Origin of the sequence: Bradyrhizobium sp. SZCCHNR1043, from assembly GCF_032489675.1 — a bacterium.
Classification (GTDB): domain Bacteria; phylum Pseudomonadota; class Alphaproteobacteria; order Rhizobiales; family Xanthobacteraceae; genus Bradyrhizobium.
Genome location: NZ_JAUEYN010000016.1, coordinates 1 through 54865 on the forward strand (window position 1 = coordinate 1; position 54865 = coordinate 54865).

57 protein-coding genes, 1 pseudogene and 1 riboswitch (1 of these 59 cut by a window edge) are annotated in these 54865 nt (G+C 66.2%); of the genes and pseudogenes, 20 read left to right on the forward strand and 38 right to left on the reverse strand.

What is annotated here, in order from left to right; all coding sequences use genetic code 11:
- Positions 1-380, forward strand: a 380-nt coding sequence (locus tag QX039_RS26260; protein ID WP_315739727.1) for a hypothetical protein, incomplete at its 5' end; no start/stop codon positions are given.
- A 137-nt stretch (positions 381-517) separates the two neighbouring features.
- Here QX039_RS26260 and QX039_RS26265 read toward each other — a convergent pair.
- The 4 genes and pseudogenes from QX039_RS26265 to QX039_RS26280 all read right to left on the reverse strand — a co-directional run.
- Positions 518-843, reverse strand: a pseudogene (locus QX039_RS26265) (amidohydrolase); the annotation flags it as partial.
- Positions 844-982: 139 nt separating this feature from the next.
- Complete coding sequence (locus QX039_RS26270; RefSeq protein ID WP_315739926.1) at positions 983-1210, reverse strand: hypothetical protein; 228 nt, start codon at positions 1208-1210, stop codon at positions 983-985.
- Between the two features lie 330 nt (positions 1211-1540).
- Positions 1541-1747: a PRC-barrel domain containing protein gene (locus QX039_RS26275; protein WP_315739728.1), complete on the reverse strand. Its 207-nt coding sequence runs from the start codon at positions 1745-1747 to the stop codon at positions 1541-1543.
- Positions 1748-1886: 139 nt separating this feature from the next.
- Complete coding sequence (locus QX039_RS26280) at positions 1887-2198, reverse strand: tannase/feruloyl esterase family alpha/beta hydrolase (RefSeq protein ID WP_315739729.1); 312 nt, start codon at positions 2196-2198, stop codon at positions 1887-1889.
- A 365-nt stretch (positions 2199-2563) separates the two neighbouring features.
- On the opposite strand from QX039_RS26280, the gene QX039_RS26285 reads away from it, so the two are divergent.
- The gene (locus QX039_RS26285) at positions 2564-3922 is read left to right on the forward strand and encodes an LLM class flavin-dependent oxidoreductase (RefSeq protein WP_315739730.1); all 1359 of its coding nucleotides are present in this window, start codon (positions 2564-2566) and stop codon (positions 3920-3922) included.
- 12 nt (positions 3923-3934) lie between these two features.
- On the opposite strand, the gene QX039_RS26290 is transcribed toward QX039_RS26285, so the two are convergent.
- Both QX039_RS26290 and QX039_RS26295 read right to left on the reverse strand, forming a co-directional pair.
- Positions 3935-4585, reverse strand: coding sequence for an aspartate/glutamate racemase family protein (locus QX039_RS26290; protein ID WP_315739731.1), 651 nt, complete (start codon positions 4583-4585; stop codon positions 3935-3937).
- 116 nt (positions 4586-4701) lie between these two features.
- Positions 4702-5364, reverse strand: a complete 663-nt coding sequence (locus QX039_RS26295) for an O-methyltransferase (RefSeq protein ID WP_315739732.1) — start codon at positions 5362-5364, stop codon at positions 4702-4704.
- A gap of 93 nt (positions 5365-5457) precedes the next feature.
- On the opposite strand from QX039_RS26295, the gene QX039_RS26300 reads away from it, so the two are divergent.
- Entirely contained in the window at positions 5458-6108 is a 651-nt protein-coding gene (locus tag QX039_RS26300) for a TetR family transcriptional regulator (protein ID WP_315739733.1), read from the forward strand.
- A gap of 400 nt (positions 6109-6508) precedes the next feature.
- Here QX039_RS26300 and QX039_RS26305 read toward each other — a convergent pair whose 3' ends face one another.
- On the reverse strand, positions 6509-7261 hold the full coding sequence (locus tag QX039_RS26305; RefSeq protein ID WP_315739734.1) for a hypothetical protein: 753 nt from the start codon (positions 7259-7261) through the stop codon (positions 6509-6511).
- A 1452-nt stretch (positions 7262-8713) separates the two neighbouring features.
- Here QX039_RS26305 and QX039_RS26310 point away from each other — a divergent pair.
- The 6 genes from QX039_RS26310 (at position 8714) to QX039_RS26335 (ending at position 13504) form a co-directional block, all read left to right on the forward strand.
- Positions 8714-9643 (forward strand): aliphatic sulfonate ABC transporter substrate-binding protein, encoded by a 930-nt coding sequence (locus tag QX039_RS26310; protein ID WP_315739927.1) that lies wholly within the window; start codon positions 8714-8716, stop codon positions 9641-9643.
- An 80-nt stretch (positions 9644-9723) separates the two neighbouring features.
- Positions 9724-10344, forward strand: a complete 621-nt coding sequence (locus QX039_RS26315) for a nitroreductase family protein (RefSeq protein WP_315739735.1) — start codon at positions 9724-9726, stop codon at positions 10342-10344.
- 92 nt (positions 10345-10436) lie between these two features.
- Positions 10437-11732, forward strand: a complete 1296-nt coding sequence (locus QX039_RS26320; protein WP_315739736.1) for an O-acetylhomoserine aminocarboxypropyltransferase — start codon at positions 10437-10439, stop codon at positions 11730-11732.
- Between the two features lie 3 nt (positions 11733-11735).
- A complete protein-coding gene (locus tag QX039_RS26325; RefSeq protein WP_315739738.1) occupies positions 11736-12518 on the forward strand; it encodes an alpha/beta hydrolase in 783 nt (260 codons plus the stop codon).
- A gap of 1 nt (position 12519) precedes the next feature.
- On the forward strand, positions 12520-12828 hold the full coding sequence (locus QX039_RS26330) for a BA14K family protein (RefSeq protein ID WP_315739739.1): 309 nt from the start codon (positions 12520-12522) through the stop codon (positions 12826-12828).
- 139 nt (positions 12829-12967) lie between these two features.
- The gene (locus QX039_RS26335) at positions 12968-13504 is read left to right on the forward strand and encodes a hypothetical protein (RefSeq protein WP_315739740.1); all 537 of its coding nucleotides are present in this window, start codon (positions 12968-12970) and stop codon (positions 13502-13504) included.
- 441 nt (positions 13505-13945) lie between these two features.
- On the opposite strand, the gene QX039_RS26345 is transcribed toward QX039_RS26335, so the two are convergent.
- The 11 genes from QX039_RS26345 to QX039_RS26395 all read right to left on the reverse strand — a co-directional run bounded on the left by QX039_RS26345 (position 13946) and on the right by QX039_RS26395 (position 24155).
- Positions 13946-14854, reverse strand: a complete 909-nt coding sequence (locus QX039_RS26345) for a flagellin (protein ID WP_315739741.1) — start codon at positions 14852-14854, stop codon at positions 13946-13948.
- Between the two features lie 15 nt (positions 14855-14869).
- The gene (gene flgK / locus QX039_RS26350) at positions 14870-16627 is read right to left on the reverse strand and encodes a flagellar hook-associated protein FlgK (protein WP_315739742.1); all 1758 of its coding nucleotides are present in this window, start codon (positions 16625-16627) and stop codon (positions 14870-14872) included.
- 27 nt (positions 16628-16654) lie between these two features.
- Complete coding sequence (locus tag QX039_RS26355; RefSeq protein WP_315739743.1) at positions 16655-17107, reverse strand: flagellar protein FlgN; 453 nt, start codon at positions 17105-17107, stop codon at positions 16655-16657.
- A 15-nt stretch (positions 17108-17122) separates the two neighbouring features.
- Positions 17123-17392 carry a hypothetical protein gene (locus QX039_RS26360; RefSeq protein WP_315739744.1) on the reverse strand — a complete coding sequence of 90 codons (270 nt, stop codon included), beginning with the start codon at positions 17390-17392 and terminating at the stop codon, positions 17123-17125.
- Between the two features lie 3 nt (positions 17393-17395).
- On the reverse strand, positions 17396-18634 hold the full coding sequence (flgE, locus tag QX039_RS26365) for a flagellar hook protein FlgE (protein ID WP_315739745.1): 1239 nt from the start codon (positions 18632-18634) through the stop codon (positions 17396-17398).
- Positions 18635-18656: 22 nt separating this feature from the next.
- On the reverse strand, positions 18657-19322 hold the full coding sequence (locus QX039_RS26370; RefSeq protein WP_315739746.1) for a flagellar hook assembly protein FlgD: 666 nt from the start codon (positions 19320-19322) through the stop codon (positions 18657-18659).
- 458 nt (positions 19323-19780) lie between these two features.
- A complete protein-coding gene (locus QX039_RS26375; protein WP_315739747.1) occupies positions 19781-20053 on the reverse strand; it encodes a hypothetical protein in 273 nt (90 codons plus the stop codon).
- Positions 20054-20285: 232 nt separating this feature from the next.
- Complete coding sequence (locus QX039_RS26380; RefSeq protein WP_315739748.1) at positions 20286-20711, reverse strand: flagellar export chaperone FliS; 426 nt, start codon at positions 20709-20711, stop codon at positions 20286-20288.
- On the reverse strand, positions 20711-22426 hold the full coding sequence (gene fliD / locus QX039_RS26385; protein ID WP_315770404.1) for a flagellar filament capping protein FliD: 1716 nt from the start codon (positions 22424-22426) through the stop codon (positions 20711-20713). Before fliD ends, QX039_RS26380 begins: the two co-directional genes overlap by 1 nt.
- A gap of 61 nt (positions 22427-22487) precedes the next feature.
- Positions 22488-23312: a flagellin gene (locus tag QX039_RS26390; RefSeq protein ID WP_315739750.1), complete on the reverse strand. Its 825-nt coding sequence runs from the start codon at positions 23310-23312 to the stop codon at positions 22488-22490.
- Positions 23313-23450: 138 nt separating this feature from the next.
- Positions 23451-24155, reverse strand: a complete 705-nt coding sequence (locus QX039_RS26395) for an RNA polymerase sigma factor (protein ID WP_315739751.1) — start codon at positions 24153-24155, stop codon at positions 23451-23453.
- 938 nt (positions 24156-25093) lie between these two features.
- Here QX039_RS26395 and QX039_RS26400 point away from each other — a divergent pair.
- Both QX039_RS26400 and QX039_RS26405 read left to right on the forward strand, forming a co-directional pair.
- Positions 25094-26425 (forward strand): hypothetical protein, encoded by a 1332-nt coding sequence (locus QX039_RS26400; protein WP_315770406.1) that lies wholly within the window; start codon positions 25094-25096, stop codon positions 26423-26425.
- An 18-nt stretch (positions 26426-26443) separates the two neighbouring features.
- The gene (locus QX039_RS26405; protein ID WP_315739754.1) at positions 26444-27169 is read left to right on the forward strand and encodes a formyltransferase family protein; all 726 of its coding nucleotides are present in this window, start codon (positions 26444-26446) and stop codon (positions 27167-27169) included.
- Between the two features lies 1 nt (position 27170).
- Here the strand turns inward: QX039_RS26405 and bluB are convergent, their stop codons facing one another.
- Entirely contained in the window at positions 27171-27827 is a 657-nt protein-coding gene (bluB, locus tag QX039_RS26410) for a 5,6-dimethylbenzimidazole synthase (protein ID WP_315739755.1), read from the reverse strand.
- Positions 27824-29164, reverse strand: a complete 1341-nt coding sequence (locus QX039_RS26415; protein WP_315739756.1) for a cobyrinate a,c-diamide synthase — start codon at positions 29162-29164, stop codon at positions 27824-27826. Before QX039_RS26415 ends, bluB begins: the two co-directional genes overlap by 4 nt.
- Positions 29165-29211: 47 nt before the next feature.
- On the opposite strand from QX039_RS26415, the gene QX039_RS26420 reads away from it, so the two are divergent.
- Positions 29212-30342, forward strand: a complete 1131-nt coding sequence (locus QX039_RS26420) for a cobalt-precorrin-5B (C(1))-methyltransferase (RefSeq protein WP_315739757.1) — start codon at positions 29212-29214, stop codon at positions 30340-30342.
- Here QX039_RS26420 and cobM read toward each other — a convergent pair.
- The 3 genes from cobM to cbiE are packed head-to-tail and all read right to left on the reverse strand — an operon-like array spanning position 30312 to position 32706.
- Positions 30312-31073 (reverse strand): precorrin-4 C(11)-methyltransferase, encoded by a 762-nt coding sequence (gene cobM / locus QX039_RS26425; protein WP_315739758.1) that lies wholly within the window; start codon positions 31071-31073, stop codon positions 30312-30314. The genes QX039_RS26420 and cobM overlap by 31 nt on opposite strands.
- Positions 31070-31474 carry a cobalamin biosynthesis protein gene (locus QX039_RS26430; RefSeq protein WP_315739759.1) on the reverse strand — a complete coding sequence of 135 codons (405 nt, stop codon included), beginning with the start codon at positions 31472-31474 and terminating at the stop codon, positions 31070-31072. Before QX039_RS26430 ends, cobM begins: the two co-directional genes overlap by 4 nt.
- Complete coding sequence (cbiE, locus tag QX039_RS26435; RefSeq protein ID WP_315739760.1) at positions 31471-32706, reverse strand: precorrin-6y C5,15-methyltransferase (decarboxylating) subunit CbiE; 1236 nt, start codon at positions 32704-32706, stop codon at positions 31471-31473. The genes QX039_RS26430 and cbiE overlap by 4 nt, the downstream gene beginning before the upstream one ends.
- A gap of 14 nt (positions 32707-32720) precedes the next feature.
- On the opposite strand from cbiE, the gene QX039_RS26440 reads away from it, so the two are divergent.
- Entirely contained in the window at positions 32721-33494 is a 774-nt protein-coding gene (locus tag QX039_RS26440; RefSeq protein WP_315739761.1) for a cobalt-precorrin-6A reductase, read from the forward strand.
- Here QX039_RS26440 and cobJ read toward each other — a convergent pair.
- From cobJ to QX039_RS26480, 8 genes are read right to left on the reverse strand one after another with little or no spacing between them, the layout of a single operon-like run.
- The gene (cobJ, locus tag QX039_RS26445; RefSeq protein ID WP_315739762.1) at positions 33458-34225 is read right to left on the reverse strand and encodes a precorrin-3B C(17)-methyltransferase; all 768 of its coding nucleotides are present in this window, start codon (positions 34223-34225) and stop codon (positions 33458-33460) included. The genes QX039_RS26440 and cobJ overlap by 37 nt on opposite strands.
- A complete protein-coding gene (locus QX039_RS26450) occupies positions 34222-34980 on the reverse strand; it encodes a precorrin-2 C(20)-methyltransferase (protein ID WP_315739763.1) in 759 nt (252 codons plus the stop codon). The genes cobJ and QX039_RS26450 overlap by 4 nt, the downstream gene beginning before the upstream one ends.
- Positions 34977-35609, reverse strand: a complete 633-nt coding sequence (locus QX039_RS26455; RefSeq protein ID WP_315739764.1) for a precorrin-8X methylmutase — start codon at positions 35607-35609, stop codon at positions 34977-34979. Before QX039_RS26455 ends, QX039_RS26450 begins: the two co-directional genes overlap by 4 nt.
- Positions 35602-36876, reverse strand: a complete 1275-nt coding sequence (gene cobG, locus QX039_RS26460; RefSeq protein ID WP_315739766.1) for a precorrin-3B synthase — start codon at positions 36874-36876, stop codon at positions 35602-35604. The genes QX039_RS26455 and cobG overlap by 8 nt, the downstream gene beginning before the upstream one ends.
- Positions 36873-40295, reverse strand: coding sequence for a cobaltochelatase subunit CobN (gene cobN / locus QX039_RS26465; protein ID WP_315770408.1), 3423 nt, complete (start codon positions 40293-40295; stop codon positions 36873-36875). Before cobN ends, cobG begins: the two co-directional genes overlap by 4 nt.
- 9 nt (positions 40296-40304) lie before the next feature.
- Positions 40305-41342: a cobalamin biosynthesis protein CobW gene (gene cobW, locus QX039_RS26470; protein WP_315739768.1), complete on the reverse strand. Its 1038-nt coding sequence runs from the start codon at positions 41340-41342 to the stop codon at positions 40305-40307.
- A 19-nt stretch (positions 41343-41361) separates the two neighbouring features.
- On the reverse strand, positions 41362-41757 hold the full coding sequence (locus QX039_RS26475) for a DUF1636 domain-containing protein (protein ID WP_315739769.1): 396 nt from the start codon (positions 41755-41757) through the stop codon (positions 41362-41364).
- Positions 41758-41760: 3 nt separating this feature from the next.
- Positions 41761-42393 (reverse strand): HupE/UreJ family protein, encoded by a 633-nt coding sequence (locus QX039_RS26480; protein ID WP_315739770.1) that lies wholly within the window; start codon positions 42391-42393, stop codon positions 41761-41763.
- A 118-nt stretch (positions 42394-42511) separates the two neighbouring features.
- A riboswitch (cobalamin riboswitch) is annotated at positions 42512-42705 on the reverse strand.
- 35 nt (positions 42706-42740) lie between these two features.
- Here QX039_RS26480 and cobU point away from each other — a divergent pair.
- The 3 genes from cobU to QX039_RS26495 are packed head-to-tail and all read left to right on the forward strand — an operon-like array spanning position 42741 to position 45400.
- Positions 42741-43277 carry a bifunctional adenosylcobinamide kinase/adenosylcobinamide-phosphate guanylyltransferase gene (gene cobU / locus QX039_RS26485; protein WP_315739771.1) on the forward strand — a complete coding sequence of 179 codons (537 nt, stop codon included), beginning with the start codon at positions 42741-42743 and terminating at the stop codon, positions 43275-43277.
- A gap of 16 nt (positions 43278-43293) precedes the next feature.
- On the forward strand, positions 43294-43902 hold the full coding sequence (gene cobO, locus QX039_RS26490; protein ID WP_315739772.1) for a cob(I)yrinic acid a,c-diamide adenosyltransferase: 609 nt from the start codon (positions 43294-43296) through the stop codon (positions 43900-43902).
- Between the two features lie 4 nt (positions 43903-43906).
- Entirely contained in the window at positions 43907-45400 is a 1494-nt protein-coding gene (locus QX039_RS26495; protein WP_315770410.1) for a cobyric acid synthase, read from the forward strand.
- Here the strand turns inward: QX039_RS26495 and cbiB are convergent.
- On the reverse strand, positions 45387-46358 hold the full coding sequence (gene cbiB, locus QX039_RS26500; RefSeq protein ID WP_315770411.1) for an adenosylcobinamide-phosphate synthase CbiB: 972 nt from the start codon (positions 46356-46358) through the stop codon (positions 45387-45389). The genes QX039_RS26495 and cbiB overlap by 14 nt on opposite strands.
- Positions 46359-46380: 22 nt before the next feature.
- On the opposite strand from cbiB, the gene cobD reads away from it, so the two are divergent.
- Positions 46381-47412, forward strand: a complete 1032-nt coding sequence (gene cobD, locus QX039_RS26505) for a threonine-phosphate decarboxylase CobD (RefSeq protein ID WP_315770412.1) — start codon at positions 46381-46383, stop codon at positions 47410-47412.
- Here cobD and QX039_RS26510 read toward each other — a convergent pair.
- Genes QX039_RS26510 through cobT form a run of 3 tightly spaced genes read right to left on the reverse strand, consistent with a single transcriptional unit; the run spans position 47409 to position 49773 of the window.
- Positions 47409-48128 (reverse strand): adenosylcobinamide-GDP ribazoletransferase, encoded by a 720-nt coding sequence (locus QX039_RS26510; protein WP_315770413.1) that lies wholly within the window; start codon positions 48126-48128, stop codon positions 47409-47411. The genes cobD and QX039_RS26510 overlap by 4 nt on opposite strands.
- A complete protein-coding gene (locus QX039_RS26515) occupies positions 48125-48718 on the reverse strand; it encodes a histidine phosphatase family protein (RefSeq protein ID WP_315770414.1) in 594 nt (197 codons plus the stop codon). The genes QX039_RS26510 and QX039_RS26515 overlap by 4 nt, the downstream gene beginning before the upstream one ends.
- Positions 48718-49773, reverse strand: coding sequence for a nicotinate-nucleotide--dimethylbenzimidazole phosphoribosyltransferase (cobT, locus tag QX039_RS26520; protein ID WP_315770657.1), 1056 nt, complete (start codon positions 49771-49773; stop codon positions 48718-48720). The genes QX039_RS26515 and cobT overlap by 1 nt, the downstream gene beginning before the upstream one ends.
- Before the next feature lie 143 nt (positions 49774-49916).
- Here cobT and QX039_RS26525 point away from each other — a divergent pair, with 143 nt between their 5' ends.
- Positions 49917-52274, forward strand: coding sequence for an Orn/Lys/Arg decarboxylase N-terminal domain-containing protein (locus tag QX039_RS26525; protein WP_315770416.1), 2358 nt, complete (start codon positions 49917-49919; stop codon positions 52272-52274).
- A gap of 8 nt (positions 52275-52282) precedes the next feature.
- Positions 52283-52855, forward strand: coding sequence for a GNAT family N-acetyltransferase (locus QX039_RS26530; protein WP_315770418.1), 573 nt, complete (start codon positions 52283-52285; stop codon positions 52853-52855).
- 8 nt (positions 52856-52863) lie between these two features.
- On the opposite strand, the gene QX039_RS26535 is transcribed toward QX039_RS26530, so the two are convergent.
- From QX039_RS26535 to QX039_RS26545, 3 genes are all read right to left on the reverse strand, one after another.
- The gene (locus tag QX039_RS26535) at positions 52864-53076 is read right to left on the reverse strand and encodes a hypothetical protein (RefSeq protein WP_315739782.1); all 213 of its coding nucleotides are present in this window, start codon (positions 53074-53076) and stop codon (positions 52864-52866) included.
- A 269-nt stretch (positions 53077-53345) separates the two neighbouring features.
- Positions 53346-53474 (reverse strand): hypothetical protein, encoded by a 129-nt coding sequence (locus tag QX039_RS26540; RefSeq protein ID WP_315770419.1) that lies wholly within the window; start codon positions 53472-53474, stop codon positions 53346-53348.
- A 33-nt stretch (positions 53475-53507) separates the two neighbouring features.
- Entirely contained in the window at positions 53508-54557 is a 1050-nt protein-coding gene (locus tag QX039_RS26545; RefSeq protein ID WP_315770421.1) for a hydroxyacid dehydrogenase, read from the reverse strand.
- A 159-nt stretch (positions 54558-54716) separates the two neighbouring features.
- Between QX039_RS26545 and QX039_RS26550 the strand changes: the two genes are divergently transcribed.
- On the forward strand, positions 54717-54865 hold the 5' end (the start) of the coding sequence (locus QX039_RS26550) for a thiamine pyrophosphate-binding protein (RefSeq protein WP_315770423.1). Its footprint extends 403 nt past the window's final position; the window shows 149 of its 552 coding nt (coding positions 1-149); the start codon lies at positions 54717-54719; its stop codon lies beyond the right edge, outside the window.

Genomic DNA, 54865 nt, shown 5'->3' on the forward strand with positions numbered 1-54865 from the left:
GCGCGAAAACCATGGTGTTACCTTTGAAACATTGTCCGCCGAAGTCTTCTCGTCCGATCCCAGAACCAAAAGCCGAAGCTCTCAATCCCGAGACCCGCAAGGACTCCGCCGTCCACGTTTCTCTTTCTTCATCTTCACTTGTCAAACAGCCCGCACTTGTTAGTTCGCTTGAACTAATTAGTGCAACTTCTCTGGTCTCTTTCGCCGTCGAAGTCCCCGTTGCCGGGGCGCTTCACATAGCTGATTTTGAGAGACCGTCAAGAGCTTTTCTGAAGAAAAACTCAGGAGCCAGTCGGAAGAAAAAACACCAAAGAAAGCAACGTTGGTCCCGAAAGTCGGGGGCCTCAGTCATCAGTGATGTCCGGCTGGCGTGGTGGTGAGATAGTGCGGCGCCGCATCCCGTGCAAGAACTTTTTGCGACGGCTGTGCAGAAATGTGGATAGCGCTGTCGCCCCCCACGCTCGGACCCGTCACACGCCGTTTCCGTTCCATTTTGAAACGGTTGGCGCGCGCAGCGTCAGGAATTGCTCGTGTGCGGTTGCACCAGCGCACGATACGAGTGCGGCATCCGCATGCGGGACGAGATCTTTCCGCCGGACGACGTTGGTCGGATGGAAGCTGTCGAGATTGCTGGTGTCGATGTCGACGGTCTCGATCCCCTCCCCCGCCTGCGACGATCGCCTCACGGCGCGGAAACGCTGATGTATCCGGACCGAACACGCCGCTGAGCCCGGGATCGAAATTCGCGGCGTCGCACACATTCGCGAATGCGAAGTAGGCGTTGTTCTCACCACCGCGAACACGGAGGTGAGGCCAGTGCTGCAGATCGGCACCGGCCGGGATGCGTCTTGCGATAGGTTGAGAGGGTGCCGTCCGGAATTGGCCCGGCCTCGGCCGGATCGGTCAGCCCTGTTGCCGCAAGTTCCGGAAACACCACTGGCAGCGCCGCGCCCCCCTCGTCCGACGCCGGCGCGAGACGGCGTCAACGCGATCGCGGCGGAGTGCTGCGTGCTGGAGCCGTCAGGAAGCGATCGAGCTCGACGATCGCTTCGGCCTCGCGGGCGCGCCGCAGCTGCCTGGCCTGCTCGATGCCCGGCGGCAGACGTTTCGCCCTGTCTCGCGCCTCGCGCGCCATCTCTAGCAACCGCTCACCCAACGACATCGTCTGCTTGACACGCCGACGCCGTTTCTTCCGACCTTCTACTTCCATGCGGGTTTGCATCCAGTTTCATTGATGCGCACCGACAACTCTAGATCAGGAGATGCCGGGCGCATCAACATAAGTGAATCGGCCGCGACCACCCTAGTCCGGGCGGCAGAGCAGCAGCGGCCGGCCGCGCCGGGAGCATCGAGGCTAGCTGCAGCGCCGGCCCGCTCTCGTATCATTTGATATGCGATACACAGGTCTTCCGGCAGGCCTCTGCAAAGGCCGCTCGAGAAGTTCGAACGCTCGATCCGATGCCCCACGCAACGCCATGCGACGCGTAATCAAGCCGTTTCGATCGTTTGAGCGTTCCAAATCCGAGACCAACGCCGCCGCTCAGGATTGCGTGAACTTGATGGTCGACACCGGCCAGCGCCCGTCATGACCGCGAAGGGTGATGCGCAATCCATGCAGCTCATCAAGATACACCTGCTCCACGGTTCCGGCCTTGCCGTCGCTCAAGGCCACGCATTTGCCGATCAGCTCGGTCTGGACGTGCTCGAACTCGCACAGAATGGTGAAGGCTCGCGTCTTGGCAACCATGAGGGACCGGTGTGTGGGCTGATGGAGCCGCAACGCTGCGGAGACAGGTCGGCTGGCAGATAGATCGGCTCATCCCCCTCCCGGGTCAACCGCTCATCAAGAGATCGTGCACACCGTGCAGACGGCATGCACGACCTGTTCAGCGGCACTCGAAATTCGCTGCATCCTCGAGGCTGCCGCTGCCCTTGGAGGTCAGCACCTTCGGGAACGCGCAGAGATCGCGCGTGCGCCCGGGCCGTGGTACATCGGCCGCACGCCGCGCGGTGGCGTGGATCGCCTCAGGCGCCGCGGCCGTGCCCTCCGCCCATTGGTCCAGAGCGGTCAGCAAGTGAAACTGATTGGTGGCGGGTCCGCCGCCGCAATGGTTCATGCCGGGAACCAGGAACAGCCACGCGACCCGGCAAGCGGCACGCGATAGGCCCGGCGCGCCCGCGATGACGCCGTCGAACAACTCGGGGAAGCGCTGCCCCAGAGGCGGTCACGCCCGCGGGTGCCGGCGGTGCCAGTTGCACGCCGCCCGCGGCGACGAACTCGGCCGTGACGACGCGCCCGCTGTCGGCGAAGCCTTGCGCGAGCGCGGCGCAACTCGCCTTGAAATCCTGCGCATGGACGGAGGCCACAGCCGACGATGTCAGTACCAGCGCGGCCAGCGTCGTGATCCGGATCGCCGTCAATCTCGTCCTCCCCACGTGCGGGCCACGGCCCGTCCTGCGCCGTCATTGATCCGCGGCGCGCAGCGGCCGTGCGCATCCACGCGATTGAAAACCATAGGCGAAGCGTGCCATCTGGTCGGCTCAAGACAGCGTCGAGGACATCATGGCTGCGGACATCCGGTTGAATGCGTTTGCGATGAACTGCGTCGGGCACCAATCGCCCGGCCTGTGGCGGCATCCGCGCGACCGCTCCTCCGACTACAATCGCCTGCCCTATTGGCTCGACCTCGCCAAGACCTTGGAGCGCGGCCGCTTCGATGGACTGTTTCTCGCCGACGTACTCGGCGTCTACGACGTCTATGGCGGCAACCCCGACGCGGCGCTCCGCCACGCCATCCAGGTGCCCGTCAATGATCCGATGATGCTGATCTCGGCAATGGCCGCCGTGACCGAGCATCTCGGCTTCGGCGTCACCTGCACGCTGTCCTATGAGCCGCCCTACCCGTTCGCGCGGCGGATGTCGACGCTCGATCATCTCACCGAGGGCCGCATCGGCTGGAACGTCGTCACCGGCTATCTCGACAGCGCCGCACGCGGCATGGGCAGGGAGCGCCAGACCGCGCATGACGACCGCTACGACGTCGCCGACGAGTACATGGAGGTCGTCTACAAGCTGTGGGAAGGCAGCTGGGAGGACGACGCCGTCAAGCGCGACCGGACCAGCGGCGTGTTCACCGATCCCACGAAGGTTCACCGCGTCAGCCATCGCGGCGAGAACTACCAGCTCGACGCCATCCATCTCTGCGAGCCGTCGCCGCAGCGGACGCCGGTGCTTTATCAAGCCGGCACCTCGCCGCGCGGCCGCGTGTTCGCCGGCCGCCATGCCGAATGCGTGTTCATGTCCGGCCCGTCGGCCAAGATCATCGCGCCGCGCGTCGCCGCCATCCGCCAGGCCGCCGCCGACGCGGGTCGCGCCGGCAGCGACATCGTCATCTTCAGCATCGCCACCGTCGTGCTCGGCGAGACCGATGCGGCGGCCGAGGCGAAGTTTGCCGACTACCGCCGCTACATCGACCACGAGGCGTCGCTGACCCTGATGTCGGGCTGGACCGGCGTCGACTTCTCGACCTACGACCTCGACCAGCAGGTCCGCCACGTGCTCAACGATGCCGGCCGCAGCGCCATGGACAACGTCACGCGCGCCGATCCGGACCGGGTGTGGACCGTGCGCGAGGTTGCCGAGCATGTCGGCATCGGCGGCATCGGCCCGGTGTTCGTCGGCGGGCCTGCGAAGGTCGCCGATCTCGTCGAGAGTTGGATCGAGCAGACGGGCGTCGACGGCCTCAACCTCGCCTTTGCGCTGTCGCCGGAGAGTTTTGCCGATGTCACCGACATGCTGGTGCCGGAGCTGACCCGACGCGGCCGCTACAAGAAGGCCTACCAGCCGGGAACGCTACGCGAGAAGATGTTCGGCCGCGCCCGGCTCGCGGCACCGCATCCGGCGGCGAGCTACCGGCCGTAATGCTGCTGGCACTCAGCCCGACAGACGCGACAGCAGCACAGCCACCGCTGCCTCGATCGGCTTGATGATCGGCACGGCGAATTGCCGCTGCAACTGATCGGCGGCCTGCGCCAGCGGCCCGCCGCCGATGATCACGGCCTCGGCGCCGTCCTCGGCAATACAGGCGCGCGTGGCGTCAGCCAGGGCGGCAGCAAGCCGCGCCGGATCGGTGGCGAGCGCGGCCGGGGCGCCCTCGGTCAGCCGCGTCCCGGTGAACTGCGCCGACAGCCCGAGTTTCTCTGCAAGGCCTGCGATGCTCACGACCAGCGCCGGCGTCACCGTGGCGACGCCGAAGCGCCGCCCGCTTTGCGCGGCCTCGCGCATCGACGCCTCGCCGATCCCGACCACCGGCAGCGGGCAGAGCTTGCGCAGCTCCGCGGCGCCGGGATCGCCGAACGCCGCGACGATGATGCCATCGCAAGCATCGCGATGCGCGCGGCCGATATCGACCACTTCCGCCGACGATGCGGCCAGCGCCTCGGCATCCACGATCATGGCCGGCGCCCGCGTCGCGGTCGCGCCGACCACCTCGGCCCGGCCGGCGCAACAGGCGGCCGCAATCGACACCATCATCGCGGTGGTCGCGGCCGAGCTGTTGGGATTGATCAAGAGGATGCGAGGCATGCAGGTCGGTCGCTCATGATGACGGGACTCTCCTCGTGAACAATCGTCGGCCAAACGTCAACTCCAGGCACATTCGCCTATGAGGGTGGCGGGCATCGCCGTTCGTCGCCGGCCGCTCACACGATCCGCATCGACAATTCGACTTCGTCGCCGAACGGCACCGACAGATAGCCGTTGGCCGGCGAACGGACGTAGGCGAGGTAGTCGGGGCTGTGGTCGGCATTGTCAGCGACGATGAACGCGCCGGCGCTGAGCCGGCTCTCGAGCAGCGCCAGGATATCGCCATACAGCGGCTTGGCGCCGTCGAGCAGCACGAGATCGATGGTCTCCGGCAGATCGGCGCTCAGCGTCTGCAGCGCATCGCCCTGGCGGACCTCCACCAGATCGGCCAGGCCGCCCTCCGCGAGGTTGGCACGGGCACGGGCGACCTTGGACGGCTCGAACTCCGTGGTGATCAGCCGCCCGCCGCCATTGTCACGCAGCGCCGCGGCGAGGAACAGCGTCGAGATGCCGAACGACGTGCCGAATTCGACGATCGATCGCGCACTGACGCCGCGCGCCAGCATGTAGAGCAGCACGCCGGTGTCGCGCGACACGGGCAACGGAAAGTCCTTGAGCTGCGTGTAGAGCTCGACATGGCCGGACCTGCTGCGCATCAGTTGCGCGCCCCGTTCGGCCATGCCGGCGAAGATCGGGCTCGTCTCCGGCCGCAGCAACGTGGCCTCGGCAAGCAGGCGATCCAGCAGCGGCGCTACCGGCTGAGTGGTCAGGGTGATCATTGATATTCTCCGTGTTCTCGATGCGTGTCGTTTGCGTCGAAGTCAGAATACGAATAATCATTCGCATTCGCTAATCGCATTTCGGAACGCTCCATGGCCCTGGTTCGAAAAGCCCCGATTTCCCTGCGAAAACTGCCGAAACAGGCACGCTCGGCCGACCTCGTCGCGGCCATTCTGCAGGCGGCTGTTCAGGTTTTGACGAAGGAAGGCGCGCAACGCTTCACCACTGCGCGCGTCGCCGAGAAGGCCGGCGTCAGCGTCGGCTCGCTCTATCAGTATTTTCCGAACAAGGCGGCGATCCTGTTCAGGCTGCAGAGCGACGAGTGGCAGCAGACGACGGAACTGCTGCACGGCATTCTGGAGGACACGCGCCGTCCGCCTTTGACGCGATTGCGCGCACTCGTTCACGCGTTCCTGCAATCGGAGTGCGACGAAGCCGCGGTGCGCGGCGCGCTCGACGACGCCGCCCCGCTCTACCGCGATGCGCCCGAAGCGCGCCGGGCCAAGGCCAGTGGCCGCCACGCCATGCTCGCCTTCATGCACGAGGTGCTGCCTGGTGCTGGAGAGGCCGAGCACGCGCGGACAGCAGACCTGATCAAGACGACGCTCAGCCAGGTCGGCAAGCACTTCTCGGAGACGCCGCGCAGCCGGGCCGAGATATCGGCCTATGCCGATGCGATGGCCGACATGTTCTGTGCGTACCTCTCCACCGCGAACAAGCCTCACAGACGCAAGGCCGGGTAGTCCCGCAGCCGGCGCGTCCCCGCCTCTCCTTAGCGCGATACTTCTTAGGTGTTTGCGCAAGGACGGCGGACAGGATTGCACTTGTTTGTTCGCACGTCGAGGTTTGCGAGTACGGCGAAGCTGAAAATCCACTTGGGCGGGAAGTTTCCTGCCTCGGGATCGCGCAGCCATCCTACAAGGAACTGTTTCCGCATCACGTGAAAGCGTACGAAAGTCGGCTCAAAGAGTGACATTCGTCCGCTTCTGCCCATCCCGGGCCTTTCGGTCGAAGCTTGCGACGTCGGTTCTAGGGGTTCAACCGGAAGTAGGCCGTCGGACGGCGGCTTTGACCCAAAGCGAACGATCACGCTGCACCGGCAGAGTGCGTGGAGCGGCGTCACATTTGGGTGGATCAGAGGGGCTAACCTCTGACGCCGGGACCGCCGTTGCGCTGGGGCTTGGGCGCACAGTTGTTGTTCTCGGAGGTAGGTTCGCACTTCAAGACGTGGTCCTTGACGAAACCTCGGATCGTGCCGCCCGCCCGCCTCAGGATGCCGGGGTCGGACGGGGTGTAGGTCTGGTCGCATTTCGACATTACCGAGGCGACCTTCGTCATCTCGTTGCTCGCGCCGATCTGCACCGACTCCTTGCCGCAGCTGCCGGAATTGATCTGCTTGAGCAGTTCGATTCGCTTTCTCCCGAGGGCGAGAATGGGCCCGCACTGCTCACGCTCGCTGGCCCTCTGCCACAGACCCTTCAGCCTGTCGTCGTGAGCCTGCAGCGAGGCGATGTTTCCCGCCTTGCAGGCCCGATCGGGGGCGTCGGCCACCGTATCGGAGGCGCGCGAACGGGCGCTCGCCGGCGCCGGCCCGATCCGAGTCGCGGTGGCCGTGCCGGTCGACATCGACTTGCCGTCGGGCGCCAGCGTGTAGTTCCAGGTGCCGAGGCTGTTGGTGTAGGTGAGGACGTTGCCCGAGCAGGTCCAGGTGCCCTGCACGCAGGCGGGATGTTCGCTGCACAGCGCGCGGCCGTCGGCCTTCACCGAACCGCGGTTGCCACTGCCGGAATGCCGCCACTCGCCGACGAACTTGGAGGCACAGCTGGCGGGCGGCGCGGCTAACGCCGGGGTGGCGAGGGTAGCGAAAATCAGGGAAGCCGCAATCAACGATCTCATCAATATGTCTCCTTTGGAATGCGGCAGCAATCCTACAGACCGGCGTCGGCGCGGCAAGGCCGACCGCCTGCCTTTTCCCCGACATGAGTCGAGGCAACCCCGCGATAGCTGCGGGTTCTCCAACCATGCAGGCGTCGTCGGTGTGGGCGGCGGCTTCACCAACGTGCTGCGCAATGTAAACACGGCGCATGGCGACAAAGATTGTCACCATTCAGCTGATCGAGTGGACGTCCTGAGGAATGTGCTTGGCGACGACGAGTTGCCGCCTCCATTGCCATGTCCGCCCGTGGCCCGGGCTCGGACTACCCGGTCTACGCTTGGGATGCCCGCAATGGGCTGAGTGCGAACGCCGCTGACTCGGTCGCGGAGGCTTGCTTTAGTCACGGGCTGTCCTCCCGAATGCGCTTGCTCCGCGGCTCCTGCCCCCAATGGCTGCCGATTTGTCGCACCGCGCAAGTCGGAGGCCTCAGGCCAAATCCGCTCATGAGCTCCCGCGCTTCATCTCGGCCGGCAGATGCAAGGCCGTTCGATCGGACAACCCGCCCAAACCTCTGCGGAGAGTTACTAAGACGTAGATGGCCGGGACGAGGCCCGGCCATGACGTGGAGGCAGAGGGGCTCAAGCTGATTGTCATATGCCAAAGCTCCAGGTCTTGCGTGACGAGCCTATTGCTTCTCCTCGCGCTTGCGCGACGGAACGAAATTCGCCCGCGTTCTCAAGCTGATTTGCCCTGTCCAGTCCTCCTGCGAAAAACATTCTTGTTTCTTTTTTTCGGAATTTGTGGTTGTATCACCCTATCCCGCCCGATCGAGAGGGGCGCTTCGCGAACGTCACGAAACGTTGGTGCGGGATGCGATGGCCGGTTCTCGTCGCAGCGTGCGTCAAGCGCGCGGACGAACGATGGGAGCCGGACGGCGAAATCGCGTGGTCCTGATACTCCGACGCTAGTATCAAGTTCGCGAAGATGCTTGCGTGTCTCGCGGATGACGGTGGCCAGAAAGCCCGGCGCACCGGGGAGATCGCGTATAAGCCGTAAGCCCATTGCGCAGGGAAGGCCGGATGTCCGGCTGATCCTGTGGTAACCGCCGCGTGCTTCCTTTTTTGCACGCGGGCCATGGGTGTCAGTCGACGCCCGGCCTTCCCTGTGCCCTCTCTCGATGGAGGGACGAACGGCAGACACATCTCGGACGCCCTGCGCGTCGCGAGGATGCGAGCGGCTGTCTCGTCAGATCTCGCGCGCCAAGAAAACAAAACCTCTCGCGGCACGGGCACATGAGAAACTTTCATCTCCATATGAACATATCTGCAAAATTGCGCAGGGCTCACGATCCTGCGAATGATCCTGGACAATTGCATGCAACCGCCTGTTTGGGAGATTGCCGAATGACACCGTCCTTCAGCGGCCTGCGCCGCGCGCGGCCCTTGCATCTCGCCCGTCGCGGCGTCCTGATGATGGCCGCGGCCCTGCTCGGTGCGCTCGCCACGTCGCAAGCCGACGCAGCCGAGACGCTGCGCATCGGCTATCAGAGATCCTCGACCCTGATCGCCCTCCTCAAGACCAATGGCGAGCTGGAGAAGGCGCTGGCGCCGCTCGGCATCAAGGTGTCGTGGCACGAATTCTCCAGCGGCCTGCCGCTGCTGGAAGCGATCAACATCGGAAGCATCGATGTCGGCGCCGATGTCGCCGATACCGTCCCGGTGTTCGCGCAGGCCGCGGGCGCGAGGCTCGCTTATGTCGCCGAGGAGGCCGCCTCGCCGTCGGCGCAGGCGATCCTCGTGGCAACGGCTTCGCCGGCCAAGACGCTCGGTGAGCTGAAAGGCAGGAAGATCGCGGTGACCAAGGGCGCCGGCAGCCACTATCTGCTGCTCGCCGCGCTCACCAAAGCGGGTCTCACCTTCAAGGACATCACCCCCGCCTATCTGCCGCCCGCCGACGGCAGAACCGCCTTCGTCAGCAGCAACGTCGACGCCTGGGTCGCGTGGGATCCGTTCCTGACCAGCACCCTCCGCCAGTCAGGGGCGCGCGTGCTCGCCGACGGCAGCGACGGGCTTGCCAGCTACAAGCGCTACTATCTCGCATCCGCCGACTACGCCGCCGGGCACGGCGACGCCCTCAACGTCATCTATGGCAAGCTCGTCGAAACCGGCAAATGGGTGAAGGCCAATCCGGGCGCCGCGGCGAGCCAGCTCGCAGCGCTCTGGGGCATCGATGCCGCCACCGTCGAGGAGGCCAACAGCCACCGCTCCTACCAGGTCGGCGCGGTCACCGCGGCCGGCCTCTCGGAGCAGCAGAAGATCGCGGACGCTTTCCTTGCGGAGCGCGTGCTGCCGGTGAAGGTGGATACATCTGCGTTGGCGATCTGGACTCCCAAAGCGCCGTGAGCCACGCAGAGGCGAGGATCGTGCTCCGCAGCGACGCGCGGCACGAGGCCCGATGACGAGTCTGAACGAAGGAGACCCCCGTGACTGCCCATCTTCCCCCGCCGACCGACCGCGTCACCGAGCATCCGGCGCATCGCATCTTCGTCGATCGCTGGTCGCCGCGCGGCTTCAGCGACGAGGCGCTTCCGGAGACGGAGCTCCTGACCTTCATCGAGGCGGCACGCTGGGCGCCCTCCTCCTACAATTCGCAGCCCTGGCGCTTTCTCTACGCGCTGCGCGGCTCGGCCGAGTTCGACACCTTCCTGGCGCCGCTGGTCGAGTTCAACCGCGGCTGGGCGCAGCATGCCGCGGCGATCGTCTACGTGCTGTCGAAGAAGACCTTCATCCCGGCGGGCAAGACCGAGCCGGCACCGACGCGCACGCATTCCTTCGATGCCGGCGCGGCCTGGGCCAATTTCGCCAACCAGGCGGCGGTGTCCGGCTGGATCACCCACGGCATGAGCGGCTTCGACGTCGCCGCCGCACAGACAGCGCTCGGGGTGCCCGACGGTTTCGCCGTGGAGATCGCGATCGCGGTCGGCCGCAAGGGCGATGGCGAGAAGCTGCCGGCCATGCTCAAGGAGCGCGAGAAGCCGAGCGCACGCCTGTCCATCGCCGAGATCGCCTCGGCCGGCCTGTTCCCGCAGCGCTTCGGCGGCTGATCGATGTCGCAGGGGCGGCGCACCGCGCCGCTCCTGACTGACGGCGAAATCTGTGGCAGAAGATGCGATCTGCTTGAGGAGAGTTGATCCGCATGCCGCCGCCGAAACCGCCCGCCTTCGAGACCCTGAGCCTGCACGCGGGCCAGCACCCGGATCCCGCGACCGGCGCCCGCGCGGTGCCGATCTATCAGACCACGTCCTACGTGTTCGACGACACCGAGCACGCCGCGGCGCTGTTCAATCTCGAACGCGCCGGCCACATCTATACCCGCATCTCCAACCCGACCACGGCCGTGCTCGAGGAGCGGCTCGCCGCGCTCGAAGGCGGCGTCGGTGCCGTCTGCACCGCGAGCGGCCAGGCGGCGCTGCATCTGGCCATCGCCACGCTCCTGAATGCGGGCGATCACATCGTGGCCTCCTCCTCGCTCTATGGCGGCACCATCAACCTGCTCGCGCACACGCTGCCGCGCTTCGGCATCACCACGAGCTTCGTCAAGCCCAGGGATCACGACGGTTTCCGCGCCGCGATCAAGCCGAACACGCGGCTCCTGATCGGCGAGACATTGGGCAATCCCGGTCTGGAGGTGCTGGACATCCCCAAGGTCTCGGCGATCGCGCATGCGGCCGGCGTGCCGCTCCTGATCGACAACACCTTCGCGACGCCCTATCTCAGCCAGCCGATCGCCCAAGGCGCCGACATCGTGATGCACTCTGCGACCAAGTGGCTCGGCGGCCATGGCATCGCGATCGGCGGCGCGATCATCGATGGCGGCCGGTTCGACTGGCGCGCGTCCGGCAAGTTCCCGCAGCTCACCGAGCCCTATGCCGGCTATCACGGGATCGTCTTCGACGAGCAGTTCGGCGCGGCCGCCTTCATCATGCGCGCGCGGACCGAAGGCCTGCGCGATTTCGGCGCCTGCCTGTCGCCGACCAACGCGTTCCATCTGCTGCAGGGCGTCGAGACGCTGCATCTGCGCATGGAGCGGCACGTCGCCAACACCCGCGCCGTGCTGGAGGCGCTGACTGCCAACAAGGCCGTCGACTGGGTGCTGCATCCTTCGCTCGAGACCCATCCGGACCATGCGCTCGCCAAGGAGCTGTTGCCGCGCGGCGCCGGCTCGATCATCTCGTTCGGCATCAAGGGCGGACGTCCCGCGGGGCGCAAGTTCATCGAGAGCCTGAAGCTGATCAGCCATCTCGCCAATGTCGGCGATGCCAAGACGCTGGTGATCCACCCCGCCTCGACCACGCATCAGCAGATGGACGCAGCCCAGCTCGCTGCGGCCGGAATCGGCGAGGAGCTGATCCGGCTCTCGGTCGGCATCGAGGCGGCCAGCGACATCATCGACGATCTCGGACAGGCGCTGCGCGCCTCGCAGAAGGTGTGAGCCATGCAGCTGTCGATCGGAGATCACGAGGTCTTCGCCGCCACGGGCGGCCGCGACTTCGATTCGTCCCTGCCCGCCGTCGTCTTCATCCATGGCGCCGGCTTCGATCATTCGGTCTGGGCGCTGCACAGTCGCTGGTTCGCCCATCATGGCTTTGCCGTGCTGGCGCCCGATCTGCCGGGCCATGGCCGCTCGGCGGGACCGTCGCTGCCGACCATCGCTGCGATGGCCGATTGGATCGTCGCGCTTTTGCAGGCGGTGAACGCGAAGCCCGCTCACCTGATCGGCCATTCGATGGGCTCGCTGATCGCGCTGGATGCCGCGGCACGCCATCCCGATCGCGTGTCGGCGCTGAGCCTGATCGGCACCGCGGCGACGATGACGGTCGGGCCTGACCTCCTGAAGGCCGCCGAAGCCAACGATCACGCCGCCATCGACATGGTCTCGATCTGGGGCCTCGGTTTTGCCGCCGAGCTCGGCGGCAGCCGCGCGCCGGGCTTGTGGATGCATGGCTGCGCGCAGGCGACCTTGGAACGCTGCGCGCCCGACGTGCTGTTCAACGATCTCTCGGCCTGCAACGAGTACCAGGATGCGCTGGCATCGGCGGCCAGGATCAAGGTGCCGACGCGGCTGATCCTCGGCGAGAAGGACATGATGACACCGCTGAAGGCCGGCAAGGCGCTGGCGGCTGCGATTGCGCAATCGCGCACGACCGTCCTGCCCGGCGCGGGACATACGATGATGACAGAATGCCCGGATGCGCTGCTCGATGCGCTGATCGAATAGCTTGCGGTCACGGTTCCGGTCGCCGACCCCAGCGACGCAGAACGCGACCGAGCCGCAGCAGGTGCAATATCGCCACTGGCGCGGCGGTTACGGTCCTCGCCACGGCTATTACGGCCATCGCCACGGCTATGGTGCGGGTGCCGCCGCCCTCGGCGGCCTCGCGGCCGGCGCGATCATCGGGGGCGCCATCGCCGACAGCCGCGCCGAGGCCGCCAACGCCCAGGCCTATTGCGCCCAGCGGTTCCGGTCCTACGACCCGGGCTCCGGCACCTATCTCGGCAATGACGGCCTGCGCCATTCCTGCCCGTAACGACACCAAGGTCGATGCCCCCCCCGGCATCGACCGCCGCCTGGACCAATGGCGCGTGACAAAACGTCCGCTGCGACAAATGCAACGAAGTTCGTCTCGTCCGGTTGAGCATAGCGCTGAATCAACGGGAGACATCAGGATGGTCACCTTCAAAGCCGCCGCGACGCTCGCCATCGCCGGCGCACTTTCTGTATCCACGCTGCACTCGGTCTCGGCTGCGCCGCTGACGTCGCTGTCGGCAGCCGCCAAACCGAGCGTCGAAAGCTCGAATGCCGTGCAGGTCCGCTACGGCGGCTGGCATGGCGGCTGGGGCGGCGGTGCCGCGATCGGCGCGGGGCTGTTGGCGGGTGCCCTGATCGGATCGGCGATCGCCGCACCCTCCTACTATGGCGGCTACGCGCCCTATCCCTACTACGGCGGGTACCGCTACGCCGCCTATCCCTACGGCTATGGCGGCTACTACCCGGCCTACCGGCCCTATTACGGCGGCTATGGCTACAGCTACGTGCCGCGCCCGATCTATCGCAGCTACGGCTATTCCTATGGCCCGCGGCCGTGGCGGCACAGCTACGGCTATTACCGCGGTCCGGGTTGGGGCCATCATGGCTGGCACGGCGGCCGTCATTTCGGACACCGCTACGGTCATGGCGTGATCCGCGCCCATCATCGCTGGTGATGTGATTTCGCTGGTGCGTGGGGCTCGCCCGACGCACCGGCACGGCGATGCGCAACCTCCGCCGCGCGGATGACGTACTCGTCATGATCGCGCCAGACGAACACGACAAATGTCGCCAACGCCTCATTGCGCCGGGCGCGATTACCCACCAGATCTGCTCGAGAGCCATGACCGTGGCGAGGAAGGCGCAGACGACTCCGGTGCGGAATTCCTTGGCAGCTCGACGTCCTGATCATCCTCTTCCCGCAGATGGAGCTGCTGGACTTCCGCGTTTTCCTTGATCCGCCCATACCCACCCCACCGATCGCGCGCAGCGCCGCTGTCGAACGTCGCAATCGCAAGCCGGGCAAGTGAGAGGTCCGCCGACGAGATGCCCGCCAGCGAGCCGCATGGTTTGAATCGGCAGTCCGGCTCTGCTGGGCCCGCACGATGTCCCGAAACTCACCGCAGGTAGCTGGCCAGGTTCAGGCTCTGGATCTTGGAGATGGCGGTATAACTCGCCGTGAGCTGGGCTTGATAAGTCGAGAGCTGGGCGGTGACCGCAGCGACGTCCACGCTGGTCAGGTCGGTCGCCAGACTCTCGGCATAGCTCTTGTAGTCGGTCTGCTGAGACTTCGCGCTCTCGATCCGGGACGCTGCATCGGAGACCTTGGCCTGCACCGTGGCGACATCGTCCACTGCTTGATCGGCAAGCGTCAGCGCGGAGGTGATGTCGGTTCCAGACAGGGTCGAGCTATTCGCAACGAACTTCAGAACACGCATGACCTCCTCGAAAGCAGGGTTGTCGGCGGTCACGCCATACGTCACGGACTGGCCGTCGGAGACACGGACCGAGGCAAGCTCGCTGTCGCCCTGATAATAGCTGGTATCCGTCGTGGCCAGCGATCCCGAGCCGGACGCGAAGGTCGAGGTATCGGCAGCCGGAGTCGAGGTGCGCCCTCCGCCGAACAGATATTGCCCATCATACTGGGTGTTCAGAATGCCCGCCATCTGCTGCAGCAACTGCTGCGCGGTACTGATCGCCGACGAGGTTCCCGTGCTGCTGCCGGAGCTCGCGGCGCTCAGGGCCGTGCGCAGCTGACTGACGATGTCGGACACCTGTCCCACCGCGGAATACATGACTTGCACCTTGCTGTCGGCCAGGGTCGCAGCATCGATATAGGATTGCGCCCGCGTGACCGAGACCTGAAGATTGACCACGTGCTGAGTGTCGGCGCCGTAGCCGGCGAGATACTCCGATTTCAGCCCCGAGGCTTCCTGCACCTGGAGATTGGCCATGGTCGCCTGCGTCCGCAGCGCGCTCGTGATCATCTGGTCGGAGTTCGAGAATGTCGCAATCCGCATCGTCATGATCTGCGCTCCGGACTAGGTCGATTGCACGGCAGTGAGCAACGAAGAGAACATGCTGTTGATCACGGAGATCAGCTGCGAGGCGGCAGCGTATTTGTTCTGCAGCGAGCTCAGCCGCGCGGTCTCCTCGTCGAGATTGACGCCCGATTGCGAGGACAGCGAGCTGGCATAGCTCGACTGGGCTGTCGACTTCGCGGTGTAGGCAGTGGAGGCCTGCGAAGCCTTGCTGGCGACATTGGCGACGATCGCCGCGGCATAGTCGGAAAACGAGCCGGTCGTTGCGCTGAGGCCTTCGGCCGACGCAAAGCTGGTCGAGCCGGTGAGCTTGTCGATGAGCGCATTGATAACCGTCGCCGAGCCGGCCGTCAGCACCTGGCTGCCAGTCGTCAAGGTCGCAGAACCGTCGAGCGTGCCGGTCGGCAGACCAGAAGCGCCGCTCGAGATGCTGCTGTTGACGGCAAAATTGGCGGCGCTCGTGCCGGTGACGAGATCATTCATGCCGAAATAGTTGGAGAAGCCGCTGCCGCCGACCGCACTGGTCATATCGTTGATCGCGATGCCGCTCGACGACGACGTGGCGCTGATCGACAGGTGTCCGCTGGAGTCGATCGAGGCGGAGACCCCGGAGATGCCGTTGAGCGCCGTGACCAGATCGCCCACCGTCGCGTAGGACGACAGATCGAGATCCTGGTACGAAACGAGATTGCCGCTCTGGTCAGCCACGGCGATGCGGACCGTTCCGGACGCCGACAGGGCGGTCGTGCTGCTGACGCTCGCCGACCCGGTCAGAGTGGCCGGAGGTGGCACGGCCGACGCGCCATTGCTGATCTCATTCAGCGCCGATTTCAGCTGCAAAGCCAACTGATCGAGCTGGGTCTGCGCGGCCGGCAAGGTCTCGTCCCGCAACGTGACCAGCGAGCCGATCTTGCCCGACGTGATCTGGGACGTGACGTCGACGCCGTCGACCATGATGCCGCTGAAGCCGCCGGACGCATAGCTCGAAGCCGCCGAGACATTCGCCGAGGCCGTGTAGCTCAGCGCGTGCGCCGAGCTGTCGACGAGGGCTCGCCCCGACGAGGTATAGACCTGAAGATCGCCATTCGACGCCGTGTAGTCGCTGACGTTCATGTAGGACGAGAGGTCCTGCAGCGCGGCATTGCGTTCATCCTCGAGATCCGCGGTCGATTGGCCGGACGCTGCCATTCTGCGGATCTCGACATTGAGATCGGCGATCTGCTGCAGGTCGTCGTTGACGCTCTGAACCGACGACGCGATGTCCTTGTCGGCGTTGGCGCGCAACGTCTGCACGCCACCAGAGGTGCTGCGCAGCTGGCTGGCGAAATCGTCCAGAGCGCTGACGACGGCCGATTGCAGCGAAACACTGCTGGGCGAGCTTGCCAGCGACGACAAGGCGGACGCCAGCGATGCAAGAGAGTTTGCCAGCGACGTTCCCGTCGTCGAAGTGCCGGATGTGGACGCGCTGCCGAACAGCTGCTGCAGTTGCGTCAGGTAGTTGTTGGTGGTGTCGGCCGCGCCGAGCTCGGAATTGGCTCCGATCAGGGATTTCAGCAGCAGCTTGTCGACATTGCTCGAAATGCCGGTAATCGAAACACCGGTCCCAACTCCCCCGGTCACATTCGTGACCTGGTTGGCCGTCTTCTGCGTATACCCCTTCGTGTCGGCGTTCGAGATGTTCGACGACGCCACGCTGATCTGCAGCTCCGTGGCCGAGATGCCGCTGAACGCGACCAGCCGTGCTATGTCGAGCGACATCACTCTACTCCCGCTGCTGGGCGGCCATCATGCCCTGACATTGGTTCCACAGGACGTCGCACGCGCGGTGCGTCGCCCGCCTGCGCCATAGGGCGACGCATTCGCGATCTGCTCGCGGATCGCCTGCATGACTGCCTCGATGCGACGATTGCTGGCTTCGATCGCAGCCCGCAGCCGAACGAGGTTCTCGTCCATCGCGCCACGCAGGTTAAAGATGTGCTCCATGAGCTGTTCGCGCAGGACGCGGTCGCGGACGTCGAGACTCGCCGTTCGCCTGGCGCATTCGGCAACCCGCTGCTCAAACAGCCCGGCGAGCCGATTCTTGTCGTCAAGCTGCTTGGAGCGCGAGGCCGGGAGCCCTTTGGCAAGCTCCGCATTCTCCTCCGACACCACCGCGATGAGCTCGTCAATCAGCGCGATCAAGGTCCGCACTTCATCTTCGCTGGCCGGCCGCTGATCGGCCTGAACTGCGTGTTTCATCCTGTCGCTCCCATCCTACTGTTCACGCTGCGGTCGGCGGCTGATCTGCGCGACACGGGCGTAGGTATTCAGCGCCGTCACCCTCACGGTGGCGACCTTGAGCTCTTCGTCGAGCAGCGCGCATTCACGCAGAAGCTTTCGTCGGACCGTTTCGATATCGTCAATCAAGGTCAACAGTTGCGCGCGGTCGTCCTTGCCGACGGTCGCGGCGCGCAGTCTCAGCCGCCGCAGCTTCTTCAGCAGAGCCTCGCCCTCGCCGAGCCGCTCCCTCTTCAGGTCGGCCATGATCTACCTCATCGACGAGATCAGGGTGTCGTACATCTTGTTGACCGCCGAGATCACCTGCGATGCCGCCGAATAGGCCTGCTGAGCCGAGATCATATTGCTGAACTGGCCCGTGGTGTCGGTCGTACTCGACTCCAGCTCACTGCCGTAGATGGTTCCTGCACCATTCTCGCCGGACGCCTGCAGGGTCGCATTGCCCGACGTCGCCGTCGACGTGTACATGCCGCTGCTATGCGCCACGAGGCCATTGGGATCGGCGAAGGTCGCCACCGCGATCTTGTAGATCGGAACCGTCTGGCCGTTGGAATACGTCGCCTCGACGAGGCCGTTCTTGCCGACCGAAATGCTGCTCAGCGTACCGAAAGAGATGCCATCGGAATTGGCACTGAAATTGGAGACGCTCGGCGTCGTGCTGCCGGATGACAGCTGGGTCAGACCATCGGTGCCGCCGCCCGTCGTGCCGAAGCTGAGCGCGATCGAGCTGGCCGCCGCGCCGTTATTCCAGGTGATGCCGAGATTGGTCGAAGAGACCGTGCTCAGCGAGCCATCTGAGTTGAAATCGATTGTATAGGTGCCGCTCGTCACGGTGCCGTCCGACGCCGTGGCCGGCGCGAAATCGGCGGTCCATTCGTTCGCCGTCGCCCCCTTGGTCCAGGTGACGTTGAGCGTGTGCGATTGCCCCAGCGAATCGTACACCGTCATCGAGCTGCTGAAGGTATCGCCGCTCGCGGCATCGGCCGGCAGGTTGGCGGCGAGCGACGTCTTGGTGGTCGCTCCACCATTCGTCAGCGCAACCTTGGTGTTGATCGATTCGAGCCCATTGCCGACCACGTTGCCGCTCGCATCGGTGCGCCAGCCTTCGAGATAATAGCCGTTGTTCTCGAGGTAGCCGGCATTGTCGGTGGTGAACGCGCCGTTGCGGGTGTAGAAGGTCTCGCCTCCGGCCGAAGTCGAGTTGGTCGCGACGAAGAAACCCGAGCCCTGGATTGCGACATCGGTCGCGTTGGTGGTGGCGGCCAGCAGCCCCTGCTGCGTGATATTGGCACGGCCGGAGACCGAGACGCCACCCGAGGAATAGGCTTTCGAGCTGCTCGATGCCGTCACCAGCTGCTCGAACAGGCCGGACGTGGTCTTGTATCCGGTCGTATCGGCGTTGGAGATATTGTCGCTGATCATGGCGAGCGATGAACTCTGCGCGTTGAGCGCCGAGATCGCCGATGACAGGGCTCCAGAAAGACTCATGATTGTACTCCGGGTAATGCCGTCAGGAGGTGACGCCGATAATGTTGCTGGCGCTGACCGGAACGCCGCCGACGGTGAGCGACGGCGTGCTGGTCGAGGTGTCGATGCCGGTTACGGTCCCGGTGATCGTCGTGTAGTTGAGAACCGAGGTGCCCGCGGAGTCCGTCGCCGTCACGGAGATCGTGTACTGGCCGCCGTCGCTGAGCTGATTGCCGCTGGAATCGGTGCCGTCCCAGGTGATCGAATTGGCGCCCTTGTTGCCGGTCCCTGTGCCGGTCCAGACCGTGCTTCCGGAGGAATCCTTGATCGATATCGAAACGTTCGATGCCGCCGACGAGAGGGAATAGCCGAACGTCGCCGAGCCATTCGAGAGAACGGCAGTGTCACTCTTGGCCTCGACGGTGTGACCGATGTAGTTCACTGAATTAAGCGTCACCAGGCTCGAGAACGAGCCAGCCAGCGAGGTCATGCTGCTGTTGAGCGACTGCTGCGAGGTGTAGTTGGCGTAGGACGTCATCTGGTTGATGAAGTCGGTCACGCTGGTCGCGTTGAGCGGATCCTGGTTCTGCAGTTCGCTCACCAGGAGCTGAAGAAAGTCGGTCGAACTGAGTGTCGTACGCGATGCGTCGCTGGATGATGAGGTCGATGAGGTGGTCGCGGTCGACGAACTCGCGGCGGAAACAGTCATGACGGAACTCCGGCTCGCGCCGCGAACGGCGGCGGGACACAGCACGACCACACGGTCGCGAAGGCGTTTGCTGATCAAACGGCCGGAGCGCCGAATCCAGGCGCACAATTAGTCGGTCGAATTAGTTGATCCGACGGCAGAATTTGCCGGCGCGCGGTTGCGCAGGGGCGGCAAAAATCGCCTGGTGCGGGGCCCCGCTCTGCATCGGCAGCGCGGCCTCGCGGCGCACTCGGCCGGTGGGCAGGACGAGACCAGCAGAGAGTATGGACGGCGCGACCAGGTCAGATCGGCTGCACCCGTCGCGTCATCTCCCGCGCCACGGCTCGCGTCGTCGCACTCGGGCGCCCCCGATTCATGCGCAAGCGAGCTCGACAAATTGAGGGTGATGGTGTTGCGGTTCCGGCGCCCACGGCCCAACCGGCCGAAGCGCAGTCGCCCAAGCTCGGCCCTGGCGGAGCTCAGCCGGGCTGGTGGGCGTCAGCCGGGGCGGTTGACGCTTCCTCTTGGGTCAGGCGGTTGGCCGCAGCAAGGATACGCGACGTCAAGCCCGCGGGTGCACGAACCGGCGGCGACGACAGCGCCTCACGAACAAGACGTGCCTCGGACAGCAATCGATCGGCCTCGGGAGAGGATGCAAGCAGATCAGCAGCCGATTGACGCTGCTCGGCTGGCCAGCGCGAGATGTCCTCACCCAGCCTACCGATCAGATCCTCGAATTCCCTGACGTCCATCGTCCGCCCAATCCAGCGCTTCCGGCTTGGTCATAAAGCATTCAGCCCGCGAACGAAATTGATATCGGCAATTGTGACGATCGACCGCAACCGGACGCGGGAAACTCCGTATTTTTCGGGAGCCGTCTGCACGCGACGCCGCACTGGATACCGAAACGGGAGACAATGCAGCCCGTTTCTGATCGGTTTCCCAAGATTTCCGCAGTGCGGCAGGTGCCTGATTCGGACAGAGCTACCGACGGTTGGCCGAATCACCGGCTGCTCGCTTTCCCCGGGCTGCCGCATCGACCGCCTCCCACGCCTCCCGCAGCTCCAGCAAACTTTGAGTGATCCGCTGGAAATTCTCGCGCATGTGAGGTCGACCGTAGGCCCGCAGCGCGGCCACGATCAGGGCGTTGTAGGTTCCGAACAGCTGGTCGGCGACCGGCCCGCCGCGCGTTGGATCAAGGTGAAGGCTCAATCCGCGCAGGATGGCGGTCGCCCGGGTCACATGGATGTGCCCCTCCTCGAAGCGGCGGGCCTCCTGCGCCTGCAGCGACTTCTGCAAGCTCAGCATCGCTCCGTTGAGCAGCATGATGACGGCCCGGAGCGGCGGAACGGCCACCGCAGCACCGCGATAGGCCTGACTTGCGAATTGCGCCATCGAATTTTGGGTCATCAGTTACTCGAACTCGCGTTGAGAAGGGCTTTTAGATAAGTGAGCGTGTTGTTGGCGCTCTCGATGGCGGCCTGATATTTGGCGTATTGCGCCGTGAGCTGAGTCTGGAACGTGGCGGCCGAGCTCTTGATGTCATCGACCTTGGCCTGCATCGTCTCGTCCTGCGAGGTCAGATTGTCGATCAGCGTCTGCAGCGATCCCGTGCTGGACGATGCGGTCTTGGCGATCTGGTAGATCTGGGTTGCAAGCCCCTGTGTGGAGGTCACGGTGACCGATTGCGACGTCGAGCCGGTGTAGGTGAAGGCCATCCCGGCATAGATCGTCCCGGAATTGCCCACGATCGTGTTGCCGCTGACCGTGAACAGCGAGCTGTCGCCGCCGACCGACGCGGTCGTGAGCGTCCCCGACGAGTCCACAGTCAGATCCAGGGTGAACGACTGCGGCGACGATCCGGTATTGACTACGCTGAGCTGGCTCGACGAGGTCGTGGTCTGCGCCGACAACAACGTCGTCACGCCGCTCAGATTGGTGCTGAGGATCGTCGACAGCGTGCCCGTATCGAGCTCGAGCTCGTTCTTCTCGTTGAACGACAGGCCCAGGTCCGCCATCGTCAGCCCGCCGACCGAGGTTCCGAGCACGGCCTGGAGCGAATTCATGATGTCGCGCATGGTGCCGTCGCCGAACAGGACGGAGCTCGAGGACGCCGTCCCGTCGGAATTGGTGGTCTGCTGCGCGATGACGGCATCGCGGAATGCGTTGTAGTCGGTGACGAATGTCTGCAATGCCGACGAGATCTGGCTCGTGTCCGTCCCGATGGTGACGGTCAGCGTCGTTCCGGACGGAGTCGCCTGCAGCAGATCGAAGGTGACGCCGCTGAGAACGTCGGTGATGTCGTTGGTGTTGCGCGTCAGGCTGATCCCATCGAGCGTGAATTCCGCCTCCTGCGCCGTCTGCAGCACGGTCGTGAAGGCACCCGAGCTGTCGGTCACGCCAAGCTTGTTGAGCACGTCGTCGCCGGACGAGCTGGCATAGGTGATGTCAGCGGAATCCTGGGTTCCCGTCAGCACCAGCTGATACGACCCGCTCGATACCTGGACGATCGACGCCTCGACATTGGTCGTAGAGGTCTGGGCATTGATCGCGTCGACGACATCCTGCAGCGACATGCCGCTGGTGATGGTGATGTCGGCCGTGCTGCCGCCGGATAGGCCGAGCGAGAACGTGCCGGAATAGCCGAGTGCCGCGGTCTGGCTCGACTGCGCCGTGCCCGTCACCTTATGTGCGGTGGCGATCTGGCCGATCGTCAGCGTGTGGCTGCCGGTCGCAGCACCGTTGCTCACCGACATCGACAGAGCCGATGAGGCGCTGACGTCGCCGGTCGCGCTGATGGTGGCGGCCCGCGTGGCGAAGGCGTTCGTCGCAAGCGAGTTCACCATCGACGTCGCCAGTGACGACAATCCCGAAGACAGCGTCTTCAGCGCAGTCTGCAGCGTCTGGTAGGCCGTGATCTTGACCTCATTGGCCGTGATCTTGGTCGAGATCTGGGTCGCCTGGGTGAGCTTGGCATTGACCGCGGATTCGATCAGCGCAGTCCAGTCGATCGTGCTCGTCGTGCTCGTTCCCGACGTCGTGAGCGAGCTGCTCGAACTCGTCGATGATGAGGAAGAAGACGACGTCGTGCCGCTCGTGCTCGAGGTTGCGCTGGTCACCGTCATCTATCGTCGTCCTCCGAGGGAAGGGCCGGACCGGCGTGGCGCCGGCCCGGCAGATCGCAACTCAGCCCAGCAGCTTCAGGAGGTACTGCGGGATCTGGTTGGCGGCAGCTTCCGCCGACACCGCGGCCTGGGTCTTCACCTGCGCCGACGACAGTTTCGCCTGCTCCGACGCGATGTCGACGTCCTTGATCGCAGAGTTGGCCGATTGCAGGTTCTGCGTCTGCGTGGAGATCGAGTCCGCCGAAAAGTTGAAGCGCGATTCCTGCGCGCCGATGTCGGCGCGGGCCTTCGACACGGTGTCGATCGCGGTGTCGAGAGCGGTCAAGGCTGCGGTCGCGCCGGTCTGGGTGCTGACGTCGAGCGACGAGACGCCGAGCGTGCTCGCGGTGAGATCCGACAGCGTGATGTTGATGGTGTCGGACGCGGACGAGCCGACCAGGACCGAGACGCCCGACGAGAAGGTGCTGGTCCCGTCGAGCAGGCTCTGGCCGCTATAGCGCGTTCCGGTCGCGATCGACGAAATTTCGCTGATCAGCTGCGAGAATTCCGACTGGATGTAAGTGCGGCTGGTTCCGACCGTGGTGCCCGATGCGGACTCTGAGGCCAGCGACTTCATGCGCGCCAGGATGTCGCTGATGTTGGACGCGCCGCCATCCGCGGTCTGCAGGATCGACGTCGCCTGCGCTGCGTTGGTCGCGGCCTGCTGCAGCGTGGTGATGTCCGAAGAGATGCGCGTCGAAATGGCGAGACCGGCCGCGTCGTCCGAGGCTGACGTGATGCGCGAACCGCTCGACAGCTTGGCGAGCGAGCTCGTCTCCTGGTTGGAGTTGATGTTCAGGTAACGGACGGCGGAGTTGGCGGCGATGTTGGTGGAAATTGCGGGCACGGTGAGGACTCCTGAGTGATCGGCAAAGCACGCCGCATCGTGGAAGGACTGACGGTGCGGATCGGCCCCGTCTGACCGATCAAACGGAAGCGCCTGCGGGATTCAGGCGGGATTTCTCCTGCGCCGAGAATTTTATGGTTAGCAATCCGTGAAGGCGCCGCGAATGTCGCGCTCGTGACGCCGCAGCATGTCGCGCAGTTGCTGGCGTCCCCGCTTCAACAGGGACTCCACGGCGGCCACTGTCGTGTCCATCACCTCGGCGATCTCGCCGTTGCTCATGTTCTCGTGATACGACAGGATCACGGCGATCCGTTGCTGCTCCGGAAGCCGCTGCATCGCCCCCTCCAGGAGGACGCTGAGCTCCGCACGCTCGATGACGCTCACTGCATCCGGCTTGCCGTCCGCAACCTCTGGTACCACGTCGACATTCTCGGTCCGCGGCTTGCGGCGGATGTCGATGCAGCGATTGCTGACGACGCGATAGAGCCAGGTCGAGAATTTGGCGCGACCGTGCTGCCACCGCCCCCGGTGAGTCCAGACCTTCAACATCGTGTCCTGCACGACGTCCTCGGCGTCGGCGGCATTGCCGACGATGCGCAACGCAATCGCATAGGCGCGATCGATGTGGCGCTCGACGAGAAGACGAAATGCGAGCTCCTCTCCGGTGGCGAGCCGGTCGAGCAGGTCCTTGTCCTCGTCGAAGACCGCGGCCTCGCCTGGCGGCGCGGAGTCGGGAACCGTGCTGGCCGACTCGCTCGACGACAGCGCCGCGACGTCCGGGGACCCCGGCTCTTTCGAAGATATGCCATCGGCCGGGGCCCAGACGTCCAGCGCGTAGCTCATTTCCGAATCTCCAACCCGCAATGCCGAATGCGGCATTCGCAGACGGCTTCCGATCGTTGAACGCGGCGACCGAAAGAAGCAGGCGAAGATTTTTTGTGATTTTTCAGGTAGTTAGATGGAATGTTTTGCCTAGGGACAGGCAAATTCTGCCGCACGCGGATCGAGCGCCCGACGATCGTTGAGAAAGAGAGGCCGATGTTCGGCATGGCGGGGGATTCATTCCAGAAGACGAATTCAGCAGAAAACGCGAGCTGCAACGCTTACTAACAGCATCCGTGGATGCATACCGCGCACACAAAGTCCGCGGTTGAGCAAGGTTCGGAATTGTTGCGAAACGATCATCTCGCCCGGCAATTTTTTCCGAATCACCTCGACGAAATTATCGCATTTTTCGACTCTGTCAGTTGCCGCGGACGCGATTTTTGAATCGCGTGACGATTTTTGCGACATTGCGCGCCTGATCCATCGCGTTCGTACGTTGTAGTTGCTGATAGCACGATAGATGAAGCGATCGACGCGCTGCGTCGCGCGCCGCCGACGCGCGCGTAGATGGCCATCATGTCTATAGCGTCAACGAATGTTGCTGAATGTTTCGATCTGCATCGAGGCTCCAGAGCCTCACCGCACTCGATATATCCGGTGTGAAACTCGTGATCCGCACTGCGACTTCGTTTGCGAGACCAATCGTCCGCTTCGGCCTTGATAAGGCGCATCAGACCGAAGTGATTGCGAATACTTCTGCTCGCGCAGCCACGGTGTTTGTCATCTGTTGCGGCCTCGAGCAGCGCGCCCGGCAACATTGCGAAACGAAGTTCGCGTTTTCCGTGTCGAAAGCCCGGTCTTACTCGCATCATCGCAAGACACCGACGCAAGCGCATGCGCGATCGACGCGCCTGATTGGCCGACGTGGTCCGTTCTATTGTGCGGGAGGGCCCGGCATGACGCGACAAGATCTGAAGACCAACGACCACGACCCGGTGCAAAGCCTGCGCGCTCACGGCGTCAGGCTCGGTCAGCGGCAAGGTCATCGTCTGCAATGGCTGTCGCGAACATTCGGGCCGGTGGTTCACTGCGATGACCTTCCACCGCCTGGCCGTGGCCGCACTATCGTCCTGATCGACCCGCCAACGGGCGCCGGGGCGGAGCTGCTGTACGGCGCGCTGACCTCGCATGACGCCGTGGTGATCCCCTTCGGCGAAAACCCCGCGTTCGATTTCCTGAAATCCAAGTTGACCGAGTTCGGCACCGTCGGCACCTCAGCCGACGGCCCGCACGAATTATGGTGGGGCGGCCGCGACTGGCCTGCGCCGGACGCAGCACCGGCAACTGCGGTGCGTGTCGTGTCCTGCCATCCAACGACGGTCGGCGACTTGCACGTCTATCATCTCAGACGCTCGTTGCAGCGGCTCGGGCTCCCATTCGACGTCGAGGCGATCGATCGCCGCCCCGGCGAACGCCTGAGCGCTGCGGACAAGGCCGACTTCATCGCGCGGATGTGGCAGCGGAATCGCGAACCGCTGTTGTACGTCGAGGCCGACGTGATGTTCCAAGCACCTCCGGACCTTCCTCATCTGGCAGGCTGCGACTTTGCCGTGCATAAGTGGAACGGCTGGGAGATGTCGCCGCGCACCCTCTATTTCGGCCGGTCCAAGGCGGCCGGGACAATGCTGACGACCTGGCGTGAGATCGCCTCTTCATATCCCGATATCTGGGACGGCTATCAGATCGATCAGGCCTGGAGTGCGGTGAGCTCCCAGATCGCGCTCGACACGGTCTGGCTTCCCCGCAGCTACCATGCCGTCGCAGGGGAAGCCGGAGTCCGCAACGCGACGATCGTCCACAATCTGAAGCCGACAAAGGCTGATCTTGGTCCCGACCCGGACTTTGCCGAGGTGGCGCGGTCGCCCCGGCGGGCCGGGCGCGTCGGCGCGTTGGAGTCGCTACTCGTGGTGCGCTCGAAAGTAAAATCCGGCAGAGGTGTCACGGTCATCCTGCGCGACGTCGGAAGCAGCAGCGCACGCGCCGCCGCTGACAGCATCGAGAAGCTGACCAGCGCCTTCGTCGCTGATTGCGGCGGCTTTGGCCGCCTCGAGCTCTCACTGTGCTCGTGGCAGCCGGAGGTTCGCATCGCGCGGGAGGCCGCTTTGCTGGCCGACAACATGGTGCTCGAGATCATCCCCGGTCAGGAGCTGCCGGCCAATTTGTTCGCCGCGACGGCCACCTCGGGAGCTGCGCACCGGCCCACCACCTTCAACGCCCATCGCCGCTGACGCCAACCAGGACAAATCATGTTCGACACCATCATTCTTCTCACCGGCAGCCGCGACCAGCAACTTGCGCTGTCGGAGCTGCTACGGGCGCACAACCCTGCCCTCGCATTCCGTTTCGCGGTCAGCCTGCAGGACATCGAAGCCATCGAACGCGATGTGCTCGGCAGATCCCGCCTGCTTGCCTTCACGACCGGCGTCATCGTGCCTGCCGACATCCTTCAGGCGCTCGGCCACGGCGCCTACAATTTTCATCCGGCCCCGCCGGATTATCCGGGCTGGGCGCCGGCTCATTTCGCGATGTACGACGGTGCGACGCGCTTCGGCGCAACGGCCCATGTGATGGAGACCCGTGTCGACTGCGGCCCGATCGTCGGTGTCGAGACGTTCGACATCCCGCGCGGCGTGGATGTCCGTGGTTTGGAACAGATGACGTTCGTGCGGCTCGCCTATTTGTTCTGGCGCATGTCGCGCGAACTCGCCTGCGACGCCGGCCCGCTGCCGGCGCTCGGCGTCGGTTGGAGCGGAGCGAAGAGCACCAGACAGATGTACGCCGCCAAGTGCGACATGTCCGCCGACATCGATCCGGCCGAAATGGCGCGCCGCATCCGCGCCTTTCACGACGACTTCCGCGGCATTCCACTGACCATCAACCTGCACGGCACACGGTTTCAGCTCATGAGCGCCGCGGGCGCTGTTGGCGAGCCAAGGACGGTTGACGCACCGGCGTTGGCGCTCGCATCGTGACCTAGCGCTTGAGCGGCTTGATCACTGTCTGGTCGAGCCGCGTTTCCCAACCGTGACGTTCCAGCTCGGGATCGTCATGTTCCTCCTGCGGCCAGCCGACGCAGAGATACGCAATCAGGCTCCAGTCGGACGGCAACGCGAGTTCGCGACAGACAGCCGCTGGATCCAGGATCGACACCCAGCCGACGCCGAGACCTTCGGCGCGCGCCGCCAGCCAGAACGTCTGGATCGCCGCCACCACCGAGTAGCGGAGCGTTTCCGGCATCGTGGCGCGGCCGAGCCGATGACCGGTGGCAGCGCCCTCGTCGGCACAGACGGCGAGATGGATCGGCGCCTGCGTCAAGCCTTCCAGTTTGAGGCTCGCATAGAGCGCGCGTCGCTCTCCATCATAACCGGCGAGCGCGGCCTGGTTCGCGCACTCGAAGTTCTCGATGACCGTCGCGCGACGTTCGGGGCTCTCGACGAGCACGAATCGCCAAGGCTGGCAGAAGCCGACCGAAGGCGCATGGGACGCGAGCGCGAGCAACTGTTCGATCAGCTCTGGGGAGACCGGATCGGCGCGGAAACGGCGGACGTCGCGACGCCAGCGCACCAGCTCGGCAAAGCGCTGCCGGAATGTCGCGTCGAACTGCGGAGGACGCCGGCCTTGCTCGCTCATGCGCCCTCGCCGCTCAGGACGTGGAGGAACGATCCCGTCACCGACCCGCGCCGGGCGCCGCGCTCGGCGATGGCGCAGCCCGACGCATCGCGGCACGCGATCAGCGGATCGTCGGCCTCGCTCAGGATGGTCGCATAGTGGAATTCGTGACCGTGAACGACGGCGCCCCTTCGGCCGAGGCTGCAATCGGCCAATAGGGTCGCTTGACGGTAGCCGAGATGCAAGCGGCGTCGTGCGAACGAGGTTTCCAGCGACAGCAGCCCCGCCATCGCATGCCGGACACCGTGGGCATCTTCGAGTCCCGCCCCCAGTGTCATGTAGCCACCGCACTCGCCGTGGATCGGCACGCCGCGCAAGGCCATCGCGCGCAGCGCATCGAGGAACGACCGCGCCGAGGCCAACCGTCCCGCATGCAATTCGGGATAGCCGCCTGGCAGCCACACCGCGTCGGCTGCGGGATCTGGAGCCTCGTCGTTCAACGGCGAAAACGGGATGGCCTCCGCGCCCTGAGCGCGCCAGTGCCGCAGGAGATGCGGATAACTGAACGAGAAGGCCGCATCTGCGGCGAGCGCAATGCGCTGTCCGGGCGGTTTGATGCCAGGGCCAGATGTCTGCGCAGCGAGATCGGTAGAGCGGATCGGATTCGCGAGACCCAGCAGCGCCTCGAGATCGACGGCTCCGGAGACGCTTGCCGCGAGACGCTCGAGATGGGCTTCGAGGGCCGTGATCTCCTGGGCCTGGACCAGTCCGAGATGACGTTCGGGAAATGTCAATTGCGCGTCCCGCGCCAGCGCGCCGAGCAGCCTGATTCCGATGGTCGCGAACGCCGGCTCGATGAGCGCCCTATGCCGCTCGCTCGCGACCCGATTGAGGATCACGCCGGCCACGTGAACATCGTCGCGAAAACGCGCGCAGCCGAGCGCGACGGCAGCGGCCGTCTCGGTCTGCCCACTCACATCGAGAACGAGCACCACCGGCCAGCCGGTCAGGGCTGCGAGACCCGCGGCCGAGCCGCTGCCCGCGCGTCCGGGATGCGACGCGCCATCGAACAGGCCCATGACGCCCTCGACGATGGCGATATCGGCGTCGGCGGCAACGTCGCGGACAAGCCCCAGCAGTTGCGGCGCCGACATCGCCCAGCTGTCGAGATTGTAGCTCGTCCGTCCTGCCGCAACCGTGTGAAAGGCGAGATCGATATAGTCGGGGCCACATTTGAAGGGTTGCACGCGCGTGCCGCGCCGGCTGAGGGCACGCAGCAGTCCGAGCGTCACCGTCGTCTTGCCGGCGCCCGAACGCGGCGCGGCGATGATGATCCCGCTGGGTGTCACCATGGTCATGGCCGCAACGCCGCCGAGGCATGGCAAAATGTGCTATGCGAACGGACATGATGGAAACCGCGGATCCGCCGAACCGACCGCTGAAGCGTGGCTGGACGACCGGCAGCTGCGCCACGGCCGCGGCGCGCGCCGCCTACGAGCTGCTGATCACGGGCAACTGTCCTGCCATGGTCGAGATCGCCCTGCCGGGCGGACGTCGTGTCGGCTTTGCGGTCGCGATGCACGAGGCCGACGGCGCGAAGGCAACCGCCGGCGTCATCAAGGACGCCGGCGACGATCCTGACGTCACGCACGGTGCGCTGGTCAAAGCGACTTTGCGGCGCGGTGCAGACAATTCCGGCGTGACGTTCCGCGCCGGCCCCGGCGTCGGCACAGTGACGCGACCAGGATTGCCGCTGCCGCCGGGAGAACCTGCGATCAATCCGGTGCCGCGCGAGATGATCGCGGCGGCGATCAATGAGGCCGCTGCAGCGCTCGGCGCGGCGCGCGACGTCATCATCGAGATCTCCATTCCTGGCGGCGAGGAGCTCGCCCGGAAGACGCTGAACCCGCGCCTCGGCATCGTTGGCGGCCTGTCGATCCTCGGCACCACGGGAATCGTCGTGCCGTTCAGCTGCGCCGCCTGGATCCACTCCATTTATCGCGGCATCGACGTCGCGCGCGCCGCCGGCCTGCCGCACATCGCCGGCGCGACGGGAAGCACATCGGAGAAGGCCGTGCAGCAGCTCCACGGCCTGCCGGAGACGGCGCTGATCGACATGGGCGATTTCGCCGGCGGCATGCTGAAATATCTGCGCCGGCATCCGGTGGCCCGCATCACCGTGGCCGGCGGCTTCGCCAAGATGACCAAGCTCGGCCAGGGCCTGCTCGACCTGCATTCGCGCGCCGGCGAAGTCGATCTCGGCTGGCTCGCGAAGACGTTGCATGATGCCGGCGCGCCGGACGCGTTGGTCACGACCGCACGCACCGCCAACACCGCGTTGCAGGTGCTTCAGGAGGCCGAGCGGCTCGGATTTCCGGCCGGCGAGGTCGTCGCGCACGCCGCCTGGCAGACGGCGCGGCGTGCGCTGGGCGACAACGACGTTGCGCTCGATGTCGCTGTGTTCGACCGCGATGGCCGGCTGGTCGGACAGAGTTACGGGCCGGCTCATTCGCCCCTCCCGCGGAAGCGTCGCTGATAATCGGCATCGTACAGCGCGCTATCGCGAAAATCCTCAGCTGCGAGCGCGCGGCCCACCAGGATCAGCGCGGTCCGCTCCACGGCGGAAGTCGTGATCTGCCCAACGATCGTCGCCAGCGTGCCGGTCAGGATCAGCTGATCCGGCCAGCTCGCGCGATAGACGATCGCCACCGGACAGTCGTCGCCGTAGTGCGGCCGCAGCTCCTCGACGACTTTGTCGAGAACATGGATGGAGAGATGGATGGCGAGCGTGGCGCGCGACTGCGCGAACAGCGAGAGCTGTTCCGTCTCGGGCATGGCCGAAGCGCGGCCGGAGGTCCGCGTGAGCACCACCGATTGTGCGAGTCCCGGTAAGGTCAGCTCGCGACCGAGCGCGGCCGCCGCCGCCGCGAACGAAGGCACGCCGGGTGTGATCGTGTAGGGTATCCTCAACGCGTCGAGGCGCCGCAGCTGTTCGCCGAGCGCGCTCCAGATCGAGAGATCGCCGGAATGCAGCCGCGCCACATCTTCGCCCGCGAGCGTGGCACGCTCGATCTCGGCCACGATCTCGTCGAGCGACATCGGTGCCGTATCAACGATACGCGCACCGGGCGGACAATGATCGAGCAGCGCCTGAGGAACCAGCGAGCCCGCATAGAGACACACCGGGCAGCGCGCGATCAGGTCGCGACCACGCAAGGTGATCAGGTCGGCGGCACCGGGACCGGCGCCGATGAAGTGCACCGTCATGGCGCAGGCTCCGCATCGGTGACAGCCTCGCCCTCCGCCAGCGCGCAGGTCGCCGCGGCGTTTGCGACGCGCGCGAGGATCAGCCGGGCATTCGCGCCGGCGGCAGCCAGCGCGGCCGTCTCGGCCACGGAAGGTACACCCTTCAAGCGCCTGACGCGATCGCTTCGCGTGATCGCGCGATCGGCGACAGCCGTCATCGCTGCAGAGGCAATTCCGAGCAGCGGACGGCCAAGCCGCTGCGCGGCGCAGATCACGCCAGGCTCGCTGACCTTGTCGGCCGCAGTGGCGAGCACCGCCACGTCCGCGGGTGCGAGGCGCGCAAGCGAGAGCGCATGTGCAATCACCGCCTCGATGTCTGCGACGCTGGCGGCACGGCGGCAGCCAATCCCGAGCGCGATCATGGCTTCGTCACCCGCCACTGCGTGATCGGCATGGCCTGACGCCAGCCATGCATGCGGCCAACCGGCTCGATGCGCGAAACGGCGATGCGGACCAGTTCACCGCCATGCTGGCCGAACAACGCGCTCAGCCGCGTCTCGCCTTCTAGCGACACCACGTTGGCGACGAGGCGGCCGCCGGGTTTCAGCCGCGACCAGACGGCTTCGAACACCCCCGCTTCCGAAATGCCGCCGCCGATGAAGACCGCATCCGGCATCTCAAGATCCGCCAACACCGCCGGCGCGCGCCCCATCACCAGCTTCAGCTCGGGAGCGCCGAGCGCCAGCGCGTTGCGCATCGCCCGGTCGGCCCGGTCCTGCCGCGCCTCGATCCCGAACGCGCGCAACGAGCCGTGACGCAGCAGCCACTCGATTGCCACCGAGCCCGACCCCAGCCCGACGTCCCACAGCAGTTCGCCCGGACGTGGCGCCAGGGCCGACACCGTCACGGCGCGGACCTCGCGCTTGGTCAACTGGCCGTCATGCTCGAATAGGTCATCGGCAAGACCGGCCGTCAGCGGGATCACGGGCGCATCAACCTCGGCGTCAACCTCGATCGCGATCGTGGTCAACGGATGAATATCGGAAAGATCGAACGCATCGGCCGGCGCGCTGCGCACCCGTTCGTGCGCGCCGCCGATCGCTTCCAGCACCGTCAGGCGCGAGCGTCCCATGCGGCGTGAGGTCAGCAGCGCGGCGAGCCTTGGGGCGGTGGATCCATCCCAGGCCAGCGCCAGAATGCGCGCCCCCGGCGCAAGATGGCGGATGATCCCTTCGAGCGCGCGGCCGTGCAACGTCACCTGCGCCACGTCCTGCAGCGGCCAGCCGAGCCGCGCCGCCGCGAGGCTGAAGGCCGAGGGCTGCGGGACGCATAGCATCTCGGCGGACGCGAAACGCTGCATGAGCTGCTTGCCGATGCCGTAGTTGAAAGGATCGCCGCTTGCGAGAACGACGACGGGCTCTCCCCGTCGCGCCGCGACCTGATCGAACGCGAGCTTCAGCGGGCTGGGCCACGCCAGTCGTTCCCCTGCGATCAACGGCGCTGCAAGCTCGAGATGACGGGCGCCGCCGATAACGAGGGCCGCCTGCGCAATGAGACGTCGCGCAGGCGTCGAGAGGCCGTCGACGCCGTCCTCGCCGATCCCGACGATGGACAGCCAGCGCTGCGCGTTGCAAGTTGCGGCCGGGTTCACCATGGACGCTTCCCCGCATGCGTATCCTCATTCTCGGCGGGACGACCGAGGCTTCGGAGCTGGCGCGGCTGCTCGCCGGCGACGATCGGTTCGCGGCGACGCTCTCGCTCGCCGGCCGCACCGCTTCGCCCAAACCGCAGCCGCTGCCGACGCGCATCGGCGGCTTCGGCGGCATCGCCGGACTGAAAGCATGGCTGCGGGATCATGTGATTGATGCCGTGGTCGACGCCACCCATCCGTATGCCGGCCAGATCTCGCGACATGCCGTTGCGGCCTGTCATGCGCTGTCGGTGCCGCTGGCGTCGATCCGGCGCGCGGCATGGCAACGCCAGGCCGGCGATCGCTGGATCGAGGTCGACAGTGCCGACGACGCGGCTTCGGCGCTCGGAGCGGATCCGGCGCGTGTGTTCCTCAGCCTTGGTCGCCTGGAGCTCGCAGCGTTCGGCGCAGCGCCACAGCATCACTACGTCGCGCGAACCATCGACCCGCCCGGCGACATCGCGCTGCCGCCCGACATTCGCTTCGTCAGGGATCGCGGGCCGTTCGACGAGGCCAAAGAGCACGCCTTCCTGACGCAGGAACGCATCGCCTTCGTCGTGTCGAAGAACTCTGGCGGAGCCGCGACCTATCCGAAGATCGCAGCCGCGCGACGGCTCGCGATTCCGGTGGTGATGATCGCCCGTCCCGACAAGCCGCATGGCGTCGCGTTGGACGGCGCGCGGGCCACGTTGCTGTGGCTGGAGGCGCAGCTCGCTCATGCGCCGCCCTCGACTTCACGACGCAGCGTATAGACGAAGGGCGGCTTGCCCCCGCGCGCGATCAGGCGCGTGGCCGTCGATCCGATCAGCACGAGCGTGCGCATGTCCGCCTTGTCGGGATCGACCTCGCCCAACGTGGTGATGATCTGTCTGACCTCACCACTGCCCGCGGCCCGCACCATGACGACGACGGTCGAAGCCGGCTTGATCTGCCGCAGCAGCGCGAACGCCTCCCCCAGCTGATGCGGTCGCGCCTTGGACAGCGGATTGTAGAGCGCGATGACGAAATCAGCTGCAGCCGCCGCCTCAAGGCGGCGGCTGATGGTCGCCCAGCTCTTGAGATTGTCGGACAGCGAGATCGCACAGAAGTCGCCGCCGAGCGGCGCCCCGACCTTGGCCGCCGCCGCCAGCATGGCGGTGACACCAGGCTCGACACGGATGTCGAGGTCGCGCCAGGCCGCCGGTCCCGCCTCGACCGCTTCGAACACCGCCGCGGCCATCGCGAAGACGCCGGGATCACCGCCCGACACCACCGCGACCTGTTTGCCGTCGCTTGCGAGCCCGAGTGCGTGGCGGGCGCGGTCGAGCTCGACGCGATTGTCGCTGGCGTGCCGGATCTGGCCCGGACTCGTCGTGGTCACTCTGTCGAGATACGGTCCATAACCGATCAGATCGGTCGCGCGAGCGATGGCGGCCGAGGCGGCCGGCGTGATCAGTTCGGCTCGCCCCGGGCCGACGCCGACAATGGTCAGCGTGCCCGTCATAGCCGCCGCCCCTGTCCGGGGATCAGGATCATCGAGAAATAGGGGCCGCGGTCCAGTTCCACCTCGGCCAGGGGCGCGACACGCTGCGCCTCCATCGTGCCGCGCTCGACATAGAGCGCGCGATCGAGCAATCCGGCGCTGATGATCGCGCGCTTCACCTTGGTGAGGTTGCGCCCTACCTTCATGATGACGGCGGCCTCACAATGCGTCAGCCGGTCATGCAGGACGTCCTCGCCCAGCGTGCCCGGCAGCACGGAGAGAACGTCGTCGCCCCAGGTGATAGGAACATTGGCCTTGGTCCAGCAGCCGGACATGCCGGTTACGCCCGGGACGACCTCGACCGGATGATCGTGCTCGAGCCGCCGCCACATGTGCATGAACGAGCCGTAGAAGAACGGGTCACCTTCGGACAGCAGACCGACCGATCGCCCTGCCGCCAGATGCGCGGTGATGCTGTCCGACGCACGTCGGTAGAAGTCGGCGATCTGGGACTGATAGGACAGGTCGGCGACGGGCAATTCCTCCGTGACCGGATATTCGAGCCGCAGCTCGTGCCGGCCCGATTCCATCAACGGCGCTACGATCCGTCGCGCGTTGCCTTCCATGCCGCGCTTGGCAAAGAACGCCACCACATCGACGGACCGGACCAGGCCGGCGGCGCGCAAGGTCAGATAACGAACGTCGCCCGGACCGACGCCGATGCCGTAGAGCGTGCCCGGATTTGCCGAGCCCGCGATGGTGTCCAGCAGGCTCATTCGACATCACTCGCGATGGCATTCACCGCCGCGACCGCCATGGCGCTGCCGCCCTTCCGACCCTTCACGATCAGATACGGCACACGGCCGTCGGCCGCGAGCGCCTCCTTGGATTCCCGGGCTCCGACGAACCCAACGGCCGTTCCGATCACCGCGGCCGGTCGCGGCGCGCCCTGATCGAGCATGTCGAGCAGATGAAACAACGACGTCGGCGCGTTGCCGATCGCCACCAGCGCGCCGCCGAGATGCGGCCGCCACAGCTCCAGCGCCGCCGCGGATCGGGTCGTGCCGAGCTGCGCGGCGAGCGCCGGCACCTCGGGAGCATCGAGCGTGCAGATGATCTCGTTCCTCGCCGGCAGCCGCGCCCGCGTGATCCCCTGCGCCACCATCTTGGCATCGCACAGGATTGGCGCGCCACGATCGAGCGCCGCCCGCACCTCGGCGGCGAAGTGTTCGGACATCGCGATGTCGGAGGTGATCTCGACCATGCCGCAGGCATGGATGATGCGCACGGCGATCTTCTCTTCCAGTCCGTGGAAGCGCGACAGATCGGCCTCGGCGCGGATGGTCGCGAACGAACGGCGATAGATCTCCGCGCCGTCCTTGATGTAGTCGCGCAGCTCAGACATCGGCCCTTTCTTTCGTTTCGAACAGCCCGTCGACGTCGATCTCGGTGGGATCGAGCATGCCGCAGGGCTCGCTCTTCACCGTGCCGTTGCGGACGATGTGATAACCTTCGCCCTCGCCAACCAGCACGACGTCCGCGGCTGCCGAGCGTGCGCAGCCCTTGGCGCAGCCGGAGACGTGCAGCGTGCCGTTGAATCCGGTCCGGGCCATCGCATCCGCGAGCACGCGGGCATCCTGTCGCGTCGCCAGTCCCGTCGACGGACAGCAGCCGACGCCCGAGCAGGCGTCGATGCGCATCAATGGATCGGTATCGTCGACGACCAGGCCGAGCCGGGCTGCATCCGCCACCAGTTGCTCCGCGGTCACGACGCCCGCGGAGACATACAGCGCGCGCCATGGTGACAGGCGGACCTCGGCGACATCGTGCGCCGCGAGCATGGCCGCAAGCCGCGCCAGCGTGCCACTATCGATGCGGCCGAATGGCACGCCGAGACCGACGGCGCAGGTTTGATCCGTCAGGGCAATGATGCCGCAACGTCGTTGCGATTTCGCGGCTGATGGCGTCGCGATGACGTTGGAGAGATCAAGGCCCAGTTCGGCGCCGACGGCGGCGCGCGCGTGCGGCGGCAAATCTGCGGAGCGCCGCGTCGGGCTGTGTTGCAGCACCAGCCGCGCGAGCCGCACAGCCGTCGACGCCGCATCGGCATCGGCTGTCGTTCCCAGCCACACGGACTCAACAGAACCGGCGATGCCAACGGCGACACGCCGGGCTTCAGGACCGCTACAGGCGACGAGACGAACATCCGCAGCGAGCCCAGTCAGCGGCAACCTGCCGCCGCCATCCAGCGCAAAGCCGAACTTGGGCGGCAGAGCATGGAGCGCCTGATCCGAGGCCAGCAGTGTCTCCAACTCGGCGGCGACGGGACGCATGTCGACCCATTCGGCCGGGTCGAGTCCTGCCAGCGGATTGACGACGATGTTGCGGATGGCCTCGAGCTCGACACTGTCATCGAGCAGTCCGAGCGATGCCATCAGCTCCCACAGCGGCACAAGCGTCTCGGGCGATACGCCGCGAATCTGCAGATTGGCGCGGCGCGTGAGGTCGATCTGGCCGTTGCCGTAGTGCCGAGCAGCCTCGGCAAGCTCACGCAGCGCCGACACCAGCAACGCGCCGCCATGCGGCCGGACGCGAACGATGAGCCCGTCGCCGCTCGGCATCGGACGCCGCGCGCCCGGGCACCAGCCCTTGATCTCGACCGAGGCGGTCATGACGCGCTCTCCGCTTGCGTCAGGCGCGTGCGGGCATGCGCAAGCTCATCGGCGACCGCATTCCGGCGTGGCACCCATAGCTGCCGGCGTAGCGCATCCTCAAATCGCGAGACGATCGCGGCGACCGCCGCCGGATTGCGCGCGACCATGTTGTCCAACACGGCCTCGTCGCGCAGCAGCGCCCCATGCGCCAGATCGAACAGGTGCTCGGCGACGGCGTCAGAGGTGGCGGCAAAGGCGTAGAGCGCGTCGACGCCCTGCGCGATCTCGGCGACGCCGCGATAGCCATGCGCGAGCATTCCCGCAATCCAGCGCGGATTGGTGAGACGGCCGCGCACCACGCGGGCGATCTCCTCGCCGAATGTCCGCGCCGCCGGCGCCTCCGGACGGCTGGTGTCGAGATGCAGCAGCGCGGGCGACGCGCCGAGCGACGCCGCGGCCGCCGCAAAGCCTCCGGCAAAGTCGGCGACCTCCTCGCCATCGAGCAGGTCGCGCTCACGATCGTCCTGCGGATGCACGAGGGCGTCGGCGCTGCGGACGCGGGCGCGGAACGTGTCGGAAGCAGACGCGCCGTCATGCGTCCCGCCAAAGCTATAAGCGGCGCTCTCGAGATACGCCTCGCCGAGCTGCGACCGGCTCGTCCAGTCCATTCCGAGCGCAAGGTCGGCGGCAACGGCACCGTAGCTGCCAGGCGCCCCGCCGAACACGCGCGCGAGGCTCTCGCCGCGCCGCCGTGCCGCGGCCAGCGGATTGTCGGCATCGTCCTCGTCAAGCGCGGCCACCTTTTGCACGGCGAGATCGAACAGCGCGATCTGCGCTTCGAACAGGTCGCGAAACAGCCCCGAGATCCGCAGCGTCGCATCGATGCGCGGGCGGTCGAGCATCGCCAACGGCAGTACGTCGACGCCGGTGACACGATTGGAGTTGAGGTCCCAGCGCGGCCGCACGCCCAGATAAGCCAAGGCCTGGGCCAGATCGTCACCGCCCGTGCGCAGCGATGCGGACGCCCAGAGATCGAGCATGAGCGCGCGCGGGTAGTCGCCATGATCCTGCAAATAGCGCCGGATCACCTCGTCAGCCGCGCGTACGCCGACCACAGCGGCGGTCCGGGTCGGGATCGCACGCGGGTCGATCGCGGTGAGATTGCGCCCCGTGGGCAACACGTCGAGCCGGCCGCGGCTCGGCGCGCCGGCGGGACCGGCAGCGACGCGGCGACCGTCGAGTGCCGCGAGCAACGCACTGCGTTCGGCTGCAGCGCTCGCGGCGATCCGTGCGGCGATGTCGGCGCGATCGACCGTCGCGGCCGCCGGCCCCATGGCCGCCGTGATCGCATCCGCAAGCAGGCCGGTCGCCGCCGTGTCGGGCGCTTCCCCGAACACATGCAGGCGGTCGCGCACCGCGAGCTCCTTGATGTCACAGAGCTGCGCATCGAGCTGTGCGATCGCCTCGCGTCCGGTCATCGCACGGTCGAGCCCGCAATCGGCGGCCAAGCCACCCTGCCAGGCCCGCGCGACGATCTCCTCCTCGAGCAGCTTCAGCCGGCGCTTGTCGAGGCCATCCGCCTCGGCATATTCCTCGACCAGCCCCTCCAGCTCCAGCAAGGGTCCGTGCAGACCGGCCTGCGACAGCGGCGGCGTCAGATGCCCGAGCGTCAGGGCCGACAATCGCCGCTTGGCCTGCATCGCTTCGCCGGGATTGTTGACGATGAAGGGATAGATCACCGGCAGCGGGCCCAGCACGGCCTCCGGCCAGCACGCATTTGAGAGCGCCAGTGCCTTGCCAGGCAGCCATTCCAGCGTGCCATGCGCACCGAGATGAATCAGCGCATCGATCCGCTCGGCCTCACGCAGATGCGCATAGAGCGCGACATAGGCGTGCCGCGGAGGCACGCTCGTGTCATGGTAGCCAGACTTGCGATCGGCGCGATTGCCACGATCCGGCTGTAGCAGGATCGAGAGTTTTCCCGCACGCAGCACCGGAAAACGGAAGGTGCCATCTCGAACCGCCGGGTCGGCTTCCGCCTCTCCCCAATTGTCATGCGAGGCACGCTGCAGCTCATCCGGCAACAGCGCCAGAGCACACCGATAGGCCGCGAGCGGCACCACGAGCTCATCTGCCTCGTCCCGCAGCAGCGCGTCGACATCTTCGGCGGTCGGCGCTGCGCGGCCGATATCGTACCCCGCCTCCGCCAACAGCCGCGCAATGGCGGCTGCGCTTTCGCTGGTGTCGAGACCGACAGCGTAGCCGCGGCGCCCGCCGCGCGCCGGATAATCGGAAAGCAGCAGCGCCACGCGCCGCTCGCTTGCCGGCAGCGCCCGCAGCCGCGCCCATCGCGCCGCGAGCCGGGCGACGTAAGCAATGCGGTCGTGTTGCGGTACATAACGCATCGTGCCGAACTGCAGACGCTCATCCGCCGGCATTTCACCCTTGAACGCAATCGGGCGCGCCAACAGCCGGCCGTCGAGCTCCGGCAGAACGACATTCATGGCCAGATCCGTCGGCGACAGTCCGCGCGCCGACGAGGCCCAGGCCTCTTCGGTGCTCTGCGCCTGGATGATCTGCAAGACCGGCGCGTCCGCGAGGTCGAGCACCGTGGTGCCGTCGTCGCGCAGCGCCGAGAACGCGGTGGCGTTCAAAATGATCGCAGGACGCCGGCGCTGGACGAGTCGCGCCAGTGCATCCCCGATATTGGGATCCTTCAGGCTGGTCACCGCGACCGCGACCGCCGCCAGCCCTTCACCTTCGAGCGCCCGCATCAGCTCCGCGATCCCTGCCGTATCCGCGGCGAGCAGGCCCGCACGGTAGAACACGATCAACGCGGTGGGCCGCGCATCATCGTGGCCGCAGAGATCATCGATGCCGACCGCTCCGCGATCGGGCATGAAGCCGACGATCGAACCGATCGCGACCGGCTCCGCAAAATGCGCGTCGCGCCCGAGCAGCGTCGCGAGATAGCGCAGGGCCTCGCGCGCATTGCCGACGCCGCCCTCGTGCAGATAGCCGTAGAGACGCGAGGTCGCGTCCTTCGGCAGGGTCGAGAGCGCATCGAGCCTCTCGTCGGCGCGATCGTCACCCGGCAGTGCCGCGAACGGGATGTGGCGGCTGCGGCAGACCGATGCGATGCGCTCCAGCCCGTAGCGCCAATAGTCGAGCCCGCCGAGACAGCGCACGACGACGGCGCGCGCGCCGAGCACGACACGGTCGACATAGAGATCGACCGACATCGGATGCTTCAGCCGTTTCAAGCTGGCGAGGCGCAGGCTCGGCAGCTCATCCGACGACGCGGTCCAGGCCTCGGCCAATGCCGACAAATCGCTATCCGAGAACGACAGCACGACGATTTCGGCCGGCGACTGTGCAAGATCCACGGCCTGTTCGAGGTCGTCGAGATCCGCGCCCGTTGTCGCCAGCAGGTGCATCGGTCCCGCCTATCCTGTGATCAGGCTCTGGATGGCGGCGGCATCGAGGCCGCGCTCGCCGATGATCACCAGCCGCCCCTGCCGCGATTCGCCGGATCGCCACGGGCGCTCGAACTGATGCTGGATGCGGTTGCCGACGGCCTGCACCAGGAGGCGCAGCGGCTTGCCGGCGACTTCCACGAACCCCTTCACGCGCAATACGTCATGCGCGTCGACGGCGGCCGCGATGCGGTCGACGAGCGCATCGGGCGAAGCCTGCGCCGGAACGTCGAGCACGAAACTCTCGAAATCGTCGTGGTCGTGCTCGGCCTCGTTGTCGTGATGTGACGGTCGGGCCGCGAGATCGTCCTCCGCTGCGGCACCGAGCCCGAGCAGAATTGAAGCCGACAGCCTGCCGTGCTCCGTCGCGATCACCTTGACGGCACGCTGCACCTTCGCCGTGATCTCGGCCGCGACATCCTTGCGCTGCTCCTCGCTCATCAGGTCGCTCTTGTTCATCACGACGAGATCGGCGCACAGCAGCTGGTCCTCATAGACCTCCTCCAGCGGGTTGTCGTGATCGAGCGAAGCATCACTGGCGCGCTGCGCGGCGAGCGCGTCGGGATCGTCGGCGAAACGGCCGGCGACCACCGCCGGGCCGTCGATGACCGCCACCACACCGTCGACGGTGGCGCGCGTCGCGATCTCCGGCCAGTTGAAGGCCTGCACCAGCGGCTTCGGCAGCGCGAGCCCCGAGGTCTCGATCACGATATGCTCGGGCGGCTCCTTCTGATCCAGCAGGCTCCTGAGCGCCGGCACGAAATCATCGGCAACGGTGCAGCACAGGCAGCCGTTCGACAGCTCGACGATGCGATCCTCCGGACAGTCCGGCACGCCGCAGCCTTTCAGGATGTCGCCGTCGATGCCGACATCGCCGAACTCGTTGACGATGATGGCGAGCCGGCGGCCATTCGCGGTCTCGATCAGGTTGCGCACCAGCGTGGTCTTGCCGGCGCCGAGGAAACCGGTGACGATGGTGCAAGGCGTCTTGGCGAACGACTTCGTCATGGCGATACGATCTCTCGTTTCAGCGTGGTGCTGACAGCGCGGGAACGCGCGCAACGGTGTTCTTGCGGATGTATTCGGGACGCTCGCGCCAGGCCGGCAGGCCGGCGTCATGGCGCTGATGCAGCTGCGCGAATGTCAGCACATCCTGAACATGCAGATCCGGATCGAGCGCGCCGAGCACGTAGGTCCATTTGCCCGGCGCCGTCACTGCAACCGTGCACGCACGATTGCAGTTGGACAGGCACTCGACGCCGACCACGGCGACACCGGCGCGCTGCGCGGTCGGCAACGTCTCGATCGCGGCGAGCAGACGGGCTCCGGCCCGCGGCTGATCAGGCGGCGTAGGTTCCGTCGCCTGCGAACGGCAGGTGACGCAGACGAACAGCGTCGTCTCACCAGTCTCCGATGCGGTCATCAATCAGCCGATCACGCCGGCCGCCGTCGCCGCGGCGACCCCACCCACCAGCACGATGGCAGCGCCCGCGAGCCGCAGCGCCAGCGGCGCAGCCGCCTTGGCCTTCGCCGACAGCAGCCTGGTGCCGAGGAACGCGCCGGCGGCGATGAGGGTCTGGATCACGAGCAGACCGACGAGATAGGCCCCGAGCGGGGTGTTCTCTGCCCCAACGATCGATTCACCCAGCGCATATCCATGGACGAGGCCGGTCACGGCGAACAGGCCGGCGACGGGCAGCACGCCGAAACCGCCACGCATCACCACCACCAGCCCAACCACGACGGTGGTCAGGCCGACCAGCAGCTCGGCAGCCGGGATGTTGGCCTTGGCCACATGAAGGCCGACGCCCGCGATCATCGCTGTGGTGAAGGCGAGCACCGGCGCGAAGCCGCGGCCCAGAAGCGCTGCAACGATGCCCGCACCGACGATGGCGGCCAGATGGTCGATTCCGATCACAGGATGGCCGAGGCCGGACAGCAGGCCCTGCGCAAACGTCTGCGGCAGTTTGCCATCCATCATGTGATGCGCGAAGGCGGGATCGGCGGCGAGCAGCACCAGGCTCGCGGCTGCAAAGGTCGTGGTACGGGTCAACTTCATGGCCGTCTCCGTCGCTTGCCGGCTCCCCAGAGGACCGGACGATGCGCTGCATCCGACGGCATCCCGCCCATCCCGGCGGGATCAGAACCAGCATCGCGACTCCCCGCGCGACGGGTCGGCCAACAGCAATGTCGACGGCAGGTCTCCTGGCTCTCGGGTCACCGCATGAAGCCACCTTCCCGGTTTCCCAGTGGTGCTTTGGCCTCACACTCGCCGATTACAGTTGCGGGGGCAGCCACGGCCTTGGGTCAAGAACCCGCACCGTGTTCCCTAAATCTCTCCTTTCGGAGAACCGTCATCTGTTAGATACGGGTCGCGCCAAAGCCCGTCAATCGGAATCGTCCCCCATGGTCCCCGCCCGCCCGCATCCCGCCCTGCCGCGCCTCACCCTGGTGCTCGGCGGCGCGCGCTCCGGCAAGAGCCGCCATGCAGAGGCGCTCGTGACCGCCCTTCCCGCACCTTGGACCTATGTTGCGACCGCGCAGGCGTTCGACGATGAGATGAAGGACCGAATCGCGCAGCACAAAGCGCGCCGCACCGAGGGATGGCAGACGTTGGAGACCACGCATGATCTTGCAGGCCTGGTCCGTGCACGGGCAAATTCGAGCGCGCCGATGCTGATCGATTGCCTGACGCTGTGGCTCAGCAATGTGATGCTCGCCGACATGAACGTTCCGGCACGATGCGCCGAGCTGATCGAGGCGTTCAGGGACGCGCCTGGCCCCATCGTGGCCGTGTCCAACGAAGTCGGACTCGGCATCGTGCCGGACAATGCGCTTGCCCGCGCCTTCCGTGATGCGCAGGGGCGACTGAACCAGGACGTCGCGGCCTTAGCGGATCGCGTGATCCTGATGGCGGCCGGCCTGCCGCTGACATTGAAGTAACGGGAAGGACATGCCGATGACCGAAAGCGCCGACGATTCACGCCACAAGGCGAAGATGGAGAACCGCAAGGCGGTGCAGGATGCCGAGGTCGCCTCGAAGACCGTCGAAAAGGGCCTGCTGATCGTTCACACCGGCAAGGGCAAGGGCAAATCGACGGCGGCCTGGGGCCTGATGCTGCGCGCACTCGGCCGCGGTTTTCGCATCGGCGTCGTGCAGTTCGGCAAGGGCGCGTGGGAAACCGGCGAGCGCAAGGCGATCGAGCGGTTCGGCGACCAGGTGTCGTGGCACACGCTCGGCGAAGGCTTTACGTGGGAGACGCAAGATCGCGCGCGCGACATCGCCGCGGCCGAACGTGCCTGGGCGAAGGCAAAGGAGCTGATGGCGGATCCGTCGATCCGGTTGCTCGTCCTCGATGAGCTCAACATCGCGCTGCGCTATGATCACCTTGATATCGCAGACGTCGTCGCCACGCTCGCAGGGCGCCGTCCCGATCTGCACGTCGTCGTCACCGGGCGCAACGCCAAGCCGGAGCTGATCGAGGCCGCCGATCTCGTCACCGAGATGAACCTCGTGAAGCATCACTTCGCAGCCGGCGTGAAGGCGCAGGAAGGCATCGAGTACTAGGCTCATGAGCGCGCGCGCCATCATGTTCCAGGGCACCGGCTCCGACGTCGGCAAATCGCTGATCGTCGCGGGGCTCGCGCGCGCGCTGACATTGCGCGGCCTCAAGGTGGCGCCGTTCAAGCCGCAGAACATGTCGAACAATGCCGCCGTCACCGCAGACGGCGGCGAGATCGGCCGTGCCCAGGCGCTGCAGGCGCGCGCGGCGCGGCGGCCGACGACGGTGCACATGAACCCGGTGCTGCTGAAGCCGCAGAGCGAGATCGGGTCGCAGGTCGTGGTTCAGGGTCGCGTCATCGGCAACGCCAAGGCATCCGCCTATCAGGCGATGAAGCCGCAACTGATGGCGGCCGTGCTCGACAGCTTCCATCACCTCGCAGCGGATGCCGACATCGTGCTGGTCGAAGGCGCAGGCTCCGCCTCCGAGATCAACCTGCGCGCGGGCGACATCGCCAACATGGGTTTTGCGCAAGCGACGCAGATTCCGGTGGTGCTGATCGGCGATATCGATCGGGGCGGCGTGATTGCGAGCCTGGTCGGCACCAGGACTGTGATCCCGCCGGACGATGCCGCGCGCGTGGCAGGTTTCCTCGTCAACAAGTTTCGCGGCGATCCGGCCTTGTTTGCGTCAGGCATGAACGAGATCGAGAAGCGGACGGGGTGGACATCGCTCGGGCTCATTCCGCATTTTTCGGATGCGCGCCGCCTGCCAGCGGAGGACGCGCTTGGCCTGGCTGAACGCGGATCATCGGGAGGACAACGGCCGAAGGTCGTCATCCTCGCCTACCCGCGCATCTCCAATTTCGACGAGTTCGATCCGTTACGGCTGGAAGATGGAATCGATCTGCAGTTTTTGCGGCCTGGCACGCCGATCCCCGGCGACGCATCGATGGTGATCCTGCCGGGCTCGAAGGCCACGATCGCCGATCTCAGCGCCTTGCGCGACGCCGGCTGGGACATCGATCTGGCCGCGCATCTGCGCCGCAGCGGCCGCGTGCTCGGCATCTGCGGCGGCTATCAGATGCTGGGGCGTGTGATCAGCGATCCCGATGGGCACGAGGGAACACCTGGTTCCGTCGCGGGACTTGGCCTGCTCGACGTCGAAACGACATTGACCGATGACAAGGCGTTGCGCGAGGTCCAGGGCACGCTAACGGAAGATCAGCTGTCGTTCCGCGGTTACGAGATGCATATCGGCCGCACTGACGGACCGGCGACACAGAGCCCCTTCCTAACCTTCTCCGACGGCCGTCGCGATGGCGCCATCGCAGCGAACGGCCTGGTTACCGGCTGCTATGTGCATGGCCTGTTCGCCGATGATGGCCTGCGCGCCCATTGGCTGCGCGGCCTCGGCGCGACGACGAGCGGCTTAGCCTATGAGACCGATGTGGACACGACGCTGGATGCACTCGCGGCGCATCTCGAGCGCTACGTTGACGTGGACCGAATCCTCGCATTGGCGAGCAAGCCCGCGCCGGCCGTGGCGGCTACAGGATCCTGACCAGGACGAGTCCTGCGACGACCAGGGCCTGAACCAGACAGGCCAGCCGATACAGCCGCAAGGCCTGCCGGATGTCGGACGCGTCGAGATCGGCGCGCCCGTCGCCCATCCAGGCATCGGTGACGAGATGACCGTGATAGACGCGCGGCCCCGCCAGGCGCAGTCCGAGCGCACCAGCCATCGCCGCTTCCGGCCAGCCGGCATTGGGCGAACGATGCTTCGACGCATCACGTGCAACGGCTCGCACCGCGGCCGAAGCCGAGGCGCTCGGGATGCAGGCCGCAGTGGCTGCGATCCACAGCGCGGACAGGCGCGAGGCCGGCAGGTTGACGAGATCGTCGAGCCGCGCCGCCGCCCAGCCGAACGCGCGGTGCCGGTCCGAGAGATGGCCGATCATGCTGTCCGCGGTGTTGAGAGCCTTGTAGATCAGGATGCCCGGCAGCCCGCCGACGACGAGCCAGAACACGGGCGCGACGACGCCATCGGAGAAGTTTTCTGCCAGGCTCTCGACCGCGGCCCGCGCAACGCCGGCTTCATCCAGCCGATCGGGATCGCGGCCGACGATCATCGAGACGGCTCTGCGGCCGCCCTCGAGCCCCTCCTGCTCCAGTCCTTCCGCGACCGCCGCAACATGCGTGTCGAGACTGCGCTGGGCCAGCAGGCTGCTTGCCGCCACACCAAGGACGATCGTTGCGACCGGCTCGCCCACGACCGCCTGCATCACCCACGCTGCGGCGAGGCCGATGGTCATCATGCCGGCCACGAGCAGACAGACGAGCCCGACGCCGCGGGCTCGTCGCGCGGCAAAGCCGTCTGCTGCCCCGTTCCAGCGGCGGTCCGCCCATGCTATCAGCGCGCCCACCCACATCACGGGATGACCGATCCGCTGCACCAGGACCTGGGGATAACCGACCGCCGCCTCGACGAGGAGCGCCGTGAGCGCGAGAGAGACGAACATCGATCTCCGCTGAAGGACAGACATGGACGACAGAGCGACTAGCACGGGCGCGGACCAGCCGGAAGCGATCCTTCACGGCGGCGATCTCGCTGCGATCAGCCGTCGCTATCCGGACGCGCCACAGCCGTGGATCGATCTGTCGACTGGCATCAATCCCGTCGCCTACCCGGTGCCGACCATTCCGCCCGCAAGTTGGGCGCGCTTGCCGGCCCAGGCCGAAGACGACGCGCTGCGCGCAGCGGCTGCTGCGCGCTATGGCGTGGCGGGGCCCGAAATGATCGTTACCGCGCCCGGCACGCAGGCGCTGTTGCAGATCCTGCCGCGGCTGCGCCCACGCTCGAGGGTTGCCGTGCTCGCCCCGACCTACGAGGAGCATGCGCTGTGCTGGCGCCGCTGTGGGCATCGCGTCGGTCTGGTCGATGATGTCGATGCGCTCGCCGATGCTGATGTTGCCGTCGTCGTGAATCCCAACAATCCCACCGGCCGCCTGCTGCCCCGCGATGTGCTGGTCGGATTGGCCGCGACCTTGCGCCGGCGCGACGGCCTGCTGATCGTCGACGAAGCATTCATCGATCTTTGTCCCGCCGACGCCAGCCTCGCAGCCGACCTGCCGCCGGCGACGATCGTGCTGCGCTCGTTCGGCAAGACCTACGGCCTTGCCGGCGTCCGCCTCGGTTTCGCGATCGGCTCCGCTGACGTCGTCCGCCGACTCCGCGACGAGCTCGGTCCTTGGGCCGTATCCGGACCTGCGCTCGCGATCGGAACGACGGCCTTGGCCGACGCTGCTTGGCTGGAGCAGACACGCGCGCGGCTGGCGAACGACTGTCAGCGCATCGACGATCTTCTGAGCAAGGCCGGCTGCGCGGTCAACGGCGGCACGCCGCTGTTCAGGCTGATCACATCGCCGAACGCGCCTGACATCGCCGAGCGGCTCGCCCGGCACGGCATCCACGTCAGGCGCTTTCCGGCTCAGCCGAGCTGGCTGCGCTTCGGCCTGCCGGGCAATGCGTCCGAGTGGCACCGGCTGGCGCCGGCGCTCGGCGATGCCTTCTAACCGAGCACGCAGGCGGCAAGCAGCAGCGTTTCCGTGACCTCGATGCTGGCGCCATGGCAATCGCCGGTGATGCCGCCGAGCCGCCATTGCCAATAGAACGCGATTCCCGGAACGAGACCAATCGCGATCAGCGTCGGCACCGCGCCGGCCAGCGCGCCGATCGCGAGTGCGCCGCCCCAGGCGACGATGACGTTCCAGCCGACGCTGTTCGAGATGCTCGCCCCCAGCCCCGGCTTCAACGACAGCAGGGTCTTATTGCAGATCAAAGTCCCCCAGCGTGCCCAGGCCGGGATCAGCACCAGCGCCCAGGCCGTCGGGCCCGTCGCCAGCTCGGCGATCAGCACCAGCTTGGCGGCGATCTGCAAGCTGATCGCGACGACGGCAAAGCTGCCGGCATGGGGATCGCCCAGCACGGCGATGAAGCGTTCCGGCTTGCCATGCGAGGCGCCGAACGCGTCGGCGACGTCGCCGAGCCCATCGAGATGCAGCGCGCCGGTGATCCCGATCCAGGCGACCAGCACGGTCAGCGCGACGATCCACGGATCGGCATCATGAAAAAGGCGGGCGACCAGCGCCAGACAGGCGCCAATCACCAGTCCGGCTGCCGGAAACCAGACCGACGCCCGCGCCAGATCGTCCGGTCGTAACTCAGCGACCCGCGGTGTCGGCAGCCGTGTCAGGAATTGCAATGCGATCCAGAATTCACGAAGCATCATGGCTGGATGATCTCGACGATTTCGCCCCAAGGTACACCATCATCGCCCTGCCCCGCTTCGAGCGTGATCCGCGTGCCGGGCCGGATGCGCAGGCTCCACAGCTGGCGCAGCGGCCATCCGAGTAGCTGCGAGAGCGCTGCGCGCATGGCGCCGCCATGGGTCACCACGAGAACCGGCGCAGGCTCGGGCCGGACAAGGATACGATGTGTTGCGCGCGCCACTCGCGCCTGCAAATCGGACCAGCTCTCACCGTCCGGCGCCCGGACCTCAGCATCGGCATGGAAGGTGTCGAGCAAGGCTTCGCCTCCGGGCTCCGCGGCGATGTCGCGATGCGTCCGCCCGTCCCAGCGTCCGAAATCGAGCTCGCTCCAATCCGCATCGATGTCCAGCGCACAGTTGGTCTGCCGGGCATAATCCTCCGCTGCCGCACGTGCGCGCGCCAACGGCGAACTCACGACACTGTGCCAGATCCGGCTTTGCGTCTGCCGCCGGAATTGATCCCAGCCGGGCTCGCTGAGCGGTGGGTCGGTGCGGCCGTCGAGATAGCCGTCCCGTCCTGTCGTCCCGTGCCGCAGCAGATCGATCCGCATCAGGACTTGGCTCCCGAGACGGCGGCCTCCGCAAAGGTGGCCATGCCCCCGTGGAGCGCGCAGGCCAACCGAATGATCGGCAGCGCAGTGGCGGCGCCCGAGGCCTCGCCAAGCCGCAGATCGAGGTCGATCAGCGGACGGGCACCGAGCGCGTCGAGCACGATGGCGTGGCCGCGCTCGGCCGAGCGATGCGAGAACAGCAGCCACGGACGGCAGGAGGGATTGAGGCGGACGGCGGCCAGCGCCGCGACAGAGACGATGAAGCCGTCGACCAGCACCGGCCAGCGCCGCTGCGCGGCGGCGACGATCGCGCCGGCCATCGCAATGATCTCGAAACCGCCGACGGCGGCCAGGACGTCCGGGACGGCCGCGCCCGTCGTGAGCCCGTGTCGCCCCAACGCATCGGCAATCACCGCAGCCTTCCTGGCCCGTCCGTCGGCGTCGAGCCCGGTGCCGCTGCCGACGATGTCCGCGGGCGCGCATGACAGCAGCGCGGCGGCAATCGCTGCCGCCGATGTCGTGTTGCCGATCCCCATCTCGCCGAAGATCACGAGTTGCGGCGCGTGATCGGCCTGCCGCACCACCGCGCGCCGTCCGGCTTCGGCCGCAAACGCGACCTCCTCCAGCGTCAGCGCCGCCTCGGTGCTGAAGTCGCGCGTGCCGCGCCGCGGCTTGTCGACGATCACGCCGGGCACCGGCTCGCTCGCCAGCGTGCCGACGTCGACCACCTCCAGCGGACAGCCGAGGCTGCGCGACAGCACCGAGATCGCCGCACCGCCGCCGGCGAAGTTGTGGAGCATCTGGACCGTGACTTCGGGCGGATAGGCCGAGACCCCCCGCGCCGCGATGCCGTGGTCGCCTGCGAACAGCACCACCGGCACCCGGTCGGCCCCTGGACGTTCCGACGCCTGCAGCGCGGCCAGATCGACCGCCACCTGCTCCAATCGCCCAAGGGCGCCAAACGGCTTGGTCAACTGGGCCTGGCGTTCCAGCGCTGCCTGCCGATGGAGCTCGGACGGCGCCACACAATCAAGGCTGATCCATTCGGGAAGCACCACGGATCCTTTCAGCGTCACTCGGGTTCGGGACGATTGCCACTGCGAGGCGGCCGAGACAAGCTCCGTGAGGCGTCCTATTGTCATCGAAGCGTCATCGAACGTGACGACAGGTGGCTGCCCACCCAGCCCGAAAGACTCTCATGGAATACTTCCGCCGCTTCACCTTCCTGTTCGCCGCGCCCGTGTTCGAGACCGACGACCTTGCGGGGCTCCGCTTCAACCAGATCATCGAGGAGATCCAGCGCTCGGGCTTCGAGGTGGTGCGCGCCCGCAAGCTGGAGGACGCCGAGATCGCCGTGCAGACGGATGCCGCGATCGGCTGCATGGTCGTCGATTGGGGCAAGAAGGGCCTGGAAGGCAAGACGGCGTCGCTGATCAACCTGATGCGCCGTCGCGGACTGGACTTCCCGATCATCCTCCTGATCCGCCGCAAGCGGTTCGAGGATCTGCCGGTCGAGGTGCTCGACTTCATCGACGGATACGTCTTCCTGTCGGAGGAGACTCCAGCCTTCATCGCCAAGAACCTGGTCAGCCGGCTGAAGCAATATGCCGAGACGCTGAAGACGCCATTCTTCGGCGCGCTGGTCGACTATGCCGAGGAAGGCAACCAGCTCTGGACCTGCCCCGGGCACAATGGCGGCGTGTTCTATAGCCGCAGCCCGATCGGCCGGGTCTTCGTCGAGCATCTCGGCGAGGCCGTGTTCCGCGACGATCTCGACAATTCCGTGCTCGATCTCGGCGATCTCCTGACCCATGAGGGGCCGGCGCTGCGCGCGCAGAAGGAAGCCGCGCAGATCTTCGGCGCCGAGAAGACCTATTTCGTCCTCAACGGTACCTCGACCTCCAACAAGGTCGTGCTCGGGGCCCTGGTCACCGACGGCGACCTCGTGCTGTTCGATCGCAACAACCACAAGGCCGCTCATCACGGCGCGCTGCTGATTTCGGGCGGCGTCCCGATCTACGTCCCAACGGTTCGCAACCCCTGGGGCCTGATCGGCCCGATGCGCTGGGATCTGCTGGACGAAGAGCATCTGCGACAGCAGATCCGCGACAACCCGCTGGTCAAGGACCCCGACGCCTGGCGCAAGGAGCGGCCGTTCCGCGTCGCGGTGGTCGAGCAGTGCACCTATGACGGCACGATCCACAGCGCCGAGATGATCCTGAAGCGGATCGGGCACCTCTGCGACTACATCATGTTCGACGAGGCCTGGGCGGGCTTCATGAAATTCCACCCGCTCTACGCCGGCCGCTTCGCCATGGGCCTCGGCGACCTCGGACCCGACGCCCCCGGCATCATCGCCACGCAATCGACCCACAAGCAGCTCGCGAGCTTCTCCCAGGCCTCGCAGATCCACGTCAAGGACCGCCACATCAAGGGCCAGCGGCGGCGGGTCGAGCATCGCCGCTTCAACGAAAGCTTCATGCAGCACGCCTCGACCTCGCCGTTCTACCCGCTGTTCGCCTCGCTGGACGTCGGCGCGCAGATGATGAAGGGCCGCTCCGGTGAGGTGCTGTGGGACGACACGATCCGGCTCGGAATCGAATTGCGCAAGAAGATCAGGGCGATGCGCCGGGAATTCGAGGAGAAGGAGAAGGATCCGGCGCGGCGCTGGTTCTTCGAGCCGTTCGTGCCGGACCGGGTGTCGATCCCCGATGCGGCCAATCCCGGGGCTAGCCATGACGTGGCCTGGGAGGCGATCTCGACCGACCAGCTCGCGACCGATACCGCGCTGTGGCAGCTCACGCCGGGCGCGGCATGGCACGGCTTTCCGGATCTCGCCCCCGGCTTCGCAATGACCGATCCGAACAAGCTGACCCTGCTGACCCCGGGCTTCGATCGCGCCACCGGCGGCTATGCCGATCACGGCATCCCGGCTCCGATCGTCGCGCAATATCTGCGCGAGAACCGCATCGTGGCGGAGAAGAACGATCTCAACTCGCTGCTGTTCCTGCTGACGCCGGGGGTCGAGGCGAGCAAGGCGGGAACCCTGATCAGTGGCCTGGTCGCCTTCAAGCGGCTCCACGATGACAACGTGCTGCTGGAGGACGCCATTCCGGAGTTCACCCGCAAGCGCTTTGCGCGTTACGGCAAGCTGCGGCTGCGCGACCTCTGCGCCGAGATGCACCGCTTCTACCGCGAAGCCGAGGTGAGCGCGCTGCAGGCAAAGCAGTTCCAGCCGCAGCACATGCCGGAGATCGCGATGTCACCACGCGAGGCGGCGCGTGCGCTGATGCGCAACGAGGTCGACTACCTGCCGATCGATCGCATCTCCGACCGCATTGCGACGACCCCCTTCGTGGTCTATCCGCCGGGCATCGCCACCATCGTTCCGGGCGAGCGGCTATCCGACCGCGCCCAGCCGATGATCGATTACCTCAAGATGTTCGAGCGGGCGTTCAACGCCTATCCCGGTTTCGAGGTCGAAATACAGGGGCTGTATAAGGAGCTCGACGAGTCCGGCCGGATCCGGCTCCATACCTATGTCTGCGCAGAGTAATTCGAACCATGGACAGCGCGATCACGGCTCGCGACACCGAGCCGCCGGTCCTCGTCAGGCCGTCACGCGACGAGGATGTCGAGGCCATGCTCTCGATCTACCGGCGGCATGTCCGCCGCGGGGTCGAGGACAGCGCCGCCGGTTCCGGGGCGCCCGAGCCGGACGACCTCAAGCAGCGGCGCAAGAATCTGCGAAATCATCGGCTGCCACATCTGGTCGCGACATTCCGCGGCGAAGTCGTGGGCTATGCCTATGTCGTCTTGTTCAGGAAGCGGCCGGCCTACCGGTTCGCGGTCAAGCATTCGATCTATGTCCACCATGAGCATCTCGGCCGTGGTGTCGGCGGGCTGCTGATGCAGGCGCTGATCGATGCTTCCGCCGCGGCCGGATATCGCCAGATGATCGGCTATATCGACGCCGATAATGTCGCCTCGCTCGGCATTCATGAGCGCTTCGGGTTCGTCAGGGTGGGGCTGCTGCCAGGAGTAGCCTACCGTTTCGGCCGCTGGTGCGACACCGTGATGGTGCAGCGCTCGCTTGGCCCCGGGGCCAGCGACGCACCGGCTGGGATGGGCCGCTGAGCCGCAGGTCAGGACGGAAAGTCGGCCGCCTTCACCTCAATGCGGTCGGCATGCAGCGACCAGTCGCGCACCTCCTGCTGTTTACAGAATCTGGACTTTGCGATTTCTGCGGCTTCGCCTTCGCTGTCGGCCTCAACCTCCAACGTGCTCTGGCATATCTCGCACTGGCGGCCATTCTCGCCCAGCACGTCCTTCATGAAATGGATGACATAGCGCGACATGCAACCTCCTGCCTCTCACGCAGTGCTCGAAGGTGATGTTACCGCGCTTCTCCTCCCGCTGTTCACCGATATCAAGCGGCCGATGCAAATATTTGACGCAGCGGTGGAACCGGCGCTCAGGCGCCCACCGAAGGCAGGCTCGCGGCGGCGATCGCGACGAACTCCGAGACGGCGCGACGGACGCGGCCGTGGGTCGACTTCAGGATGGCGTTCAACCGGCGCATCGGACCAATTTCCCTTCCGCGCCGAGCGAAAAACGTGGCCTAAGCTCATGGCGCCCCTGGAAAAATGATCAGCCACCACCGGGCTGTCGAGACGGCTCCGAAAATAGCAATGTCCGCTTCGCCGAAGCCGCCCTGGAGAGAAGATTTATTGCTGCGTCGCAGCTTGCGACGCATGAAATCTTCTCCCCGCAATCACTTCTCTCCTGGCTACGAGGGCGTCACTCCGAACGCCTCGCGGAAACGAGCGCTGTAGCGCGGCCAGGCCTCGGGATTGATCAGGCGCGGCGGCCGGCCGCCGTCGAGCGCGGCGAGCAGTTGCTCGGCCGCGATCCGGCCCATGTTCTGCCGCGCCTCCCGCGTCACGCCGGCGGTGTGCGGGCTCGCCAGCACGTTGTCGAGCTGCAGCAGCGGATGGTCCGGCGGCGGCGGTTCCTTGGCCCAGACGTCGAGCCCGGCGCCGGCGAGGCGCTTTTCGCTGAGCGCGGCGAACAGCGCCTCCTCGTCATGGATGAAGCCGCGGGCGGTGGTGACGAAATAGGCGCTAGGCTGCATCAGCGCGAACTCGCGGGCACCGATCATGCCGCGGCTTTCCTTCGTCAGCGGGCAGTTGATCGAGACGAAATCTGAGCGCCGCATCAGGTCATCGAGTTCCACCTTCTCCGCGCCGCGTGCGGCGATCTCATCGGACGACAGATATGGGTCATAGGCCAGCACCGTCATGCCGAGGATGCCGCGGCACAGCTCGGCAACCCGGCGGCCGACATTGCCAAGCCCGACGATGCCGATCGTCCGTCCCTGCACCTCGTTGCCGATCAAATCGTTGCGGTTGACGTCGCGCTCCCGGCGCAGCCGGCGGTCGGACTGGATGATGCGCTTCGACAGGGTCAGCATCATGCCGAGCGTGTGCTCCGCCACCGAATGGGCGTTGCCGCCGGACTGGTTCACGACGAGGACCCCGGCCTCGGTGCAGGCGTCGACGTCGACCGGGTCGTATCCGGCCCCGTTGCTGGACACGACGAGGAGGTTTGGGGCGCGGCGCAGCAGGTCTGCATCGACGTGGAAGCGCGGCGCGAGCTCGTCGCGGGCCGCCCCGATCTGGTAGGCGTGAGCCGCCGCGAGGATCGCCGCCGTCTCGGCCTCGGAGCTCTCGTTCTCCAGCCGGTCGAGCCGGACGTCGGGGCGCGCGGCGAGCAGCTCGCTGAAGATCGGGTGGGCCAGGTATTTGACGTAGAAGACGCGCTTGGAATTCGTGACCATGAACAGCCGACCTCCTGGTTTCTTGGTTCTTGATTTCGGACTTGAAAGGTGGATGCCTGACCGGCCGGGCCGGCATGTTGACAATCGTTCCGGTGCCGTCAAGCTCAGCGCCAAGCCCCGTGCGCCGGGCCCCCATCAGGAACGACCGGAGGAACAGCAATGGCCGCCGATGCCGATGCGGCGCGATCAGCAACCGCTGTGCCGAATTGGCACGAGATCGTGCTGCAGACGTTCAAGCACAACGCCGTCGACCTCATCCCCTACGTTCCCGACCGGGTGCTGACGCCACTGATCCAGAACCTGCACGA

Bases quoted from the DNA above. Each gene is read 5' to 3' on its own strand.
- QX039_RS26270 (WP_315739926.1), bottom strand. From the start codon at position 1,210: ATGGAAGTAGAAGGTCGGAAGAAACGGCGTCGGCGTGTCAAGCAGACG.
- QX039_RS26275 (WP_315739728.1), bottom strand. From the start codon at position 1,747: ATGGTTGCCAAGACGCGAGCCTTCACCATTCTGTGCGAGTTCGAGCAC.
- QX039_RS26285 (WP_315739730.1), top strand. From the start codon at position 2,564: ATGGCTGCGGACATCCGGTTGAATGCGTTTGCGATGAACTGCGTCGGG.
- QX039_RS26290 (WP_315739731.1), bottom strand. From the start codon at position 4,585: ATGCCTCGCATCCTCTTGATCAATCCCAACAGCTCGGCCGCGACCACC.
- QX039_RS26295 (WP_315739732.1), bottom strand. From the start codon at position 5,364: ATGATCACCCTGACCACTCAGCCGGTAGCGCCGCTGCTGGATCGCCTG.
- QX039_RS26300 (WP_315739733.1), top strand. From the start codon at position 5,458: ATGGCCCTGGTTCGAAAAGCCCCGATTTCCCTGCGAAAACTGCCGAAA.
- QX039_RS26305 (WP_315739734.1), bottom strand. From the start codon at position 7,261: ATGAGATCGTTGATTGCGGCTTCCCTGATTTTCGCTACCCTCGCCACC.
- QX039_RS26310 (WP_315739927.1), top strand. From the start codon at position 8,714: ATGGCCGCGGCCCTGCTCGGTGCGCTCGCCACGTCGCAAGCCGACGCA.
- QX039_RS26320 (WP_315739736.1), top strand. From the start codon at position 10,437: ATGCCGCCGCCGAAACCGCCCGCCTTCGAGACCCTGAGCCTGCACGCG.
- QX039_RS26325 (WP_315739738.1), top strand. From the start codon at position 11,736: ATGCAGCTGTCGATCGGAGATCACGAGGTCTTCGCCGCCACGGGCGGC.
- QX039_RS26335 (WP_315739740.1), top strand. From the start codon at position 12,968: ATGGTCACCTTCAAAGCCGCCGCGACGCTCGCCATCGCCGGCGCACTT.
- QX039_RS26345 (WP_315739741.1), bottom strand. From the start codon at position 14,854: ATGACGATGCGGATTGCGACATTCTCGAACTCCGACCAGATGATCACG.
- flgK (WP_315739742.1), bottom strand. From the start codon at position 16,627: ATGTCGCTCGACATAGCACGGCTGGTCGCGTTCAGCGGCATCTCGGCC.
- QX039_RS26355 (WP_315739743.1), bottom strand. From the start codon at position 17,107: ATGAAACACGCAGTTCAGGCCGATCAGCGGCCGGCCAGCGAAGATGAA.
- QX039_RS26360 (WP_315739744.1), bottom strand. From the start codon at position 17,392: ATGGCCGACCTGAAGAGGGAGCGGCTCGGCGAGGGCGAGGCTCTGCTG.
- flgE (WP_315739745.1), bottom strand. From the start codon at position 18,634: ATGAGTCTTTCTGGAGCCCTGTCATCGGCGATCTCGGCGCTCAACGCG.
- QX039_RS26370 (WP_315739746.1), bottom strand. From the start codon at position 19,322: ATGACTGTTTCCGCCGCGAGTTCGTCGACCGCGACCACCTCATCGACC.
- QX039_RS26375 (WP_315739747.1), bottom strand. From the start codon at position 20,053: ATGGACGTCAGGGAATTCGAGGATCTGATCGGTAGGCTGGGTGAGGAC.
- QX039_RS26380 (WP_315739748.1), bottom strand. From the start codon at position 20,711: ATGACCCAAAATTCGATGGCGCAATTCGCAAGTCAGGCCTATCGCGGT.
- fliD (WP_315770404.1), bottom strand. From the start codon at position 22,426: ATGACGGTGACCAGCGCAACCTCGAGCACGAGCGGCACGACGTCGTCT.
- QX039_RS26395 (WP_315739751.1), bottom strand. From the start codon at position 24,155: ATGAGCTACGCGCTGGACGTCTGGGCCCCGGCCGATGGCATATCTTCG.
- QX039_RS26400 (WP_315770406.1), top strand. From the start codon at position 25,094: ATGACGCGACAAGATCTGAAGACCAACGACCACGACCCGGTGCAAAGC.
- QX039_RS26405 (WP_315739754.1), top strand. From the start codon at position 26,444: ATGTTCGACACCATCATTCTTCTCACCGGCAGCCGCGACCAGCAACTT.
- bluB (WP_315739755.1), bottom strand. From the start codon at position 27,827: ATGAGCGAGCAAGGCCGGCGTCCTCCGCAGTTCGACGCGACATTCCGG.
- QX039_RS26415 (WP_315739756.1), bottom strand. From the start codon at position 29,164: ATGACCATGGTGACACCCAGCGGGATCATCATCGCCGCGCCGCGTTCG.
- QX039_RS26420 (WP_315739757.1), top strand. From the start codon at position 29,212: ATGATGGAAACCGCGGATCCGCCGAACCGACCGCTGAAGCGTGGCTGG.
- cobM (WP_315739758.1), bottom strand. From the start codon at position 31,073: ATGACGGTGCACTTCATCGGCGCCGGTCCCGGTGCCGCCGACCTGATC.
- QX039_RS26430 (WP_315739759.1), bottom strand. From the start codon at position 31,474: ATGATCGCGCTCGGGATTGGCTGCCGCCGTGCCGCCAGCGTCGCAGAC.
- cbiE (WP_315739760.1), bottom strand. From the start codon at position 32,706: ATGGTGAACCCGGCCGCAACTTGCAACGCGCAGCGCTGGCTGTCCATC.
- QX039_RS26440 (WP_315739761.1), top strand. From the start codon at position 32,721: ATGCGTATCCTCATTCTCGGCGGGACGACCGAGGCTTCGGAGCTGGCG.
- cobJ (WP_315739762.1), bottom strand. From the start codon at position 34,225: ATGACGGGCACGCTGACCATTGTCGGCGTCGGCCCGGGGCGAGCCGAA.
- QX039_RS26450 (WP_315739763.1), bottom strand. From the start codon at position 34,980: ATGAGCCTGCTGGACACCATCGCGGGCTCGGCAAATCCGGGCACGCTC.
- QX039_RS26455 (WP_315739764.1), bottom strand. From the start codon at position 35,609: ATGTCTGAGCTGCGCGACTACATCAAGGACGGCGCGGAGATCTATCGC.
- cobG (WP_315739766.1), bottom strand. From the start codon at position 36,876: ATGACCGCCTCGGTCGAGATCAAGGGCTGGTGCCCGGGCGCGCGGCGT.
- cobN (WP_315770408.1), bottom strand. From the start codon at position 40,295: ATGCACCTGCTGGCGACAACGGGCGCGGATCTCGACGACCTCGAACAG.
- cobW (WP_315739768.1), bottom strand. From the start codon at position 41,342: ATGACGAAGTCGTTCGCCAAGACGCCTTGCACCATCGTCACCGGTTTC.
- QX039_RS26475 (WP_315739769.1), bottom strand. From the start codon at position 41,757: ATGACCGCATCGGAGACTGGTGAGACGACGCTGTTCGTCTGCGTCACC.
- QX039_RS26480 (WP_315739770.1), bottom strand. From the start codon at position 42,393: ATGAAGTTGACCCGTACCACGACCTTTGCAGCCGCGAGCCTGGTGCTG.
- cobU (WP_315739771.1), top strand. From the start codon at position 42,741: ATGGTCCCCGCCCGCCCGCATCCCGCCCTGCCGCGCCTCACCCTGGTG.
- cobO (WP_315739772.1), top strand. From the start codon at position 43,294: ATGACCGAAAGCGCCGACGATTCACGCCACAAGGCGAAGATGGAGAAC.
- QX039_RS26495 (WP_315770410.1), top strand. From the start codon at position 43,907: ATGAGCGCGCGCGCCATCATGTTCCAGGGCACCGGCTCCGACGTCGGC.
- cbiB (WP_315770411.1), bottom strand. From the start codon at position 46,358: ATGTTCGTCTCTCTCGCGCTCACGGCGCTCCTCGTCGAGGCGGCGGTC.
- cobD (WP_315770412.1), top strand. From the start codon at position 46,381: ATGGACGACAGAGCGACTAGCACGGGCGCGGACCAGCCGGAAGCGATC.
- QX039_RS26510 (WP_315770413.1), bottom strand. From the start codon at position 48,128: ATGATGCTTCGTGAATTCTGGATCGCATTGCAATTCCTGACACGGCTG.
- QX039_RS26515 (WP_315770414.1), bottom strand. From the start codon at position 48,718: ATGCGGATCGATCTGCTGCGGCACGGGACGACAGGACGGGACGGCTAT.
- QX039_RS26525 (WP_315770416.1), top strand. From the start codon at position 49,917: ATGGAATACTTCCGCCGCTTCACCTTCCTGTTCGCCGCGCCCGTGTTC.
- QX039_RS26530 (WP_315770418.1), top strand. From the start codon at position 52,283: ATGGACAGCGCGATCACGGCTCGCGACACCGAGCCGCCGGTCCTCGTC.
- QX039_RS26535 (WP_315739782.1), bottom strand. From the start codon at position 53,076: ATGTCGCGCTATGTCATCCATTTCATGAAGGACGTGCTGGGCGAGAAT.
- QX039_RS26540 (WP_315770419.1), bottom strand. From the start codon at position 53,474: ATGCGTCGCAAGCTGCGACGCAGCAATAAATCTTCTCTCCAGGGCGGC.
- QX039_RS26545 (WP_315770421.1), bottom strand. From the start codon at position 54,557: ATGGTCACGAATTCCAAGCGCGTCTTCTACGTCAAATACCTGGCCCAC.